Origin of the sequence: Paraclostridium bifermentans (genome assembly GCF_964259345.1) — a bacterium.
GTDB lineage: Bacteria > Bacillota > Clostridia > Peptostreptococcales > Peptostreptococcaceae > Paraclostridium > Paraclostridium bifermentans_B.
Window position 1 is genome coordinate 403,700 of record NZ_CAXVJR010000003.1, and the last position, 50,682, is coordinate 454,381.

General features: G+C 27.6%; 53 protein-coding genes (1 of these 53 running past the window's edge). 44 read left to right on the top strand and 9 right to left on the bottom strand.

Going from position 1 to position 50,682, the window contains the following annotated elements:
- Positions 1-601, bottom strand: the 5' portion of a protein-coding gene (locus ACEXNK_RS08250; protein ID WP_373598123.1) for a hypothetical protein. It extends 14 nt beyond the left edge of the window; 601 of the gene's 615 nt are visible here — the first part of the coding sequence; the start codon lies at positions 599-601; its stop codon lies beyond the left edge, outside the window.
- Positions 602-760: 159 nt separating this feature from the next.
- Here ACEXNK_RS08250 and ACEXNK_RS08255 point away from each other — a divergent pair, with 159 nt between their 5' ends.
- Together ACEXNK_RS08255 and ACEXNK_RS08260 are read left to right on the top strand one after the other, a co-directional pair.
- Positions 761-1,915 carry an amidase domain-containing protein gene (locus tag ACEXNK_RS08255; RefSeq protein WP_373598122.1) on the top strand — a complete coding sequence of 385 codons (1,155 nt, stop codon included), beginning with the start codon at positions 761-763 and terminating at the stop codon, positions 1,913-1,915.
- A gap of 181 nt (positions 1,916-2,096) precedes the next feature.
- Entirely contained in the window at positions 2,097-2,501 is a 405-nt protein-coding gene (locus ACEXNK_RS08260; RefSeq protein ID WP_373598121.1) for a CBS domain-containing protein, read from the top strand.
- A gap of 31 nt (positions 2,502-2,532) precedes the next feature.
- Here ACEXNK_RS08260 and ACEXNK_RS08265 read toward each other — a convergent pair whose 3' ends face one another.
- Complete coding sequence (locus ACEXNK_RS08265; protein WP_373598120.1) at positions 2,533-3,288, bottom strand: peptidylprolyl isomerase; 756 nt, start codon at positions 3,286-3,288, stop codon at positions 2,533-2,535.
- Positions 3,289-4,004: 716 nt separating this feature from the next.
- Between ACEXNK_RS08265 and ACEXNK_RS08270 the strand changes: the two genes are divergently transcribed.
- A complete protein-coding gene (locus tag ACEXNK_RS08270; protein WP_373598119.1) occupies positions 4,005-4,262 on the top strand; it encodes a TIGR03905 family TSCPD domain-containing protein in 258 nt (85 codons plus the stop codon).
- A 44-nt stretch (positions 4,263-4,306) separates the two neighbouring features.
- Here the strand turns inward: ACEXNK_RS08270 and ACEXNK_RS08275 are convergent, their stop codons facing one another.
- Positions 4,307-4,759: a hypothetical protein gene (locus ACEXNK_RS08275; protein WP_373598118.1), complete on the bottom strand. Its 453-nt coding sequence runs from the start codon at positions 4,757-4,759 to the stop codon at positions 4,307-4,309.
- Positions 4,760-5,102: 343 nt separating this feature from the next.
- Between ACEXNK_RS08275 and ACEXNK_RS08280 the strand changes: the two genes are divergently transcribed.
- The 5 genes from ACEXNK_RS08280 (at position 5,103) to ACEXNK_RS08300 (ending at position 9,831) form a co-directional block, all read left to right on the top strand.
- Positions 5,103-5,291 carry a DUF1858 domain-containing protein gene (locus tag ACEXNK_RS08280; protein ID WP_373598117.1) on the top strand — a complete coding sequence of 63 codons (189 nt, stop codon included), beginning with the start codon at positions 5,103-5,105 and terminating at the stop codon, positions 5,289-5,291.
- A gap of 140 nt (positions 5,292-5,431) precedes the next feature.
- The gene (locus ACEXNK_RS08285) at positions 5,432-6,706 is read left to right on the top strand and encodes a SulP family inorganic anion transporter (RefSeq protein WP_373601576.1); all 1,275 of its coding nucleotides are present in this window, start codon (positions 5,432-5,434) and stop codon (positions 6,704-6,706) included.
- 202 nt (positions 6,707-6,908) lie between these two features.
- Positions 6,909-7,370 (top strand): hypothetical protein, encoded by a 462-nt coding sequence (locus ACEXNK_RS08290; protein WP_373598115.1) that lies wholly within the window; start codon positions 6,909-6,911, stop codon positions 7,368-7,370.
- A gap of 103 nt (positions 7,371-7,473) precedes the next feature.
- On the top strand, positions 7,474-9,009 hold the full coding sequence (gene glpK / locus ACEXNK_RS08295; protein WP_373598114.1) for a glycerol kinase GlpK: 1,536 nt from the start codon (positions 7,474-7,476) through the stop codon (positions 9,007-9,009).
- A gap of 123 nt (positions 9,010-9,132) precedes the next feature.
- Complete coding sequence (locus tag ACEXNK_RS08300; protein WP_373598113.1) at positions 9,133-9,831, top strand: hypothetical protein; 699 nt, start codon at positions 9,133-9,135, stop codon at positions 9,829-9,831.
- 41 nt (positions 9,832-9,872) lie between these two features.
- Here ACEXNK_RS08300 and ACEXNK_RS08305 read toward each other — a convergent pair whose 3' ends face one another.
- Positions 9,873-10,631, bottom strand: coding sequence for a hypothetical protein (locus ACEXNK_RS08305; RefSeq protein ID WP_373598112.1), 759 nt, complete (start codon positions 10,629-10,631; stop codon positions 9,873-9,875).
- A gap of 195 nt (positions 10,632-10,826) precedes the next feature.
- Between ACEXNK_RS08305 and ACEXNK_RS08310 the strand changes: the two genes are divergently transcribed.
- Positions 10,827-11,150 carry a hypothetical protein gene (locus ACEXNK_RS08310; RefSeq protein WP_373598111.1) on the top strand — a complete coding sequence of 108 codons (324 nt, stop codon included), beginning with the start codon at positions 10,827-10,829 and terminating at the stop codon, positions 11,148-11,150.
- 95 nt (positions 11,151-11,245) lie between these two features.
- Here ACEXNK_RS08310 and yaaA read toward each other — a convergent pair whose 3' ends face one another.
- A complete protein-coding gene (yaaA, locus tag ACEXNK_RS08315) occupies positions 11,246-12,019 on the bottom strand; it encodes a peroxide stress protein YaaA (protein ID WP_373598110.1) in 774 nt (257 codons plus the stop codon).
- Positions 12,020-12,180: 161 nt separating this feature from the next.
- On the opposite strand from yaaA, the gene ACEXNK_RS08320 reads away from it, so the two are divergent.
- Entirely contained in the window at positions 12,181-12,873 is a 693-nt protein-coding gene (locus ACEXNK_RS08320) for a DUF975 family protein (RefSeq protein ID WP_373601577.1), read from the top strand.
- A gap of 40 nt (positions 12,874-12,913) precedes the next feature.
- Here ACEXNK_RS08320 and ACEXNK_RS08325 read toward each other — a convergent pair whose 3' ends face one another.
- Together ACEXNK_RS08325 and ACEXNK_RS08330 are read right to left on the bottom strand one after the other, a co-directional pair.
- The gene (locus ACEXNK_RS08325; protein WP_373598109.1) at positions 12,914-14,542 is read right to left on the bottom strand and encodes a carbon starvation CstA family protein; all 1,629 of its coding nucleotides are present in this window, start codon (positions 14,540-14,542) and stop codon (positions 12,914-12,916) included.
- Entirely contained in the window at positions 14,539-15,003 is a 465-nt protein-coding gene (locus ACEXNK_RS08330) for a hypothetical protein (protein ID WP_373598108.1), read from the bottom strand. The genes ACEXNK_RS08325 and ACEXNK_RS08330 overlap by 4 nt, the downstream gene beginning before the upstream one ends.
- A gap of 212 nt (positions 15,004-15,215) precedes the next feature.
- Here ACEXNK_RS08330 and ACEXNK_RS08335 point away from each other — a divergent pair, with 212 nt between their 5' ends.
- Genes ACEXNK_RS08335 through ACEXNK_RS08350 form a run of 4 tightly spaced genes read left to right on the top strand, consistent with a single transcriptional unit; the run spans position 15,216 to position 18,365 of the window.
- Positions 15,216-15,572 (top strand): GntR family transcriptional regulator, encoded by a 357-nt coding sequence (locus tag ACEXNK_RS08335; protein ID WP_373598107.1) that lies wholly within the window; start codon positions 15,216-15,218, stop codon positions 15,570-15,572.
- An 11-nt stretch (positions 15,573-15,583) separates the two neighbouring features.
- Positions 15,584-16,276: an ABC transporter ATP-binding protein gene (locus ACEXNK_RS08340; protein ID WP_373598106.1), complete on the top strand. Its 693-nt coding sequence runs from the start codon at positions 15,584-15,586 to the stop codon at positions 16,274-16,276.
- On the top strand, positions 16,269-17,093 hold the full coding sequence (locus tag ACEXNK_RS08345; protein ID WP_373598105.1) for a hypothetical protein: 825 nt from the start codon (positions 16,269-16,271) through the stop codon (positions 17,091-17,093). Before ACEXNK_RS08340 ends, ACEXNK_RS08345 begins: the two co-directional genes overlap by 8 nt.
- A 15-nt stretch (positions 17,094-17,108) precedes the next feature.
- Positions 17,109-18,365, top strand: coding sequence for a hypothetical protein (locus ACEXNK_RS08350; RefSeq protein ID WP_373598104.1), 1,257 nt, complete (start codon positions 17,109-17,111; stop codon positions 18,363-18,365).
- A gap of 35 nt (positions 18,366-18,400) precedes the next feature.
- Here ACEXNK_RS08350 and ACEXNK_RS08355 read toward each other — a convergent pair whose 3' ends face one another.
- Both ACEXNK_RS08355 and ACEXNK_RS08360 read right to left on the bottom strand, forming a co-directional pair.
- Positions 18,401-19,201 (bottom strand): M55 family metallopeptidase, encoded by an 801-nt coding sequence (locus ACEXNK_RS08355; protein WP_373598103.1) that lies wholly within the window; start codon positions 19,199-19,201, stop codon positions 18,401-18,403.
- A 246-nt stretch (positions 19,202-19,447) separates the two neighbouring features.
- On the bottom strand, positions 19,448-19,792 hold the full coding sequence (locus ACEXNK_RS08360) for a RidA family protein (protein ID WP_373598102.1): 345 nt from the start codon (positions 19,790-19,792) through the stop codon (positions 19,448-19,450).
- A gap of 230 nt (positions 19,793-20,022) precedes the next feature.
- On the opposite strand from ACEXNK_RS08360, the gene ACEXNK_RS08365 reads away from it, so the two are divergent.
- The 30 genes from ACEXNK_RS08365 to ACEXNK_RS08510 all read left to right on the top strand — a co-directional run bounded on the left by ACEXNK_RS08365 (position 20,023) and on the right by ACEXNK_RS08510 (position 50,593).
- Complete coding sequence (locus tag ACEXNK_RS08365; RefSeq protein ID WP_373598101.1) at positions 20,023-21,315, top strand: NCS2 family permease; 1,293 nt, start codon at positions 20,023-20,025, stop codon at positions 21,313-21,315.
- Between the two features lie 79 nt (positions 21,316-21,394).
- Positions 21,395-21,556 (top strand): hypothetical protein, encoded by a 162-nt coding sequence (locus ACEXNK_RS08370; RefSeq protein ID WP_373598100.1) that lies wholly within the window; start codon positions 21,395-21,397, stop codon positions 21,554-21,556.
- A gap of 212 nt (positions 21,557-21,768) precedes the next feature.
- Positions 21,769-22,740 carry a sulfurtransferase gene (locus ACEXNK_RS08375; protein ID WP_373598099.1) on the top strand — a complete coding sequence of 324 codons (972 nt, stop codon included), beginning with the start codon at positions 21,769-21,771 and terminating at the stop codon, positions 22,738-22,740.
- Positions 22,741-22,751: 11 nt separating this feature from the next.
- Positions 22,752-23,438, top strand: a complete 687-nt coding sequence (locus ACEXNK_RS08380) for a TVP38/TMEM64 family protein (protein WP_373598098.1) — start codon at positions 22,752-22,754, stop codon at positions 23,436-23,438.
- A gap of 77 nt (positions 23,439-23,515) precedes the next feature.
- Positions 23,516-24,625: a (Fe-S)-binding protein gene (locus ACEXNK_RS08385; protein WP_373598097.1), complete on the top strand. Its 1,110-nt coding sequence runs from the start codon at positions 23,516-23,518 to the stop codon at positions 24,623-24,625.
- Positions 24,626-24,641: 16 nt separating this feature from the next.
- Positions 24,642-25,298, top strand: a complete 657-nt coding sequence (locus ACEXNK_RS08390; protein WP_373598096.1) for a TVP38/TMEM64 family protein — start codon at positions 24,642-24,644, stop codon at positions 25,296-25,298.
- Positions 25,299-25,306: 8 nt separating this feature from the next.
- Positions 25,307-25,888, top strand: coding sequence for a CDP-alcohol phosphatidyltransferase family protein (locus ACEXNK_RS08395; protein ID WP_373598095.1), 582 nt, complete (start codon positions 25,307-25,309; stop codon positions 25,886-25,888).
- Positions 25,889-25,946: 58 nt separating this feature from the next.
- Positions 25,947-26,819 (top strand): DMT family transporter, encoded by an 873-nt coding sequence (locus tag ACEXNK_RS08400; RefSeq protein WP_373598094.1) that lies wholly within the window; start codon positions 25,947-25,949, stop codon positions 26,817-26,819.
- Between the two features lie 469 nt (positions 26,820-27,288).
- Complete coding sequence (locus tag ACEXNK_RS08405; RefSeq protein WP_373598093.1) at positions 27,289-27,447, top strand: hypothetical protein; 159 nt, start codon at positions 27,289-27,291, stop codon at positions 27,445-27,447.
- Between the two features lie 29 nt (positions 27,448-27,476).
- Complete coding sequence (locus tag ACEXNK_RS08410) at positions 27,477-28,112, top strand: endonuclease/exonuclease/phosphatase family protein (protein WP_373598092.1); 636 nt, start codon at positions 27,477-27,479, stop codon at positions 28,110-28,112.
- A 109-nt stretch (positions 28,113-28,221) separates the two neighbouring features.
- Entirely contained in the window at positions 28,222-29,505 is a 1,284-nt protein-coding gene (locus ACEXNK_RS08415) for a VanW family protein (protein ID WP_373598091.1), read from the top strand.
- A 333-nt stretch (positions 29,506-29,838) separates the two neighbouring features.
- A complete protein-coding gene (locus ACEXNK_RS08420; RefSeq protein WP_373598090.1) occupies positions 29,839-30,825 on the top strand; it encodes a serine/threonine-protein kinase in 987 nt (328 codons plus the stop codon).
- A gap of 121 nt (positions 30,826-30,946) precedes the next feature.
- On the top strand, positions 30,947-31,906 hold the full coding sequence (locus ACEXNK_RS08425) for a potassium channel family protein (protein WP_373598089.1): 960 nt from the start codon (positions 30,947-30,949) through the stop codon (positions 31,904-31,906).
- Between the two features lie 78 nt (positions 31,907-31,984).
- Complete coding sequence (locus ACEXNK_RS08430) at positions 31,985-33,166, top strand: D-alanyl-D-alanine carboxypeptidase family protein (protein WP_373598088.1); 1,182 nt, start codon at positions 31,985-31,987, stop codon at positions 33,164-33,166.
- A gap of 291 nt (positions 33,167-33,457) precedes the next feature.
- Positions 33,458-34,180, top strand: a complete 723-nt coding sequence (gene rpsB, locus ACEXNK_RS08435; RefSeq protein WP_373598087.1) for a 30S ribosomal protein S2 — start codon at positions 33,458-33,460, stop codon at positions 34,178-34,180.
- Between the two features lie 62 nt (positions 34,181-34,242).
- A complete protein-coding gene (tsf, locus tag ACEXNK_RS08440) occupies positions 34,243-35,148 on the top strand; it encodes a translation elongation factor Ts (protein WP_373598086.1) in 906 nt (301 codons plus the stop codon).
- Positions 35,149-35,210: 62 nt separating this feature from the next.
- Entirely contained in the window at positions 35,211-35,915 is a 705-nt protein-coding gene (gene pyrH / locus ACEXNK_RS08445; protein WP_373598085.1) for a UMP kinase, read from the top strand.
- A 25-nt stretch (positions 35,916-35,940) separates the two neighbouring features.
- Positions 35,941-36,498, top strand: coding sequence for a ribosome recycling factor (gene frr, locus ACEXNK_RS08450; protein WP_373598084.1), 558 nt, complete (start codon positions 35,941-35,943; stop codon positions 36,496-36,498).
- A 2-nt stretch (positions 36,499-36,500) separates the two neighbouring features.
- Entirely contained in the window at positions 36,501-36,704 is a 204-nt protein-coding gene (locus tag ACEXNK_RS08455; protein ID WP_373598083.1) for a hypothetical protein, read from the top strand.
- A 30-nt stretch (positions 36,705-36,734) separates the two neighbouring features.
- Positions 36,735-37,469 carry an isoprenyl transferase gene (locus ACEXNK_RS08460; protein ID WP_373598082.1) on the top strand — a complete coding sequence of 245 codons (735 nt, stop codon included), beginning with the start codon at positions 36,735-36,737 and terminating at the stop codon, positions 37,467-37,469.
- Between the two features lie 12 nt (positions 37,470-37,481).
- Positions 37,482-38,258, top strand: coding sequence for a phosphatidate cytidylyltransferase (locus tag ACEXNK_RS08465; protein WP_373598081.1), 777 nt, complete (start codon positions 37,482-37,484; stop codon positions 38,256-38,258).
- A gap of 64 nt (positions 38,259-38,322) precedes the next feature.
- Positions 38,323-39,474, top strand: a complete 1,152-nt coding sequence (locus tag ACEXNK_RS08470) for a 1-deoxy-D-xylulose-5-phosphate reductoisomerase (RefSeq protein ID WP_373598080.1) — start codon at positions 38,323-38,325, stop codon at positions 39,472-39,474.
- Positions 39,475-39,486: 12 nt separating this feature from the next.
- The gene (gene rseP / locus ACEXNK_RS08475) at positions 39,487-40,506 is read left to right on the top strand and encodes an RIP metalloprotease RseP (protein WP_373598079.1); all 1,020 of its coding nucleotides are present in this window, start codon (positions 39,487-39,489) and stop codon (positions 40,504-40,506) included.
- 32 nt (positions 40,507-40,538) lie between these two features.
- On the top strand, positions 40,539-41,600 hold the full coding sequence (gene ispG / locus ACEXNK_RS08480; protein ID WP_373598078.1) for a flavodoxin-dependent (E)-4-hydroxy-3-methylbut-2-enyl-diphosphate synthase: 1,062 nt from the start codon (positions 40,539-40,541) through the stop codon (positions 41,598-41,600).
- A 160-nt stretch (positions 41,601-41,760) separates the two neighbouring features.
- Complete coding sequence (locus ACEXNK_RS08485; protein ID WP_373598077.1) at positions 41,761-43,695, top strand: [FeFe] hydrogenase, group A; 1,935 nt, start codon at positions 41,761-41,763, stop codon at positions 43,693-43,695.
- A gap of 73 nt (positions 43,696-43,768) precedes the next feature.
- Positions 43,769-44,350, top strand: coding sequence for a hypothetical protein (locus ACEXNK_RS08490; protein ID WP_373598076.1), 582 nt, complete (start codon positions 43,769-43,771; stop codon positions 44,348-44,350).
- Positions 44,351-44,373: 23 nt separating this feature from the next.
- Entirely contained in the window at positions 44,374-44,991 is a 618-nt protein-coding gene (locus ACEXNK_RS08495; protein ID WP_373598075.1) for a hypothetical protein, read from the top strand.
- Positions 44,992-45,446: 455 nt separating this feature from the next.
- Complete coding sequence (locus ACEXNK_RS08500) at positions 45,447-47,189, top strand: HAMP domain-containing methyl-accepting chemotaxis protein (protein WP_373598074.1); 1,743 nt, start codon at positions 45,447-45,449, stop codon at positions 47,187-47,189.
- An 88-nt stretch (positions 47,190-47,277) separates the two neighbouring features.
- On the top strand, positions 47,278-49,452 hold the full coding sequence (locus ACEXNK_RS08505; RefSeq protein ID WP_373598073.1) for a chemotaxis protein CheW: 2,175 nt from the start codon (positions 47,278-47,280) through the stop codon (positions 49,450-49,452).
- 61 nt (positions 49,453-49,513) lie between these two features.
- Positions 49,514-50,593 carry a protein-glutamate methylesterase/protein-glutamine glutaminase gene (locus ACEXNK_RS08510; RefSeq protein WP_373598072.1) on the top strand — a complete coding sequence of 360 codons (1,080 nt, stop codon included), beginning with the start codon at positions 49,514-49,516 and terminating at the stop codon, positions 50,591-50,593.
- The last annotated feature ends 89 nt before the right edge of the window (positions 50,594-50,682 follow it).

Genomic DNA, 50,682 nt, shown 5'->3' on the forward strand with positions numbered 1-50,682 from the left:
TTATGATATTTTGATTAATTTCATTTTCATTAACTTCACAAGGAAATAAATCCTTTAAAAATATATTCCTTAAAATTCCAAATTCATTTTCGCGCTGAGTTTTAAATTCAAAGCCTCTGCTAATTATATTATTTAAGCTGTGAATATTATCAACTGCAGCAACTGTTACTACATATTTTTTATGTTGGGACTTAGCTATATCTATCCTTAAATCAAGTAACTTAATCTGCAAAGAATTTCCTCTATACATAGGATGAACCATAACAAATCCAGATATATATGTGTTTTTAAAATCTTCCATAGAAATACCTAAAGAAGCTAAAAGCTCCAAATCGTTTGTGCTAGGGACGTCACAAAGAGCACAAGCAATAAGTTCTAAACCTACATAACAACCTACTATAAATCCACCATTATCTATTGTCTTTTTTAAAGAATCGTAATTTCTACTTTTTAACCAATTTTTATTATCCATAGAATTACTAACATCTTCATAGAGTTTTATAACATCTCCAAAATTTTCCTCACTTAAAATACAAATATCTGCATATATATTATTAGTAAGAACATTATTTACTTTAGATAGTTTTATTTTCTTTAACAACTAAGCACCTCTTTCCTAAAATTTAATGATTAGACAATTATACCATAAATTTAATTATATTTGGCTAAAAAAATGTAAAAACTATATTAAATATTATATTAGCTTTAAAATGCTCCATATTGTTAAGTTTAAGTCTAGTATTTGATAGGAGGCATGGATTTGGACATAAGAAAAATAGACAAGAAAAAAATAAAAAAAATATTAATACTTACCGGGATATGTATAGTTACAACATTAGCTTTATGTATAGGTGGAGAAAAAAAAATAAGTGCATTTATAATGAAAGGTACGTCTAATACTAAAACAGAACAAGAAACGGAGATTTCAAAGTTTCAGCTGTTATTAGAAAATTTATTTGACCACAGAAATAAGGCTATACTGACCCAAAACGATGAAGTTTTAAAAAAGTTATATGATATAGATCATAAATTTGGGCTTTGGGCATATGAACAAGAAGTTACTAAAATGAAATACTTACAAAATTGGTCATATAAGCAAGGTGTTAAATTTAATGATATAAAAACTAGAGTAAAGGTAAGGAAAGTTAAGGAAAAAGAGGAAAATTTATATGGTATAATATGCGCAGTATCAACTGAATATAATTATTCTTATGAAAATCAGCCTGAAGTTAAAAATATGTTCAGAATAGGAACATACCATTATCTTAATATGAGAATAATAGATAATGAGTATATAATAACTAAAGAATGGTACACTGACCCATTTGCAGACTCTCTACACTTAGACAATATAAAATCTGATGATATAAGAAATTACATTATGTCAAAAGATAAAATTGAAATCAGTTTAACTAATGAACAAATAAAAGGTGTAGAATATGCACATAAATATTGTGGAGCAGCAGCAGATGAAGAACATGGAATGAAATTTAATCCAGAATACAAAGATTTTAATCCTGATGGAGGAGACTGTGCTAACTTTGCTTCACAAATAATGTATGAAAGTGGAAGATTTAAGAAAAATGGGACATGGAATTATTATAACAATTCAGGAACTAAAGCGTGGGTTAATGCTCAAGGATTTAAAAACTATCTATTAAATAGTGGACGAGGATCGTTAATTTGTAAGGGATCTTTTGAAGATGTGTACAAGCTTGCATATAGCATGACTCCTGGAGATATAGTAGCTTATGAAAAAGGTGGAAGAATAACTCATGTATCCACTGTAACAGGAGCAGACTCAAAAGGGTATCCGCTTGTTACTTGTCATAATACTGATAGAATGTTAGTGCCTTGGGACTTAGGATGGAGTGATAAAGCTATTAGGTTTCATTTAATAAAAGTACATTATTAATAATTTATGCTATCTCGAATTTGAGATAGCTATTTTTTTGAAATTGTATATTTTCATATATACCACAAAATGTTAAAAAAATATCTAAATAAAATCTAATTTATTTTAAAATTATTTAATATATGTTAAAATGATATTAGATTTATTTTTAATTTATACTACTTATTAGGAGGTGTAGTATTTGAATATACTATTTTTTATAACACCCAAAAGTGAAGTAGCATATATATATGATGACTATACGATGAGACAGGCATTAGAGAAGATGGAGTATCATAGATATTCTGCTATACCTATTATAAATAAAGATGGGGAGTATGTGGGGACTATTACTGAAGGGGATTTATTATGGACTTTAAAAAATGATTTTAATCTGAATTTACAGTTAACAGAAGATATATGTATAAGTGATATTAAAAGGAGAATGGATAATAAGCCTGTGTCTATAAATGCTAATATAGAAGACCTAATATCAAAATCAATGAATCAAAATTTCGTACCTGTTATAGATGATCAAAATATTTTTATAGGGATAATAAAAAGAAGAGATATAATTGAATATTGTTATAAAAAAATAAAGGGATAAATTAATAATTAATTTATCCCTTTTAATAATATTAGTCGTTTATTTTAACTATATTTTCGTATTTAGATTTTAAATCATTTACTTTTGAAGAATAAACTTCATTTTGTTTTTGATACATTAAGCTCTTAGCTATATCATTTTTAACTTCTTCAAGTTCAGATTGTCCACCTTCATTTTTATCTTCAAGTTTTATTAAGTGATATCCAAATTGAGTTTGAACTGGTCCTCTAACTTCACCTTTGTCCATACTAAATACAGCTTCTTCAAACTCAGGAACCATTTGTCCTCTAGGGAAAGTACCTAAATCACCATCAGCATCTTTAGATGGGCAAGAAGAGTGCTCTCTAGCAGCTTCTTCAAATGAAACTTCATTATTGTTTATTTTATTTAATAACTCATTAGCTTTTTCTTCTGTATCAACTAATATGTGTTTAGCAGAAGCAGATTCAGGCTTAACGAATCTTTCTTTGTTAGCTTCATAGAAGTTAGCTATTTCTTCGTCAGTTAATTTAACTGAAGCTAAAACTTTGTTTATAGCAAATTGCTTTAACATGTTTTCTTCTATTCTTCTCATTTCGTTTTTGAAGTTTTCATCATTATGTAATTCTTCTTCTTTAGCTGCAAGATAGAATAACTCTTGATTAACTAAATCTTCTAATAATCTTTTTTTACCTTCTTCTGTATTAAATTGCATAGCTTGATATGGATCTAAGCTTTTTAAAGCATTTTCAATGTCTAAGTTTGTTATTTCTTTTTCACCTATAGTGGCTAAAACTGTTCTCTCCATGGTATTAACTCCTTTATAATTTGTTTATTTATAGTATTAACTATCAAGATAAATAATATCAAAAAATACTATATATGTCTAATATTTCAAGTATTAATATCGAAGGATCATAAATAGCATTAGTGATGCGTTCATTATACCTACAACACCTTCCTCTAATTTATACTTAGATACTTTGACTATAGATATATACATATAAACACATACTAAAGTTAATTTAAATAGAAACCAAAATATGCTAATTGGCACTATATAGTAACTATAAGAAGAAACTACAAATGTAATTATTGTAAATATCTTATAATAAATTTCTATTTTAGACTCATAAATTTTATTACATTTAATGTTAATTAAATAAATTAAGAGATATGTTGTACAAAGTATTATATAGGACCAGCAAATAGAAGTCGCTAGATTATCAAATTTATTATCAGTTAGAATAACTCCTATAAACCAAAAAATAGTCCAATACATAATAAATAAAATTCTAAACATGTAGTCATATAATTTAACTGAATTATATTTATCAGTTGTATTCAAAATTATCACTTCCTAATATTTAATATATAAAATTATATACATAAATAGTTTTATATATTCAAGTATATATACTTACAATTATAATATAAATTAAAAAAAATTACTAAATATTTACATAATCTAAATTTTTTATAAATAGATATAATAGTAAAATATAAATAATAGGGTGATAGTATATGTATAGATATTACACAACAGGGGTTTGTTCTAAATCAATATTACTAGATTTAGAGGGTGATAAGTTAGTAGATGTTGTTTTTGAAGGTGGGTGTGCAGGGAATCTAATTGGTATTAAAAATTTAATTGAAGGCAAAAGTATAGATGATATTATTGAAATATTTGAAAAGATACCGTGTAAAAATAGAGAAACATCATGCCCAGATCAATTAGCTAATGCATTAAAAATTTATAAAAAGTATGTATTAAATGAATAAAAAAAGCTTCTACAATTTTGTAGAAGCTTTTCCTTCGCATTTAATTATCTAGTTACAACTATAGCTATTTGAGCATCTTTGTTATAACTTACTTGAACTAATTGGTTTTTCTTAACTTTTTCTAAGTCTTCGCCACCATATTTTATTTGTAATTTATCGACTCTCTTACCTTGTTTTATGATAGCTACATATTCTTTTTTACCTTTTTTCTCAAGGCTTATAAGGTTTCCAACAAAAGGTTTAAAGTTTTGGTACTTATCACCTTGTTTTTTAATATAGAAGTAAGTTCCTATAGCAAGTGCTAACACAACTCCAAATAAAACCCATCCATTAACATTTAAAGATAAACCACCAATCCATACAACTAACATTATAATCATAGGAATAATACTTTTCTTTAGTAATAATTTTCCCATTATTTCATTAGCCTTTTTTTCTGGGCCAGTCATTGTTTTTGATCTAGCATATGATTCTGCAAATTTGTCTTTTAAGCTCATATTAATCCTCCTAGATTATCTCAAATTTAAATTATGATAACAAGTCATGCTTGAAATTTAAAATATATTTATATTATGTACAAGTTTCATATTTAAATTTATATTCAAGCAAGTATAAATATATAACATATTTTATCATAAAAGTGTTAAAAAGAAAATAAATGCTACTGTAAAATTTTAACGGAAAATAAAATTTTATAACATAAAATTTACTAATTTATATACTTTGATATAATATTTGTAAGAAATGTAACTTATGTTACAGAAAAAAATTTATAAAGGGTATAATATTAACATATAGTTAAAAACTAAATGCGAACTTTATTGAAAAGGAGAATTTAAAATGAAAATAGATAAAAATACATTAATAGGTGATTTAATAAGTAAAAAACCAGAGGCTGTAAATGTGCTTATGCAATATGAAATGGGATGTTTAGGGTGTCCTTCAGCTCAAATGGAAACTTTAGAGCAAGCTGCATATATACATGGAATAGATTTAGATGAATTACTACAAAAGCTGAATGAAATATAAAAAACATCAAAGATACTTCGGACGTGGAGTATCTTTTTTATTATTTTTAAAAATTATTTTCTTTTATGGGTGGACTTTATTCAAAAATAGGATTAATATATTAAATGTTGCAATAATTAGTTTTGGAGGGAAGTGTTTAAGTGTTACCAAAGTTTTTTACAATGATTAAAAATAATGAATTAACAAAAGAGCAAATAGGTAAAGACGTAGTATCTGGTATTATAGTTGCTATAATAGCTCTTCCTTTATCTATAGCTCTAGCGATTTCGTCGGGAGTGTCTCCGGAAAAAGGACTTATAACTGCTATATTTGCAGGATTTGTAGTATCTTTTTTAGGTGGTAGTAAGGTTCAAATAGGAGGCCCTACAGGAGCATTTGTTGTAATAGTTTATGGAGTAGTTAAAACATATGGAGTAACTGGACTTATAACTGCTACTATGATGGCAGGAATTATATTAGTTATTATGGGATTGCTAAGATTAGGATCTTTAATAAAGTATGTACCACAAACTATAACAGTTGGATTTACAAGTGGTATAGCTGTAACTTTACTTACAACTCAGCTAAAGGACTTCTTTGGTCTTCAAATACAAGATGTTCCAGCTGAATTTATAGAAAAAATAAAAAGCTATATAGAACATATATCTACGTTTGATATAGCATCTTTTATAGTCGGAATAGCGTGTATCTTAATATTAGTTTATTGGCCTAAAATAAACAAAAAGATACCAGCTTCAATAATAGCATTAGTATTATCTACAATAGTTGTTAACTTATTTAACCTACCAGTTGATACTATCGGTTCTAGATTTACAGATATATCATCATCTGTACCTAAGCCACAAATACCAAACATGGATTTAGAAACAATAACAACTTTAATAAAACCAGCATTAACGATAGCTCTATTAGGTGCAATAGAGTCATTATTGTCATGCGTAGTTTCAGATAATATGATAGATGATAAACATGATTCTAATATGGAACTTGTAGCACAGGGACTTGGAAATATAGCATCTTCATTATTTGGAGGAATTCCAGCTACAGGAGCTATAGCGAGAACTGCAGCCAATGTAAAAAGTGGAGGAAGAAGTCCAATAGCAGGTATGGTACATGCTATAACATTATTACTTATAATGGTTATACTTATGCCTATGGCTAAACTTATACCTATGACAACACTTGCGGCTATACTTATAATTGTTTCTTATAATATGGGAGAATGGTCTCATTTTAAAGAATTACTAGGATCAAGTAAGTCAGATGTTATTGTGTTAGTTGTAACATTTACATTTACAGTAGTATTTGATTTAGTTTTCGCAATAGGTGTAGGAATGGTTCTACATTATGTATTAAAATTTGTAAATGATAGAAATGAAAAATCTGATTCAGATGATGAATTAGAAGTAGCATAATAAATTAAAAGGAATTGTCTTAAAGTATAGATTAATTATTTAATCCATATTTTTAGGTAGTTCCTTTTTTGTGCAATGAATTAATTTGTTAAAAGAAGTAATTTGAATATGTAAAGGTTTAATAAAAGTTAATTTGGTAATGAATTTAAAAAGTTATAAAAGGTAATAATAGTGAGTAATATCGATTTTCATGGAGGTTTATATGAAAGATTTATTATCTTTATTATTGTTAGTTTTTATAATAGGAATATTTTTAGTTGGATGTTCAAAAGAAGTAGTAGAAAATAAAAGAGAAGTAGAAAAAATTGTACCAACAGGACTTACAAATGAGATAGGAGAAGGAAATATAATAGTTACGACTCCAATAAGTACTTCTGAAAATGAAACTACACCTACTGTATATGTAGATGAATATAAAGGATTAGCTCAACTTGGATTTCAATCAAAAGGATTTGATGATTCAAGGCTTAGTTATATATATATAGATGGCAAACTTAATACCATAGAAGAATTAGGTGATGTTAATTCTATAACACTAACTATTTGTGAAGATGATTTAAAAGAAGGAATTCATAAAATTGAAGTTATCCAATTTGATAATGATAAAACTGATGGAACACCAGTAACTTATAAAGCTTGTAACTATAAAATAGATAAAAGGTAATTCGTTTAAAAAATAACTTATATTAAAAGCATTGTAGTAGATTTATTTTATTGTTAATATTTACTTGGAGTATAGTTTGAAAAGAAGCTTTAAGGAGATTGATATGGAGAAAAAATACATAATAGCGTTAGACCAAGGAACTACTAGTTCTAGAGCGATTTTATTTGATAAATATGGTAATGTAGTTTCATCGGCACAAAAAGAATTTACACAAATTTATCCAAAGGCTTCTTGGGTAGAACATAACCCTATGGAGATTTGGGGAAGTCAAAGTGGTGTCTTAAGAGAGGTTTTAGAAACTTCATTTGTAAGACCAGATGAAATTGCAGCAATTGGTATAACAAATCAAAGAGAAACTACTATAGTATGGGATAAAAATACAGGAAAACCTGTATATAATGCTATAGTATGGCAGTGTAGAAGAACGGCGGATATTTGTGATAGATTAAAGGAAAAAGGATTAGAACCTATAATAAAAGAAAAAACGGGATTGATACTAGATGCTTATTTTTCAGCCACAAAGATAAATTGGATATTAGAGAATGTAGAAGGTGCAAGAGAAAAAGCAGAAAAAGGTGAATTATTATTTGGAACAGTCGATACATGGTTAATATGGAATTTAACTAGAGGAAAGGTTCATGTTACAGATTACTCAAATGCATCTAGAACTATGTTATATAATATAAAAGATCTAAAATGGGATGAAGATATATTAAAAGAATTAAATATACCTAAAAGTATGTTACCAGAAGTTAGACCGTCTAGTGAGGTTTATGGATATACTGATGAAGAAATGCTAGCAGGTGCAAAGATACCTATAGCAGGATGTGCAGGAGATCAACAAGCTGCTTTATTTGGTCAAACTTGCTTTGAAAAGGGAAGTGTGAAAAACACTTATGGAACAGGTTGCTTTTTACTTATGAATACGGGAGATAAAGTTGTTGAATCTAAAAATGGATTATTAACTACAATAGCTTGGGGTGTAAATGGAAAAGTTAACTATGCATTAGAAGGTAGTATATTTGTAGGTGGAGCTTCTATACAGTGGTTAAGAGATGAAATAAGACTTATATATGATTCAGGGCAATCAGAATATTACGCTAGCCAAGTTGAAGATACTAATGGTGTATATGTGGTTCCAGCATTTACAGGTCTTGGAGCACCTTATTGGGATATGTATGCACGAGGAGCTATATTTGGATTAACTAGAGGAGCAAAAAGAGGTCATATAGTTAGAGCGACACTAGAATCTATAGCTTATCAAACTAAAGATGTACTAAATGCTATGCAAGAAGATTCATCAATAGATTTAAAATGCCTTAGAGTAGATGGTGGAGCAAGTGCTAATAACTTTTTAATGAAATTTCAGTCGGATATATTAAACATTAATATAGATAGACCAAAGGTTATAGAAACAACTGCTTTAGGGGCAGCATATCTTGCAGGGCTTGCAGTAGGATTTTATAAAAGTATAGATGAAATAAAAGAAAAGTGGGAAATTGAGAAAGAATTTGAACCAAGTATGGACGAAAGAAAAAGGGCTATTTTGTACAAAGGGTGGAAAAGAGCTGTTGAAAGAAGTCTTTTATGGGCTAAAGAAGATGAAGAACTAAAAGAAGAATTAAATAGAATTAATTAATAAAAAAAGAGCTTTTGCTCTTTTTTTGTATATATTTTATGAATATGAACAATATTTCCATATATAGGAGCATATAATTTTATGGATACATATTATATAGTAAAAATGTATGGAGGTGTACATATGCAAAAACTAAAATCCATTTTCATGATTTTAATTATTAATACATTAATGATGGTAGGTTGTACTAACGATGAAGATTTAGAAAAAAATGATATGAATTCAGGGAACAATACTAATACAGAAGTTGTAAATAAATTAGATGAATTAGATGAAAAAGAGGAAGATGATATAAAGGAAACAGACCAAATAGAAAATCAAAATAGTACGAAAGATGAAGAGGAAGATATAGAGACTGAAAAAGATGAAAAAGATGAAATTAATAAAGAAGATGATGATATAAATGAAACAAAACAAGTTGATATTCAACTTGTAACTATGGATGTGCATACTAGTGAGTCTATACCATTAGGGAATGTAAGTATAGATAAAAATAATGACATTGAAGAAAATTTAGAAATAGTTATAGATAAAATATCAGAATTGAAATTTGATGATGCGCCAATAGAACTTTTAAAGATAGAAAATAATATAGCATATATAGATATAAGAGAAAGTGATGATAAAAATTACTGGAGTTCTAATTATTTCCAAGGAAGTACAGGAGCTAGCATAACTAGTTTTACATTAGTTGAAAATATACTTCAAAGAAATTATCAAGGCGAATGGATTGATGGTATATATTTTAGTTATGAAGGAAAAACAGACATAGAATTTGATCATTTAGATATGGACTTTTTTGGTAATGTAATAAGTAGATAATATTAAAAGGGGCTAGATTTAAATATAGCCCCCTAAATTACTTATTTAATTAAACTTTTATTAATTAATTTAAAACCTTGATTGTTTATTAATTCATCAATTAATTCGTCTGAATTATATTTACAGTAATTCATTATACAATTTTTAGTATCATCTTCTAACTTATCAAATTCGTTATACACATCAAATGTAGCAGATATTTTAGTCATATCATCTCTTAGCTTATCAAGATCAACTAACATATGAGCATAATCAAAACTAAGCTCTTTGTTTACTATCATGTCGGCTATTACCTCTAATAATTCTTCTTTATTTTCAAAATTTATAACTACCGATTCATTTTTATATTTATTATTTAGATTATATAGCTCATCTGAAAATATATCTAATTTATTATTTACAAAATCTATAAAACCTTCTTGGCTAAATAGTTTTTGAATATCATCTATTAATGCTGTATTCATATGATCTTCCCAAAGAAGAAGTGAGAATTTATTATAGTTAGAATCTACTATAGGTTCGCCTTTATAATTTTCAAAACGTGGATGAACTCTATTATGGTACTTAGCTATAGAAACCCTAAATAAATTACCTTCATGTCCTTTAGGAATGCAGTTTACTATAAACTCGTCCATATCACTTCCTAGATACACCTTTTCTTTTAAAAGTAACTCTTTAGATTTTTTAAAGTTATCTTTAGAAAAGTTTATATTTTCATTATTTCTAGCTATTTGTAATATCATTTCTTTATATATATTATCTATTATATTATTTAACTCTTTAGTGTAATCATATTTCATAGTCTGAAACCTCCAAATTTTAAGTCTTTTAGTATATACCCTAAAAATTTATATATAATCTTTAAAAAATAAAATTCAAATACTATATAACTTAAATTATAAAACAAATTATAAATAAAATATATATTAGAATAATAATGTGTAAAAAAGCAAAAATTAACTATATAAAAATATATATTAAATAAAGGTGATAAATTGGACAAAAGAATAAGAGGTGTATTTCTTGTATTAACTTTATGTGTAATCTTACTATCAAAAATAGATAATATAAGCTTACATAAAAGTCAAAAGTTTAATGTTAATAGTAATATAAGAACTTCTTTAGTTAGAGAAATTCAAAAAGATACAAGGTATAGATGGAGCAGGTATGATAGCAGTAAATGGGTAGATAGTTATAAAATTTTAAATATAAAAAAGTTAGATTATAAAACTTATGATATCAGTGTAGAGTTTTTGCTAAATGACACAATAGGGAAAAAATATAAAATAAATGACACTTTTATTGTAAACATAAAATAAAAACATGCCTTAAAAGTTATAGTGAATTTAAGGCATGTTTAAAGTTGTTATATAAAAATAGCTTTAATGACATATTACTAAGATAAAGATAACTTTTACCTAGTAAATATAAAGTTATTGTTATCAGAAAGATCTGTATTAAACTTATAGCCATCATATGTAAAGTCTTTCAATACATCAACATTATCGATTTTATTTTTTATTATATATCTAGTTAAATATCCTCTAGCTTTTTTTGAGTAAAGTCCTATAACTTTATAAGAATTAGTATTTTCTCTAAAATCTTTAAATTCAACATTAACAATATTAAAATTTTTGTATAGATATTTAATATCTATAGCTTTGATATATTCATTAGAAGCTAAATTAACTAAAGTTTTATCATTACAGTTATTAAGCTCATTGAATAAATAAGCAGTTATTTTTTCTTTCCAAAATTTATATAAATCATTTCCACATTCGCTTTTTAACTTAGCTTTCATCTCGAGTCTATATGCTTGTATTAAATCTAATGGTTTTAATACTCCATATAGACCTGATAAAATTCTTAAATGATTATTTGCAAATTCAAAATCACTATTATCAAAATCATCTACATTTATACAATCAAAAACTTGTCCGTCGAAAGCTAAAATAGCTTGTAAGTAATCACTTTTATAAGTTTTTAATAATTTATATCTATCAAAATTCAAATTTGTTAACTCTTCGCTTAAATTCATAAGAGAACTTATTTCATTTTTATTTAAAGATTTTAATATATCTATAAGTATATCAGTTTCTTTAGCAAAGTAAGGATTTGATGATTTTAAGCTTATATTTATATTTTTATCAAAATTCATAGTTGTTGCTGGAGAAATTATTGTTATCATTACATCACCTCGATATTAGTTTATATAGAGTATATACCAACTATACATGATATTTAATTACAAAAATATAACATTTTATATTATTTATGTAATTTTATAATAAAGAAACATACAATGTATATAAAGGGGAAAGGGAGGAGATTAAAATTAATAGAAAAGAAATTAAGGAATTATCTAAAAGTCAGTTAAAAGGTCATTGGAAAATACCTGTATTATTAACTTTAGCATATTCGATATTAGTTTATATTACAGGAATGTTTCAAAATGAATCATCATCGTTAACTACAATAATAGTAAGTTTTATATTGACTATGGCTGTATCTATATGGGCTACTGTAGGTTTACCTAGATTTTATCTAGAGTTTATAGATACTGATGGCAATGCAAACTTTAGAGATGTATTAGTTACAAAAAAAGCATTATTAAAATCATTAATATACAATATAATTATTATGCTTATTTCTTTTATACTAATATTTGTAAGCATGTTTGCATTTGCAGGTATAGGAGCAACACTGATTTTTACAGAAGGAAGTATGTCTTTATATACTGTACTTATTATAGCTATAGTTAGCTTGATTGTATTAGTTTTTATAATATTTGCATTAGCTGTAGCACAAGTTCCATATTTAATAATAGAACATGAAGAATTAGGAACATTAGAAGCTATGAGTTTAAGCATGAAAATGATGAAAGGATATAAAACTAAATTATTTATATTGCAATTGAGCTTTATAGGATGGGCTATTCTTTGTTTATTTACATTAGGTATAGGATTTTTCTGGTTAGAACCATATATATTTGTAGCACAAACTAATTTTTATAGAATGTTAAGTATAGATAATATAAAATAAATAAAAAAGGATGTATCTAATTAGATACATCCTTTTTTATTTATTTATTGGGAGCTTTATTATCTTTACTATTTTTAATAAAATTAAGAGCTTCTTTAATAAGTATAAGAGCTAACACTAATAGTAAAACTGCGATTATTACTAATGCATAGTTAACTCCTATATTTGCCTTTATATTAAAGCAAAGAGATACTATAGTAACTATAAACATAAACACTATAGGTATAATAAACTCTTTAAATCCTCTATTAGAATTATAAAGCCATATAGCTATTGCCATTAAAGCGATTGCAGCCAACAATTGGTTTGCAGAACCAAATATCGGCCATATTTTTTCATAGCCCATAACAGCTAATAATCCAGAACAAACAACTGTAATTGATGTAGATACATACATATTAGTAAGTGGATTTTTCTTAGCTGATTCTTTAGGGTTAAGATCGTTAGTGTCAAAGAATTCTTGGAATATAAATCGACCAAGTCTTGTAGCTGTATCTAAAGATGTAAGGGCAAATGCAGATATTGCAAGAGATGTAAAAGTTTTTCCTGCCTCAAATGGTATACCAAAAGATACCATAAAGTTTGCAATACCTTCAGAGAATACATTTACAGGTCCACCATTTCCTAATAAGTTTCCAAACTGTTTATTAGATATATAAGCAACAGTTATAAGTGCAACTATGGCAAGTAAACCTTCTACAAGCATAGCACCATAACCTATTTTTTTAGCATCAGATTCTTTGTATAATTGCTTTGAAGAAGTACCAGAACCGACAAGAGAGTGGAATCCTGATATTGCACCACAAGCTACAGTTACGAATAAAACAGGGAATAAATATTGACCATTTACATTGAATCCAACAAAACCATCCATTTGAATTTCAGGTCTTAATATAACTATACCTAAAAGAGCTCCAATTATCATTGCGTATAATAAATATGAATTTAAATAATCTCTAGGTTGAAGTAATATCCAAACTGGAGTAACAGAAGCTATAAAAATGTATATCATAAGTAATACTATCCAAGTTTGTTTACTTAAAGCTATAGGGAATAAAAATCCTAAATAAATACAACCAAATAGTAGTATTACTCCTATAATAGTTGCTGGAAATAAAGGCATTTTAAATCTATAAACAGCAATACCGAATATTATTGCAAGTATCATAAAAAATATAGAAGCACTAGCAGCTTGAGGAGTAGAAACAAAGTTATCAGCAACTATATTTGCAAAAGCTGCAACGACTAAAACTAATGTTAACCAAGCGAATAATGCAAATAGTTTTTTACCTCTTTTACCCATATTAAATTCTATTATTTCACCTATAGACTTTCCTTCGTGTCTAATAGATGCAAATAAAGAACCAAAATCCTGAACTCCACCGAAGAATATACTACCGATTAAAACCCAAAGAGCAACAGGTATCCAACCAAATATAGCAGCTTGTATAGGACCTACTATAGGTCCAGCACCTGCGATAGATGCAAAATGATGACCAAGTAAAACTGGAGACTTAGCAGGGACATAATCTATACCATCATATTTTGTATGAGCTGGAGTTTTTCGACTATCATCAATTCCCCATTTCTTTGCTAAATACCCACCATAACATACATAACCTATAAATAAAACAACAGCACTAACCAAAAGTAAGGTCAATGAATTCATAATAAAACCTCCTTATAAAAATGGATAATATCTTTTGAATCAGAATTATAAATAAACTCATTTGTTAGTTGATCAAATAATATTAATCTTAAAGAAGAGTAGCCTTTAAGACCAAACATATAGCTTTTTCTTTTTTTGATTTTAGGAATTTGTTTTTTTAGATTAATGTCTATGTTATTTGAAGATAGGAATAATGTTATTGTTGTAGACATGTGATTTTCATCTGTTTGTACAATATTTTTCATCGCATAATCGGAAAATGGAAGTAAGTTTTTTTCAAGATAATCTTTTGATATGTAATCTAATTCTTTTGCGAATACATACTCTCTATTGTCATAAGAAAAAATAACCTTTTTCTTACTTAGAAAGTATTTAGAGTTAGTTAGTATATATTCTCCCATGAAATCAAACTTATAATCACTTATTTTATAGTTATCATATATATTAAATTGATTTTTCATGGAGTTTTTAAGTTTATCTAAAATAATAGCACCTCCTTACATTGTTTACATAAATATTAGTACTTTAATATTAAAAATTCAATCTTTAAATATATTTATATATAAAAATAAAGTTTAGGTAAAAAGTTAAACTTGACTTAAAGGGTGTATTACATCTATAATACACTTAGAAGTGTACTACTGATATAGTACAGTAATACGGAGGTGATAATATGAATTTTATGCCAAACGATAAAGAACCAGTATATATTCAAATCATAAGATACATAAAACAACAAGTTGTAAGAGGTGATTTACAACCTGGAGATAGTATACCATCTAGAAGAGAGATGGCTGTAAATATAAAGGTGAATCCAAATACTGTTCAAAAAGCATATAAGGAGATGGAAGATATGGGGATAATTACAACACAAAGAAACTATCAAAGTAATATAACTACAGATGAAGACCTTATAAATAAAATAAAAGAAGATTTAATAAACGAATCTATGGATGCATTTATACAAAGCATGAAGGCGATAAATGTGAATAAGAAAGAAATTATAGAAATAATAAACGATAGATACTAGGAGGTGGGGTTGTGATAGAAGTTAAAAATGCTAAAAAGAGGTATAGAAAAGTAAAAGCATTAGACGATATATCATTTGAAATACATGAAGGAAAGATAACTTGTATATTAGGTATAAATGGAGTGGGAAAATCTACTATATTAAAAGCTATGTGTGGTCTTATAAAGCTAGATAGTGGCGAAATTTTAATAGATGGTGATAAGTTAAGTCATAAAACTTACGAAAAAGTAGCTTTTGTCCCAGATGTAGATAATTATTTTGCACAACTTACTATAAAAGAAAGTTTTCAGTTTATGAAAGAGTTTTATAAAAATTGGGATGATAAAAAGGCTTATGAGATGTTGGAGTTGTTTAATCTAACTGATAATAGAAAAATAGCAGATTTATCTAAAGGTAATGTAGCTAGAGTTAAAATTATATTAGGGTTTGCTCAAAATGCAAAATACACTATACTTGATGAGCCATTTTCTGGAATAGACATATTTAAAAGAGAAGATTTCTTAGGTGTTATGACAAAATATATAAGTGATGAACAAAGTATAATAATAACCACTCATGAGATAGCGGAGATAGAAATGATAGCAGATGATGTCATTTTAATAGATGAAGGGAAACTATCACTAGTATTCAATGCAGAAGAAACTCGTGAAGAAGAAGGGAAATCTATAATAGATAAAATGAGGGAGGTGTATAAGAGTGAATAAGATATTAAATTTATACAATATAGAATTTAAAAGAATATACAAATTATATTTTGCTCTTATAGGTATGGTTTTTATTGCAAATCTAGTAGGTGTTGCAATAAGTATAAAAAACTCAGTAGAAAGCATTAGTTTAGATAATAACCTTCCTATGAATATAAATTCATTAAAAACTAATATAGGTTATGACTTTATAAATACAATTACTGTAAATGATGTATACATATATGGAAGTGTAATACTTGGAGTGGCTGTATTAATGTGTTTGTTTTATGCACTTATAATATGGTATAGAGATTATTACTCAAGAAGTAAAACAATATATACATTATTATGTTTGCCACAACCAAGATTTAATATATATTTATCTAAATTAATAACTGTAGTAGTTATGATATATGGAATTATAGCATCACAATTACTGTTTTGGTATATAGACTTAAATATAGTTAAACATTTAGGAGTAATACAATCACCTGGGTTTGTAAATGTATTTAAAAATATGATGCATACATATGAAGGTGTTAACATAGTATCGCCAAATATTGTCGAATTTCTAATGGTAGATGTAATAGGGGTTATATTAGCTGTAGTAGTTATATTTACAGCTGTATTGATAGAACGAAGTATAAAAAAAGTAGGGATAATATTAGGAATTTCATATATAGCTTTATCTATAGTTGGATATTTTTACTTATTTGGAGTAAGTAATGAATTTTTACTTAATCTATTATATGTTCACATAGGGTATTATATATTCTTGTTTATTATATCTTTGGGACTATCATATTATATGATAAATAAGAAAATTTCAGTTTAAGGGAGGAATATTATTATGAGAAAAAGTTTATCATTATCTGTTTTAGGTATAACAGTAGCCTCTCTTATATTTATAGGAGCAGGTATAATTACAAATGAACCTAAGTATGGTTTTGAAGATATAAAAGGAAGTAAAGAAAATTTAGGAGATGTTGTATTTATTCAAGGAAATAATACAGATTTGTATAAAAATGTACAATCAACTGTTTCTAAAGATGGATTTGAAGTGAAAAAATATTCAAATAGTAAAGGTAGAGATGTTGGACATAGTGAATATGAAAAACTTATACATTCTAATAAAGATTTATTTAGAAATTCATATCCTTTAGGAAGTGGAGTATATAAGTCGGATGAAAATATAGGTTATGTAGAAGAGTATTCTCAAACTTATAATGAAGATGGAACATACTCACAACAATTTTTAATTCGCAATAAGGATTTAAAAACAAATGAAATAAATGAATGGTATGTTACTTTACCAGAAAATATAAAAGAAGATGAAAATGTAGCAAGTGGATTTGCTGTAAGTGTAAAAGGTAATAAATTATATATATTAAGAACTGTAACGCAAGGTATAACATATAATCGTAATGGAGAAGCTACTGAAATTGGTGATAGTTATTTAAATTTATATACTTTTAATTTAGAAAATCAAGAAATTAAATTGAAAGATAACTATAAACCTATTAAAAATGGTGAATATAAATACTTATTTGATACAAATGAAGTATTTCAAAAAGATAATAAAATGTACACACTTGTAGGTAGGGCAAATTTAAAAGATGAAAACAAATTGAATTACTATCTAGTATATTATGATATAAATAGCAATAAATTTGAAGCTATAAAAGAACCTGTTATAAAAGATAGTGCATCACCAACTTTAGGTGGGAATATAGTAATAAGTAATGATATAGAAGGAGATATATTATATATTTTACAGCACGATAAAAGCAAAGAAAAAAATGCTAATGTTGAATTGTCTAAAATTAATTTGAAAAATAATAAAGTAGAATATGTAGATAAACAGTATCATATAGGCAATACTAATGATGAATATGATGTTATTCCTTTTAGGGTTATAGATAATAAGATCTATATGGGAATAACAAACTATGAAGAAAAGAATCAAAAATATGGAAGTGATATGGAAGTTAAGCACCAGATTATAGTATTAGATGAAAATAATGGTCAAACTTTATATAAAGGTGAGTATATAAATGAAACAGATTTTTATCCAAATATTAGTATAATGAAAAATAATGAATTATAAAACATAAAAAATGGGCTATTTAATAGCCCATTTTATTATATAGAAAATAAAATCATTCTAAGAACTTCGAAGTAATCATTACTTTCAAATAATATAGTCTGAGTATCTTTTAAAGCTACACCAGGGTAGAATGAGGCTTTATAAGCATCTTTATGATTCTTATACCTTATTTCGAGTTTAAAACTTTCTGGTAGCTTAATTAAATACTTAGATAAATCTGTAGATAAAGCTTCTTTAACTTTTAACAATATCTCTTTAATTGCAACTTCTGGATGAATAGATATAGAAGCAGATCCTACACCCTCAGAAACCGAAACAGTGTAAATATTAGGATTTAAACTTTTAGCTTCTTCACAAAGTAATTTATCTCCACTCATAAAAACAACAGGTACATTATAGTAACTAGCAGTATAACTGTTTATAACAAACTCGCTAGCAAGTTCATCATTTATCTTTATATAATCATAAGCCCTTCCATTTTTAGTATGAGACAAAGGATTACCATCTTTAGTAGCTCCACTATGATAACCTATAAAAATGCAAGCATCAAAATTACTATTTAATCCGCTCATCATAGATAAAGGATCATTAGGCCAACCTCTCATTAAATGTGTATTTTCAGGAAGCATATCAGGAATTATATTTCGAGCACTAGCATGTGCATCCTTTATTAAAATATGATTGCATCCAGCAGCAGTAGCACCTTTACAAGCAGCGCTTACTTCTTTTGTCATTTGTATTCTATGATACATACAAAACTGTGAATTTATATTAGTTTCATCAACATCAACTATTCCACATGTACCTTCTATATCAGCACTTATAAATACTTTCATAAATATTATCCCCCCTAATAAATATGTATTTATTTATAATTATATATAACTTTCTTATTAATTGTATGAAAATTAAGAAAATAATTAAAAGAAAACTTATTGGATTTATATAGAGATTATAGGAAATATATATTATTAATAAAAAATAATATATTAATAAGTTTATACAATAAAATTTATCTATGTTTTTATTTATAATAAATAAAAATAGCTGCCTAAAAATAGACAGCTATTAGTTAGTTTAAATTATTTAACTGCAGCAACAACAGACATTTCAACTAATAAAGCTTCTCTAGCCATTCTAGCTTCAACACATGCTCTAGCAGGCTCATGTCCTTCTACTACCCAAGAATCCCAAACTGAGTTCATATCAGCGAAGTCTTTCATATCTCTTACGTATATAGTAACTGATAATATATGTTCTTTATCAGAACCATATTTGCTTAGTAAGTCTTCAACTTTTTGTAAAACCATTTTAGTTTGTTCTTTTATATCTCCCTCACCGTGAGTTTGTCCACATAAATATATAGTGTTGTTATGAACAACAGCTCTACTCATTCTTCCAGTTCCTTCGTATCTTTTGATTTCCATAATAAATTCCTCCCATTAAAATTAAAAATAAGCTCAGGGTTTAATTATAAAGTAATATAAAAACATTTTCAATTATTACAGTTATAAAATTTAAATATAAAACAAGTAAAAACACATACAAAAAAACGTGTGCATGTTAAAAATATTCGAAAAAGGGTGTACAAAATATTAAAATATGGTATTATAGAAGTCGGCAAAAATAAACAAAATACGACAGGAAGAGTGATTAAATGGAAAAGTATTTTAAACTTAAAGAAAATAATACTACAGTGAAAACTGAAGTTTTAGCGGGAATTACTACTTTTATGACAATGGCATATATACTAATAGTAAATCCTAGTATATTATCTGCAGCTGGAATGGATTATGGAGCAGTATTTACAGCAACTGCATTATCTGCAGTAATAGCAACATTAATGATGGGATTATATGCAAAATTACCTTTTGCTTTAGCTCCAGGTATGGGACTTAATGCATTCTTTGCATATACAGTAGTTGTAGGAATGGGATATTCTTATCAATTTGCTTTAACAGCAGTATTTTTAGAAGGAATTATATTTATATTATTAACAATATTTAACGTTCGTGAAGCAATTGTAGATTCTATACCAACTAACATAAAAAAGGCTATATCAGTAGGTATTGGACTTTTAATATCACTTATAGGACTTGAAGGTGCAGGAGTTATAATACATCCAGAAGGTGGAGGAACTATAGTTGCACTTGGAAATATAATATCAGGAACAGGATTACTTGCTATAATAGGTATATTAATAACTTCTATATTATTATGTAAAAATGTAAAAGGTGCATTATTTATAGGTATGATAGTAACAACTATAATAGGAATACCTATGGGAGTTATAGATTTACCAACTCAAATAGTTAGTATGCCTCCATCAATGTCATCTACTTTATTTAAATTTGAATGGCATAATATATTTAGTGTAGATATGGTTATAGTTTTATTTACATTGTTATTTATGGATATGTTTGACACAATAGGTACTTTAGTTGGAGTTGCAACAAAAGCTAAAATGTTAGATGAAAACGGAAAAGTTCCTAATGTTAAAAAAGCATTATTTGCAGATGCAATAGGAACTACAATAGGAGCTTGCTTAGGAACTAGTACAGTAAGTACTTTTGTTGAGAGTGCATCAGGAGTTGCTGAAGGTGGAAGAACTGGTCTTACGGCTGTATCTACTGCATGTATGTTCTTCTTAGCATTATTCTTTGCTCCATTATTCTCAGTTATAACACCAGCTGTTACAGCATCAGCGTTAGTTTTAGTTGGATTATTTATGATAGAGCCTATAAAAGAAATAGACTTAGTAGATTTTACAGAAGCTATACCGGCATTTTTAACTATAATAATGATGCCTTTATCTTATTCTATAGCTGATGGTATAGTATTTGGGGTAATATCTTTTATAGTGTTAAAATTATTCTCAGGAAGAGCTAAAGAAATAAGTTTAACTACAGTTATAATAGGACTAGTATTTTTACTTAAATTTTTAATATAAATTATATCTCTTTTAATATTAAGAATATAAATACAAATTGTGTATAAAATAATTTATAAATATTAAAAGAGGTGATATTATGGCTAAAAAAAATAGTATGTTTAAAGAATTTGGAAATAAGATGGAAGATTTAGGACATGATATTTCTAAAGGTATGAAATCTTTTACTAGCTCAGTGGAGCATACAAGTGAAAAGATGGCAAAAGATATAAAAAAAGCTGGAAAGAAAATGTTTAAATAAATATAAAAGACTAGAGTTAAATCTAGTCTTTTTATTTTTTTAATAAACATATAAAAAGCATAAATAAAGTTAACATGTATAGAAAAAAACTATATATTTATGATTTTATATAGTTTTTTTCTATAATGAATAACTGAAGTAATATGATATAATCCTAGGTGAATGCAAAATACGACAAATATTCTTAAAATTTACAAAATAGGGGGATTTACATGAGTTTAAAAAATAAGAAAATGCTTTTATTAGTTAGTTTATTAGTTATAACTAGCTCAGTAGCAATAGGATGTAGTAAGGATGATAAAAATCAAAATAATGTAAGTACATCTCAAGAACAAACTATAGAAACAACAAAAAATGATTATACATATGATAATAATGAATATTTTACAGATATAAATTGGTTAGAAAAAAACTTAGATAATAAAGATGTGATAATAATAGATGCAAGAAGTGCAAAAGATTATGACAAAGGACACATACCAGGAGCTATAAATGTAGCGTGGCAAAGTTTTTGTAATATGGAAGGAAAAGGTGGAGATGAAGGATGGGGAACTCTTTTAACAAAAGAGCAACTATCTAAAATTTACTCTGATCTTGGAATCGACAAAAATAAAAAAGTTGTAGTATATGCAAATAGATCTGGATGGGGAGAAGACGGAAGACTTGCATGGATGTTCAAAGAAACTGGTGTAGATGTAAGAATGTTAAATGGAGGAATGGATCTTTGGGAATCAGAAGGAAAAGAAATTTCTAAAGAAAAAGTAGATCCTAAAAAATCTGAGTTTGTAGTAGAAGAAGTTAAAAATGATATGAATATAGATACTAAAACTTTAAAAGATAATTTAGATAAAGTTAAAATAATAGATACTAGAGAAAAAGACGAATATGATGGAGCTACTAAATATGGTGAAGTCAGAGGTGGACATATACCTGGAGCTATAAATTTACCTTTCAATAATGTTTATAATGAGGATGGGACTATAAAAAATAAAGCAGAGTTAGAAAAAATGTTTAAAGATTTAGGATTAAATAAAGATGATGAAATAGTTACATATTGTACAGCTGGAATTCGTTCAGGACATATGGCTTTAATATTAAAGTCTTTAGGATATGATAATGTTAAAAACTATGATGCATCTTATCATGAATGGGCTGGAGATAAGTCTAATCCTATAGAAAAATAGGAGGAGTACTGATGAATAAAATAAATAAAAAATCCCTAATTTTAAAATTAGGGATTATAGCTTTAGTTATAGGGATCTATTTATATGTAGAGCCTGTAAATAGATTTATTAATCAAATGGTATTTTACTTAAGTATGCTAGATTTAGAAAGTTTAAAACAATATATACTATCATTTGGAATTTGGGCACCTATAATATCATTTATACTAATGATACTTCAATCTATAGCAGCTCCACTTCCTGCATTTTTAATTACATTTGCAAATGCGGCATTATTTGGATGGGTAAAAGGAGCTATACTTTCGTGGGCAAGTGCTATGGCTGGGGCAGCTATTTGCTTTTATATAGCTAGATTTCTAGGAAGAGATGCAGTAGAAAAACTTACGAGTAAATTTGCATTAGATAGTTTAGATGAATTTTTTGATAAGTACGGAAAACATACTATTTTAATAGCTAGATTACTTCCTTTTATGTCATTTGATTTAGTTAGCTATGCGGCAGGATTAACCTCTATGAGCTTTGTATCATTTTTTATTGCAACTGGAATAGGACAGCTTCCTGCAACTATAATATACTCATATGTTGGAGGCATGCTTACAGGCGGAGCTAAATTGATGATGATGGGTATACTTACATTAAGTGCTATAAGTGTTCTTATATATGTTTTAAAGAAAGTATACAAAGAAAAGAAGAGATAGAATTAACAAAGGAATATTTTAAAATACTATATTCGGTATTTTGGGATATTCTATTTTTTTAGGAAGAAGGCAGATATATGAAATTAAGTAAAAAAACTTTAGAAAAAATAAATGAAGATAAAAATAAATGTATAGATTGTAAATTGTGTTTTAATGATTGCCCTATGATGAGAGAGTTTGGTGAATCCCCAAAAGAATTGATGCAAAAAATATTAAATGAAGAAGTAGACTTAGGAGAAGTTTCATACTCTTGTATGTTGTGTGGTTTATGTTATAAAAAGTGTCCAAAGGATATAAATTTAGAGTCAACTTTTTATGAAATTAGGAAAAGTTTATTAGAAAAAGATAAAAAAGAGGTTAAAAATAAAGGCTATAATGTAGTTAGATTTCACCAGATAAATAGTTTTACTCCTATATTTTCTAAAACTATAAGAAAAAAAGAGTCAAAAGCTATATTTCTACCTGGGTGTAGTCTAAGCAGTTATAGTAAAGAATTGGTGATGAACACTTATGAGTACTTAAAAGGGATATATGAAGATATAGGTATTACATTTAAATGTTGTGGAAAACCAACTTTAGCTATGGGAGATATAGATAAATTTGATAAATATTACTCAGACTTGAAAAATCTTGTAGAAGTTAATAATATTGAAGAAATAATAGTAGCTTGTCCAAACTGTTACAAAACCATAGGTAAAACTAGTAAAAATGTGAAGGTAACATCCGTATATGAAATTATAAATGAATTTGGGGTACCTAATAATGTGAAAGATAATTATTCAGAAATTAAATTTGCAGTACATGATTCATGCTCAGTAAGAAATGAAAAAGGTATTCAAGATAGTGTTAGAAATGTTTTAAAAGACTTAGGGGTCGATATAGTTGAATTTAAAAATAATAGAGAAAATACAGTATGCTGTGGAGCTGGCGGTATGGTAGGTGTTACAAATACTAATTTAGCTTTGCGACAAATGATAAAAAGAGGGAATGAAACGAGCTGTGAAAATATAGTTTGTTATTGTGAATCTTGTTGTGAGTCATTAATAAATAGTGATAAAAATGTACTTCATTTATTAGATTTAGTATTTAATCAAGATGTAATAGATAAAAAACTATTTACTCAAGATAAAACAAATACTATAAATAAATGGAAAATGAGATATAAAACAGTTAAATCAGTAAAATAAATTAGAGGAGATTGATATGAGTGATAAAATGAATAAAATATTAAAAATTACATTAACTATGATGGTTTTTATAACAATATTATGGATAGTGTACAACATATTAAATATGGACATAGATGCTCATGATATTCAAAATTATGTCAGTTCATATGGTAAATTTGCACCTATTATATATATAATAATGTTTGCGTTAGTTCCTCTTACTTTATTTCCAGATTCAATACTAGCTATAGGCGGAGGGCTTATATTTGGATTAACAAAAGGATATATATATACGCTAATAGGAGCTTTACTAGGAGCAAGCTTATCTTTTTATATATCTAGAAAATTAGGTAGAAACTTTGTAAAAAAACTTACTAAGGAGAAGTTAGACACTATTGAAAAAATGATAAATGATAAAGGATTTTTTGTAGTTTTAATATTAAGATTAGTACCATTATTTCCTTTTGATATAATAAGTTATGGAGCAGGTCTTACATCTATAAAATTTAGAGACTTTATGTTTGCTACTCTGATAGGAACTATACCGGGGATATTAGTATTCACAAATATCGGGGCTCAATCAGTAAATATAGGTAGTAATAGTTTTTATATATCTATAATGGCACTTGTAGTGTTGGTTGTAGGATCTGTGTTTTTTAAAAATAAAATTATTAATTTACAGAAAAAATAGGAGGATGTATGTTAGATACACATGGCAGAAAATATGTAGACCCAATTATAAATAGTGGAGCTAATTTTTTATTGAAATTGAAATTAACAGCTAATAATGTAACTGTAATAGCACTTTTAGTAGGTATACTAACGAGTGTGTTTATATATTTAGATATGAATTTAATAGCAGTAGTTACTCTTTGGCTATCAGGATACTTAGATGCTGTAGATGGAGCTATAGCTCGAAAAACAAAAACAACATCATTATTTGGAACACTTATGGATATAACCTTTGATAGAGTAGTTGAAACTTTTATGATAATATCTCTTGCATTAAAATATGTGGATGCGAGAATGAATTTTATAGTTCTTTTAGTTTGTATAATAATATCTATGACTATATTCTTAACAGTAGGTGCATTAACTCAAAAAAAAGGGATGAAAAGTTTCTACTATCAAGCAGGAGTAGCAGAAAGAAGTGAAGGATTTATATTATTTACTTTAATGATATTACTTCCTAATTTTGTAGCATTATTTACTAATATATTTTCTATTATAATATTTATTACTATAATTCAAAGAATAATAGAAGCAAAAAAAATATTATAATAGAAAAATTTTAGGTATATGGTATACTGTATGTAAAATTAAATAGGAGGTAATGCTTTTGGAAAAACTAAACAATATAAGCGATAGAAATAAAGGAATTATGTTTATAATAATATCGGCGTTTGGATTTGCTATGATGTCTGCATTTGTAAAACTTGCAGGAGATTTACCTAGCTTTCAAAAAACATTTTTTAGAAATTTAGTATCTTGCATAATAGCATTTGTATTTATAGTTAAGTACAAAGAAAGTTTTTTTGGAGCTAGAGAAAATAGAAAAATTTTAGTTCTAAGGTCTATATTCGGGACATTAGGGATACTTTTGAATTATTACGCAATTGATAGATTAGTGCTTTCTGACGCAAATATGTTAAATAAATTAAGTCCTTTCTTTGTTATAATATTTTCAGCGATATTTTTAAAAGAAAAAATAAAGTCTAATCAAGCAATAGCAGTAGCGATTGCTTTTATTGGAGCACTATTTATAATAAAGCCGTCATTTGATTTTGAAATGATACCATCTATGGCAGGAATAATGGGAGCTATATTTGCAGCATCGGCATATACTTGTTTAAGGGTACTAGGTGGAAAAGAAAAGTTTTACACTGTAGTATTTTTCTTCTCTTTATTCTCTACGGTGTCTATATTACCAATTACTATATTAGTTTATAAGGATATGAGCTTGGTTCAATTCGGATACTTAATACTAGCGGGTATATTTGCCAGTATAGGTCAATTTGGAGTTACATTAGCATATAAATATGCTCCAGCTAAGGAAATATCAATATTTGACTATTCAAATATAATATTCTCAGCTATTATAAGTATAATAATATTTAACACTATGCCAGATGCATATAGTTTTATAGGGTATATCATAATATTCTCAGCATCATATTATATGTTTTTATATAATAAAAAAGCCAATAACTAAACAGTTATTGGTTTTTTACATTTAATAAAGTTGTGATTATAAAAAATACACATGATTTATTAAATATATATAAATAAAATTTAACATTATGGATAAATATAACAAAAGAAGTCATACTATATGAATAAAATATGATTTATTATATTGACAAATAGGCCTTAATAGTATATAGTATATTGTATACAATATGAAGAATAATCCTTGATATAGATAAAATAAATAAATGCGAATAATAAGAGTGCTTATATGGATTTAATCCTTATGGGTGCTCTTATTTTTTTCTATTGAAATATTGCAAATAAACGACAAAAAAATATAAAAAATAATATTTTTCTATTGAAATCGAACTAGTGTTTGATATATAATATCTCTTGTAGGGAACGAATGTTCGAAAAAAATATTAGTAATAAATTTAAAATTAATGAATAGAATAGTATAAATTATTAATTAATGAAGGAGAGATTAACCAATGATAATATCAAATAGAAGACTTAGAGAAATAACTATAAATAACCTAAGAAATGGAGAGGTTAGTATAAGTGAACTAGATGAAATATATAAAAAAATGGGATTCTTATTTGTTATAAATCAAGGTAGATGCACTAGAATAAAAAAAGAAAGAAGTTAAAGAAATACTTATGGTATGTAGGGGGATAAATGAAATTAATAACTTATAATATTCATAAGGGTATTGATGAAAATAACAATGAATCATTGAACGATACAATAGATTATTTAAAAAGGACTAATGCGGATATAATTTGTCTTCAAGAAGTTTTAAATAGCATACATATAAAACTATTAAATGAACTCGATATAAATGGATATTTTTTATCAAATGTAAAGCTTACTAATGATTTATATGGTATAAGTATTTATTTTAAAAATGATATGGTATCAGTAGATGGAGTTCATTTGGTTAGTGAAAAAGAAAGAAGAGGATTTATACATTTACAATTATATATAAATGATAAATTGGTAAATATAATAAATTTACATCTGGGATTGAGTATTTATGAGAGAGAGAAACAGTTAGAACAAGTATTAAATTATGTAGATACGCTAAGAGGCAAAAATATTATATGCGGAGATTTCAACCAAACAGACTTAAAAATTGATAAATTTTATGATTTAGCAAAAATATTTGATTTAGAAAATACAGAAACCTTTAGTAAAAGCAAATCTAGAATTGACTATATATTTATATCTCAAAATATTAATCCTACAAAATACATAGTTGACTTTATAACCACATCTGATCATTTTCCGGTAATTGGAGAATTTAATATATAAAATCTTTTCCCTTATAATTGTGACAATAAGGTTACATATGTTTGGTAGTTATTGTTTTATCAATTGCTTTTAAACTATAATAATCTTAGGCAAAGTAGGGGGGAAGATAATGCAACAAAACATACTTACAGAAGAAAATACAGAAAGTATTGAATCTAAAAAAAATAAAAAAACACGTATTAATATGATTATTTTAGCTATATTTATTATCACAATAGGTACAATAGCAATTCATTATTTTAATAAAAATTATATATATAATGATAAAATAGCAAAAAATGTATATGTGGGAGAAACAAATTTATCAAATTTATCTATGGATGAAGCTAAAAAAATATTAAAGTCTACATATAGTCCTCAAAATATGAAAATAGAATATGAGAATAATTCATTTGACTTAAGTCCTAAAGCTATAGACTTTAATTATGATATAGATAAAGTATTAGATGAAGCATATAATTTTAATAAAACAAAATCCTATATAGAAAACGTAAAAAGGGTAGTTTCGCTAGAAAGTGGAAATAAAAAAGTATTTGAAATAAAGTCCACATATAATGAATCTAAATTAGACAATTATCTAAAGAATATATCTAAAGAAATAAATACAGAAGTAAAAGATGCTGATATAAAGATATCATCGGCAGGTGGAATTAATATAACTCCAGCAGTAATAGGACAAGAAGTTAATATAAAATTGACGAAAGAAAATATAAATAAATCAATAAGAAATAATAGTTTTGAGAAAGTAGACTTAGTAGTTGAAAAAACTGAACCAAAAATAACTGCGGATATGTTGCAAAGTGTAGACTCTGTATTGGCTACTCATAGCACGACGTTTAACAATTCGTCGCCTAATAGAGCTCATAATATTATAAGATCTGCAAATAGCACAAGTGATATACTACTTATGCCAGGTGAAGAATTTTCATACAATAAATCAACGGGTCCAAGAAGTAAAGCGAATGGATATAAAGATGCACCTGTTATTGTAAATGGGAAAATACAAGATGGATCAGGTGGTGGCGTATGTCAAGTTTCAACGACTATATATAATTCAGCACTATACTCTGGGATGGATATAACTAAAGTTAGGAACCACTCTTTACCATCGTCATATGCACCTATGGGTAAAGATGCAACTGTAGCGTATGATTACTTAGATTTAAAGTTTAAAAACCCATATGATCATCCTGTATATATAAAAAATACAGCTTATAACGGAGTTGTAACTAGTAAAATATATGGAAGTTCTAAAGATAAGCAAAATATAAGTATACAAACAGAAAATGTTGGGAGTGGAAATACTGTTAAAACGTATAGAATATATAAAGATGCATCAGGAAAAGTAGTTAAAAATGAATATATAACAACAAGTACATATAAGAAAAAATAAAATTATTAAAATTTTACTAAATAATATAAATATACATCCGTATATAATTTCTATAAATATAGCTAATATGCTTAGAATATAGATTTTGTATACGGATATTTCTATTTATAATAAAAATTATAGAAAATATGTATACGTGCATTTAAAATAAGATTAAAAGATATAATAATTGGGTATGACCATATAAATATGAACTATAACACATGAAAACAACAAATATATCTAAATATGGTCATACAATACTTATTTGTTACATAAAAAACTAAACACTGATATAATAAAAGTATCAGTAAAAAGGATAAAATGTTACACGAGATATAAGGGGGAGTTTATTTGATATATATAGGCAATAGATACAAGATAATAGAAGAAATAGGGCGAGGTTGTAAATCATGCTTATATAAAGGAAAAGACTATTATGATGGACAAACGATAATTATAAATATAATAGATTCAGGAGTAGTTAAGAGTAAAAAATTCATTTCAAATTTAATCGATGAAGCCACTACTATAAATGAAATAGATTCTCCAAACATACTTAAAATTAAAGATGTAGGAATGTATGAGTTAGAAGATGGAAGTGAAGTTTATTATACTATAAATGATTATATAGAAGGAAGTACTTTAGAACAGTTGACAAAGTATCACAGATTAAATATAGAAGAAATTGTAATAATATTAAGGCAACTGTTAAATGCATTAGAAGTTGCACATAGTTACAATATATATCATGGGTGTTTACATCCAAGTAACATATTAGTAGATGAAGGGTATAATGTTAAATTAAGTAATATAGGTATTATAAAGGCTAATAATAAAATTTTTAATAATGGTATAAAACATTTTGCAAAAAATTTAAATTATATGTGTCCTCATCAAATATGCTTAGGATATACTGATAAAAGTAGTGATTTTTATGCACTTGGAATTATAATATTTGAATTGATATTTGATAAACATCCATTTGGGGAAATAGACGATGAGGAAGAAATTCTAAGAAGAATGGACAAGGGCATAAAATGGAAAGACTTTGATACTGAGTTTGTACCTGAAAAAATATTGAATATATTAGAAAAATTATTAAGTAGAACGAATAGATATGAAACTCCTAAAGAAGTAATTATCGATTTAAGCCATTACATGTATGAAGTAGAAAACTTGTTGGATGAAAGACAGAATATTGAAGTTGAAATTGAATGTATACAAGATGATACTACAAAAAAAGTAGACAAGTTAAAAAAAGGACATAAATTAAAAAAGGTTGCAGCTGTGGGATTAGCAACAATCGTATCATTTTTAGTATTAGGAATATACATATAAGTAAAAACTATCTTAAAGAAAATCTTTGAGGTAGTTTTTTGTATTTTATGAGTTTGATTGAATAAAAAAATATTTAAGTTAAAGAATAATTAATATAAATATTTTGGAGGAAAGATATTTTATGTATATTAGAAATACTCAAAAGGGTATGGATAGTGGAGTGAATATAAAATATAGTAATTTGGTAATAAATAAAACCATATTATTAGACAGCGATAATATTAGTGAATTTAACAAATATAAAAATATAAAGTTTTTAAATATAGTATTTAATAAAGATTTAGTGTTTGAAAATTGTAAATTTGAAAAAGAGTTAATATTTGAAAATATTAAGCTTAATGGAGATATATATTTTAAGAATTGTACTTTCAATGAAAATTGTATATTTAAAAATGTGGAATTTAACAAAAATAGTTCAAAAAAAAGGTTGTTTATTAAATCTAAAATAAAATGTCAAAAACTTAAATTTGAAAAAATAAAGTATATGCCGAGATTAGATGGAGTTCACTTTAGCCATTGTTGTAAAGTTGATTTGAAAAGTATTTTTTATGAAAAAGAAAATTATAAATATGCAAAGATAAATTATCGAATAGCTAAAAATCAATCAAATATAATTGGTGATTATGACAAAGTGAGTCACTACTATTATATGGAAAGATATTATGGAGGTAAATGCATAAAAAGAGACGAATTTGAGAGTTTAACTGAATATATAAACACTAAATTTATAGACTTAATAGCCAAATACACTATTGGTTATGGAGAAAAACCGTTAAATATATTTATTGTTTCGTTTTTTATAGTAAGTATATTTGCACTCCTATATATGATTACTGGAATAAAAGATATAAATGATAATGTAATTGGGTTAAATTACGATAATTCAAATAATATAAAAAGTATGTTAAAAGACTACTTGGATTTATGGTATTTTAGTATGGCTACCTTTAGCACTGTAGGTTATGGAGATATGGTGGTTAACAATATTTTGGGAAAGTTATTAGTAAGTCTGGAAGTTTTCTTTGGCGTAACCATGGCAGCTTCGTGGGCATCTGTTATTTTTAGAAAAATGTCAAGATAGTAAATAATTACTAGATATATATTTCGCTTAATAAGTTAAAAATTAATATATACTTACTTAACTTAAGAAGGTGAAGACATGATAAAAGGAGTAAAAAAGTTTATATCAATAGTTTTAATTTTAGCAGTTGTAACTCCGTATACTGCATTTGCAAGTGAAAAAGAAGTAGATAAATACTCTTTATCATCTATATTAATAGACCAAGATAGTAGTAGAGTATTGTATGCTAAGAATCCAGATGAAAAAAGACCCTTAGCAAGTTTAAGTAAAATGATGACTTTTTTAATAGCTATTGAAGCTATAGAAAAAAATCAAGTTAGCCCTAATGATAAAATTAAAATAACAAAAAAAATAGCATCAGTAAGAGGTTCAAGTTATCATCTTAAGGAAAATGAAGAAGTTGAGTTAATTGAACTTATGAAAGGTCTCATGATAGTATCTGGCAATGATGCTGCAGTTGCTATAGCTGGTCATATATCAAAAGATGTAGATAGCTTTGTTAAACTTATGAATAAAAAAGCTAAAGAGATAGGTATGAGTAATACTAATTTTGTAAATCCACATGGACTTCCTATTTATGATTTACAAAATCCAAAAGCTCAACCAAAACAAAATATATCTACAGCAAGAGATATAGCTACTCTTGGAAAGTATATGTTTGACAACTATGAAAAGCAAGTTACTCAAATAACGGATATGACTACCTATTCAAATCCATCTAGAGGATTTGAAAAAAATAATACTAATCCACTTCTTAGAATGATACCTGAGGTAGATGGAATAAAAACAGGATATACAGGAAATGCTGGGTATTGTTTATCATTTTCTATGAATGTAGAAAAAGAAAATGATGTTAAAAAATATAGGGTTATAGGAGTGACACTAGGTGCTAACCATAAAAATAAAAGGTTATCTGCATCGTTAGCAATGTTAAGATATGGTAAAGAAAATTATCATACAGAAAAAGTTATATCTAAAAATGAATTAATAGGTAAAAAATATATTAAAGGATTGGAAGAGTTAGAAGTAGAGCTTAGAACTAAAGATGAGTTGTATACTATTATAGGAAATGAAGAGAATATAAATACTCAAGTTACTTTAAAGGAACTTGAATATCCAGTCAAAAAAGGTGATGTGTTAGGAGTTATTAAATACTATACAGACAATGGAGAAATATTAGGAAGTATAGATATAATAAGTACAAAAGATGTTAAAAATACATCGCTAAAAACAAAAATAAAAATGATATTATCAGATTAATATAATATATAAGATAGAGCAAATGCTCTATCTTATATTAATTTACAATAATATGAATAAACCACTGTTTATTTGTAAATAATTATCTATGGAAAAGTAAATTAATAGTACATAATAAGATATATATAATAATGATATAAAATTTACAAAAAACATTGTATTTTATAATTCACTATGATATACTAACGAAGGTAAAAAAATAAAATAACGCACGACTTTGTGATCTCTAAAAGGTGCCTAAACGGTTTTTTAGGGAGTTGACCAAGTCGGAGGTAAAACCAGGAGGTAAAAATGTCAGTAATATCAATGAAACAATTATTAGAAGCTGGTGTTCATTTCGGACATCAAACAAGAAGATGGAACCCTAAGATGGCTCAATATATATTCACAGAGAGAAATGGAATATATATAATAGACTTACAAAAAACTGTTAAAAAAGTTGAAGAAGCTTACAGATTCACTAAAGAAGTAGCTGAGACTGGAAAGCCTATATTATTCGTAGGAACTAAGAAACAAGCTCAAGAAGCTATAAAAGAAGAAGCTGAAAGATGTGGAATGTTCTACGTTAATGAAAGATGGTTAGGTGGAATGTTAACAAACCACAAAACTATAAAGACTAGAATAGACAAATTAAGAAAATTAGAAAAAATGGAAGAAGAAGGAGTATTCAACGTTCTTCCTAAGAAAGAAGTTATAAAGTTAAGAGCTGAAAAAGAAAAATTAGAGAAATACTTAAACGGTATAAAAGATATGCCTGAATTACCAGCTGCTATATTCGTAGTAGATCCAAGAAAAGAAAACATAGCTATACAAGAAGCTCACAGATTAGGTATACCAGTAATAGGTATAGTTGATACAAACTGTGATCCAGAGCAATTAGACTTCGCTATACCAGGTAACGATGACGCTATAAGAGCTGTTAAGTTAATAACTGGTGCTATGGCAACTGCTATAATAGAAGGAAGACAAGCTATAGCTGATGATCAAGAAGAAGTAACTGAAGATCAAGAATAATAAAATAAGTTAATGGTAAGGGGGTATACCCTTACCATTAGTAATATATAGGAGGGATTACCATGGCTATAACTGCACAAATGGTTAAAGAGTTAAGAGAAACTACAGGTGCCGGAATGATGGACTGTAAAAAGGCTTTACAAGAAGCTGAAGGAAATATGGAAAGAGCAATAGATTTACTAAGAGAAAAAGGTTTATCTAAAGCTGCTAAGAAATCTGATAGAGTAGCTGCTGAAGGATTAGTTGCTATAGAAATAAATGCTGACAACACTGTTGGTGCTATAGTTGAAATAAACTCAGAAACAGACTTCGTTGCTAAGAATGAAGATTTCAAAACTTTCGTTAAGGATGTTGCTGAAATGGCTTTAGCTACAGAAAAAGAAGATGTAGCTGGATTATTAACTGAGTCTCATAAAGAAGGAGCTTTAGCTGATGTATTAAACAACAGAATAGCTACTATAGGAGAAAAGTTAGATATAAGAAGATTCGCTAAGATAGCTACTAATGGACAAGTTGCTGGATACATCCACGGTGGTGGAAAAATAGGTGTATTAGTTGAATTAGAAACAGAAGCTAGAGATGCTGATGTTTTAACTATGGGAAGAGATATAGCTATGCAAGTTGCTGCTATGAATCCTAAATACGTTTCTAAAGATGATGTAGATCCAGAGTACATAGCACATGAAACTGAAATATTAACACAACAAGCTTTAAATGAAGGAAAACCAGCTAATATAGTTGAAAAAATGATAAAGGGAAGATTAGAAAAACAATTAAAAGAAGTTTGTTTAGTTGAGCAAACTTTCGTTAAAAACCCAGATTTAACTATAAAGCAATTAGTTGCAGACGTTGCTAAAAAAGTAGGTTCTGAAATAAAGGTTGCTAGAGTCGTAAGATTCGAAGTTGGTGAAGGTATAGAAAAGAAAGAAGAAAACTTTGCTGAAGAGGTTGCTAAGCAACTTAAGTAATTGACCAAAAGAGAACACTTCGGTGTTCTCTTTTTTAAAAAGTTAACTAAGGAGGAGTTCAAATGACTAAGCCCATGTATAAAAGAGTATTATTAAAGTTAAGTGGAGAGGCATTAGCTGGAGAAAAAGGATTTGGAATAAATAATGAAGTTGTAAATGAAATAGCTCAGGCTATAAAACAAATACAAGCTGTAGGTGTAGAAGTAGCTGTAGTTGTTGGTGGAGGTAACTTCTGGAGAGGAAGAACTTCTGAGGGAATGGATAGAACTACTGCTGATTATATAGGTATGCTAGCTACAGTTATGAATGCTATGGCTCTACAAGATGCTCTTGAAAATATAGATGTTTTAACAAGAGTTCAAACTGCTATAGAAATGAGACAAATAGCAGAACCGTACATAAGAAGAAAAGCTGTTAGACACTTAGAAAAAGCTAGAGTTGTTATATTTGGAGCAGGTACAGGAAACCCTTACTTCTCAACAGATACAGCAGCTGCACTTCGTGCTGCAGAAATGGAATCAGAAGTTATATTACTTGCTAAAAATGTAGATGCAGTATATGACAAAGACCCTAAAGTACATGATGATGCTAAGAAGTTTACAGAACTTAGTTATATAGAAGTTTTACAAAAAGAACTTAAAGTTATGGATTCAACTGCAACATCTTTATGTATGGACAATAAGATACCTATAAAGGTATTTGAACTTTCTACAGAGAATATAATAAAAGCAGTTATGGGTGAAAACATAGGAACTACTGTAAAATAAATTAATTCTTAAGGAGGAATAAAAAATGAGTGCACAAGTTAAAAAGCAATTAGAAGAGAAAATGAGCAAAACAATAGAAGCATTAAAAAACGAATTTACAACTATAAGAGCAGGTAGAGCAAATGCTCAAATGCTAGATAGAGTAAGAGTTGATTATTACGGAACTCCAACTCCAGTAAACCAAGTAGGTGCTATATCTGTTCCAGAACCAAGAACATTAATGATAAACCCTTGGGATAAGACTGCTATGGCTGAAATAGAAAAAGCTATAAGAAATTCAGATTTAGGATTAAACCCAACTAATGATGGACAAGTTATAAGAATATCTGTTCCGGCATTAACAGAAGAAAGAAGAAAAGAATTAGCTAAAAAATCTAGTAAAGTTGCTGAAGAGTTTAAAGTTAGATTAAGAAATGAAAGAAGAGATGCTAATGATAAACTTAAAAAGATGGAAAAAGAAGGCGAAATAACAGAAGATGAGTTAAAGAAAGCTCAAGATGAAGTTCAAAAAACTACTGATAAGTTTATAAAAGAAGTAGATTCATTATTAAAAGCTAAAGAACAAGATATAATGGCGGTATAATTTTGGATAAGTACTATAGATTATTAGGACTTCAAACAAATGAGGTAATAAATTTTTTCGAAAAAGAAAATAAATGTTATACTATAACTACTATAAAGGGATATAAAGATGAAGATAAATTGATAATTCCTAGAGTTATTAAAATATCTGAGTCAGGTAGTAGTGTAGAGATAATACAAACATACTTTGCTGACTCCTTAAAATAGGAGTCAGAAAATTTTATTGGGAGGTAGTTTATGAATAAAAATACTATATACGACATAAACTTAAGTAATGTACCTACTCATATAGCAATAATAATGGACGGAAATGGTAGATGGGCTAAAGATAGACTACTTCCAAGAACAGTTGGACATAAAGCTGGGGTTGAAGCTATAAGAGCAGTTACAAAAGAGTGCTCAGCATTAGGGGTAAAACATTTAACTTTATATGCATTCTCAACAGAAAACTGGAAAAGACCAAAATTAGAAGTAGATGCTTTAATGAATTTATTATATACGTACTTAAATAAAGAATTAAAAGAATTACATAAAAATAATGTAAAGATAACAACTATAGGTGATATAGATGTACTTCCAAGTAAATCTGTAGAAGCTGTGAAAAACGCGATTGATATGACTAAAGATAATACTGGATTAAACTTAAATATAGCTTTAAACTATGGCAGTAGAAATGATATAAAAAATGCTGTTATAGATATAGTAAAAAATTGTAAAAGTGGTAAAATAGATATAGAAGATATAAATGAAGACACTATAACAAAATATTTAAGCACAAAGTCTATCCCAGATCCAGACTTAATAATAAGAACTAGTGGTGAGCAAAGAATAAGCAACTTCTTGTTATGGGAAATGGCGTATTCTGAATTTTATTTTACAGATGTATATTGGCCTGACTTTGATGGAAATGAAGTTAGAAAAGCTATATATGTTTACCAAAGTAGGGATAGAAGGTTTGGTGGACTTAAGTAAGGAGATTATTTTATGGTTGTAAGAATCATTGCGGCATTAGCATTAATTCCATTATTATTATTTATAATATATGGAGGATTACCATTATACATAGCAGAAGCTATTATAGGAATAATTGCACTAGATGAGTTTTATAAAGCATTTAAAAGTAAAAATATACAACCTATAAGCATTTTAGGATATTTATTTGCTATATACTTATCTATAAAAAATATTTTTAATTTACAAATTGAATATACATATATATTCGTATTTATATTATTCTTAGCAGGGATAATTTATATTTTATCAAATAAGAAAAATATTATAGGCTTTTCTATAACATTTATAGGTATGTTTTATATACCGATATTTTTAGATTATATAGTTTTAACAATAAATGATTTTAAACTAGGTGGGATTTATGTTTGGCTTATATTTATAATATCGTTTATGACAGATACGTTTGCGTATTTTAGTGGATATTTATTTGGAAAACATAAACTTATACCGAGTATAAGCCCGAAGAAAACGATAGAAGGTAGTATTGGTGGAATATTAGGATCTACAATGTGTTGTATGATATTTGGATATATTTTCAAACTAAGCATAATCCACATGATTTTAGTAGGAAGTATAGGAAGTATAGTTGCACAATTTGGAGATTTATTTGCATCAGCTATAAAAAGATACGTTGGAATAAAAGATTATGGAAAATTAATACCAGGACATGGTGGTATATTAGATAGATTTGATAGTGTTATACTAGTAGCACCATTTGTTTATTATGCAATATATATATTTATTTAGCTTCAGGGTTATCTGAAGCTTTAATTGTATAGCATATAAATTATCAGAAAGGAATATAAATAGTATGAAAAAAATATCAATATTGGGGTCAACAGGATCTATAGGAACACAAACATTAGATGTAGTTAGAAAAAATAGAGATAAATTTGAAGTTGTAGCTATATCTGCAAATAGTAGTATAAACTTACTTTTAGAACAAATAAAAGAGTTTAAGCCTAAATATGTGGCTGTGTATAATGAAGAAAGTGCTAAAGCTTTAAAATCTATGATACCAAATGATATAAAGATAGAAGTATTATCTGGAATGGATGGATTAGTAGCTATTTCATCATTAGATGAAATCGATGTACTTTTAACTGCTATAGTTGGAATGATAGGACTAGTTCCGACTCTTGAAGCTATAAAAAATGGAAAAACTATAGCTCTAGCAAATAAAGAAACTTTAGTTACAGCAGGACAATTAGTTATGGATGAAGCTAAAAAAAGAAATGTATCAATACTTCCTGTTGATAGTGAACATAGTGCTATATTCCAGTGCTTAAACGGAGAAAATAATAAAGAAATAGATAGCATAATACTAACGGCATCAGGAGGTCCTTTTAGAGGGAAATCAAAGGAAGAATTAGTAAATGTAACTAAAAATGAAGCTTTAAAGCATCCGAATTGGAGTATGGGGAGAAAAATAAGTATAGATTCTTCTACACTTATGAATAAAGGTTTAGAAGTTATAGAAGCTAAATGGTTATTTGATGTAGAAGCTGATAAAATAGATGTAGTTGTACATCCTCAAAGTATAATACATTCTATGGTTCAATTTGTTGATAGTTCTATAATTGCTCAAATGGGATGCCCAGATATGAAGTTACCGATACAATATGCATTAACTTATCCAGAGAGATTACTTAACGACTTTGAAAGATTAGACTTCTCAAAGTTGAGCAGTTTAACATTTGAAAAGCCAGATTTAGAAACATTCCCATGTCTAAAGTTAGCATATGATTCTTTAAAAATGGGAGGCACATATTCAGCTGTATTAAATGCAGCTAATGAAGTGTTAGTAAATGAATTTTTAGAAGATAAGATAAAGTTTTATGATATACCGTATTATATAGAAAAAACTTTAGATGCACATGAATGTATAAAAAAACCTACATTAGAAGAAATATTACATATAGATAACTGGAGTAGAGAATTTGTTAAAAAGTGTATAAAATAGGGTGGTGAAAGAATGAATATAATTACTATATTAGTGGCTATTTTAGCTTTTGGAGTGATAGTATTTATTCATGAATTAGGACATTTCTTGTTTGCAAAGAAGGCAGGTGTTAGAATTCATGAATTTGCTATAGGTATGGGACCTAAGATATATAGCTTTAAAAAAGGGGAAACTATGTATAGCATAAGATTATTACCTCTTGGGGGATATGTTGCTATGGAGGGGGAAGATAGCGACTCAAAAGATCCAAGAGCATTTGGAAATAAAAGTATATTACAAAGAGCAAGTATACTATTTGCAGGACCATTTTTTAATATAATACTAACGGTTATAATTTTAATTCCTGTATTCATGTACATTGGAACTCCGAGTACTACACTAAGAGATGTAATAGATAACAGTGTAGCTCAAAAGGCTGGAATACAGGCGGGAGATACTGTGACTGAAATAAACGGACATGAGGTAAATTCATGGAAAGAGCTAAGTGAGGGGATTCAAGACTCTGAAGGAAAAGAACTTAATTTAACTATAGACAGAGACGGTAAAGAGAAAGATGTAAAAGTTACACCTGAATTTAAAGATGGCAACTATTTAATTGGAATATATCCTAAAAATGAAAGAGATATATTAGGATCATTTGGAAATGCAATAAAAGCAACAATAAGTATGATAGCTGGAATGATAACATTTATAGGCCAATTAATAACAGGGAATCTTCCTGGAGGAATAGGTGAGTCAGTAGCAGGACCAGTGGGCGTTATAAGCATTGTTGCAGATGCTACAAAGGCAGGAATAGTAAATGTGTTATACTTAGCTGCAGTAATAAGTTTAAATTTAGGAGTATTAAATTTATTACCTATACCAGCACTTGACGGTGGAAGATTATTTTTCTTATTTATAGAATTTTTAAGAGGTGGTAAGAAAATTGATCCTGAAAAAGAAGGTATGGTAAATCTTATTGGATTTGCAGCGTTAATGTTATTTATGCTATTTGTAACATATAAAGACATAGCTAGATTAGTAGGTATGTAGCGTAAGTTGGACTAGAAAGTGAAGGTGAGATAATGAGTTACGAAAGAAGATTAAGTAAAGAGGTTAGTGTAGGAAGTCTTAAAATAGGAGGCAATAACCCTATATCTATACAATCTATGACTAATACAGACACAAGAGATGCAAAGGCAACTATAGCACAAATAAAAAAACTTGAAGAAGTAGGTTGTGATGTAGTTAGAGTTGCAGTACCTGATATGGAAGCTGCTAAAAACATAGGTGAAATAAAAAGTAATGTAAATATACCTGTAATAGCTGATATACATTTTGATTATAGATTAGCATTAGAAGCAATAGACCAAGGCGTAGATGGAGTAAGAATAAATCCAGGTAACATTGGTAATATAGATAGAGTAAAAATGGTAGTAAATAAGTGTAAAGAAAATAATCTGAAAATAAGAATAGGTGTAAATGGTGGATCTTTAGAAAAAGATTTATTAGAAAAATATGGATCTGCAACAGCAGAAGCTTTAGTCGAAAGTGCACTTAGACATGTTAAAATACTTGAGGATTTAGAATTTTACAATATAGTTATATCTCTTAAATCTTCAGATATCTATAAAACTATAGATGCATATGAACTTATATCTAAAAAAGTAGATTATCCTTTACATATAGGAATAACAGAATCAGGTAGTGTAAAAAAAGGAACTATAAAGTCATCTATAGGAGTAGGGGCTTTATTACTTAAAGGGATAGGTGATACAATAAGAATATCTCTTACAGGAGACCCAACTGAAGAAGTTATAGTTGGTAAAGAAATATTAAGAAGCCTAGATTTACTAAATGATAAGATAAAGGTAGTATCTTGTCCTACATGTGGAAGATGTAATATAGATCTTATAAGTGTGGTAAATGAGGTTGAAGATAAAATAAGCAAAATTGACAAAGACATAACTGTGGCTATAATGGGATGTGCAGTTAATGGACCAGGAGAGGCAAAAGAAGCTGATATTGGTATAGCTGGAGGTAAAGGTGAAGGCTTATTATTCAAAAAAGGCGAAATAGTAAGAAAGATAAAAGGTGATAATTTAGTAGAAGAGTTATTATCTGAAATCGATAAATATAGCAACTAAAATAAAACTGTTGAGTTAAGATTCTGAATCTTAACTTAGCAGTTTTATTTTTTTTTCAATGGGTATGAGTTTTATAGAGACTAATTAAGAATAGTATTTTAATTAATGGAAAAATTAATTAGTAGTTTATATGACAATTTATAATGAGGGGTGTAAATTCATGTGTAATAAAAAGCCAACTATAATACAAAGTTCATTAGGATCGGTATTTTCAGTTTTTAGTGAAGAAGAGTTAGAAAAAATAACTGATAGTAGTAAAAGGATTATTGCTATTTCTGGTAAAGTTAATAATCCTGGAATAATAGAGATTCCTGAAAAAGCTACACTTAGAGATATTATACAACTTTCTGGAGGAATTATAAAAAACAGCGGTTTTAAAGCTGCTCAACTAGGGATTCCATTTGGTGGTTTTTTAACAGAAGATAGTTTAGATAAGGAATTAGATTTTGATTTATTCGGAGAAGATTATAGTAGAACTATAATAATACTTTCTCAAGAAGATTGTATTGTTCAATATGCTAAATTCTACATAGATTTCTTATTAGGTAAGATAAAAGAAGAAAAATATAAACCGTATAGTAAAGTAAAAGATGAAATACTTCAGATGTGGAAAATTCTAGATAGAATAAGTAAAGGTAGATCTAATATGAGAGATGTATTCATATTAAGAGAACTTGCTAGGACGGTAAAAACTACTTTAAATCAAAAGCATAATATTATGCAAGAAATAATAGATACATTCTATGGAGAAATAGAAGAACATATTGAAGATGAAAAATGTTATACAGCTCAGTGTAATAACCTTGTAAAGTTAACTATAACAACAAAGTGTATAGGATGTGGAGCATGTAAAAGAGTTTGTCCTGTTGATTGTATTTCAGGAGAAAGAAAAGAACAACATTATATAGATTACAATAGATGTACACATTGTGGTCAGTGTATAGCTAGTTGTCCTGTTGATGCTATAACTGCAGGAGATAATACACTTAAATTTTTAAGAGATTTAGGAACTCCTAATAAAGTAGTTATAACACAAATGGCACCTGCAATAAGAGTAGCTATAGGTGAAGCTTTTGGATTCGAGCCAGGAGTTAATGTAGAGAAAAAAATAGCATCAGCTCTTAGGAAGTTAGGTGTTGACTATGTATTTGACACTACTTGGGCAGCGGATTTAACTATAATGGAAGAAGCTGCAGAATTACAAGAAAGATTAGAAAAACACTTAGCTGGAGATGAAGATGTTAAATTACCAATACTTACATCTTGCTGTCCTGCATGGGTTAAGTTTATAGAACAAAATTATGGCGATATGCTAGATGTTCCATCAAGTGCAAAATCTCCTATGCAGATGTTTGCAACTGTGGCAAAAGATTTATGGGCAAGAGAAAAAGGTCTTACAAGAGATCAAATAACCTCTGTAGCTATAATGCCATGTATAGCTAAAAAATATGAAGCCTCAAGACATGAATTTTCAAGAGGGCTAAATTATGATGTAGATTACGTTGTAACAACTAGGGAACTTATAAAAATATTTGAAGACTCAGGAATAAACTTAAATGAGATAGAAGATAGCGAAATAGATCAAGTTTTAGGTGAGTATACAGGAGCTGGTATAATATTTGGAAGAACTGGTGGGGTTATAGAGGCTGCAACTAGAACTGCAATAGAAAATATGACTGGTCAAAAAATAAAAAATGTAGAATTTGAAGCTTTAAGAGGATGGGATTCGTTTAGATCTTGTGATTTAGAAGTAGAAGGATTAAAGCTTAGAATAGGTGTTGCATATGGATTAAAAGAAGCAGGTAAAATGCTTGATAAAATAAGATCAGGAGAAGAATTCTATCATGCTATAGAAATTATGGCGTGTACAGGTGGATGCGTAGGCGGAGGTGGACAACCTAAAGCTAGAAAAAGAGTGGAGACTATAGAAAAAAGAGCAGAAGGTCTAAATAATATAGACAGATCTTTAGAACTTAGAAAGTCTAATGAAAACCCAGCTGTTCAAGCTATATATGATAAATACTTAGGTCATCCTTTAAGTCATAAAGCTCATGAACTTTTACACACTAAGTATTTTGTAAAAGTCAAAAAATAAAAATATTATTTCATAAATAAAAAGTCTTTTTATAGACATAATAAGTGTGTAGGCTGTTGGAAGGAGTAAATATATGAATAGTATTAAAATATTATCAATTATTTTACTTATTGGCATTGGTAATATTTTATTTACAGGATGTAATATTTACAACAGAAATGAAAAAGATTTTAATGATGTAGGTACAAAGCAAGAGATACTAAATATATACGAATATAATGACAAATTTACTAATTCATATAAAAAATATATTGATCCAATATATAAAGAACAATATGATAGTATAGGTGTATTTTTATTAAATCAAGGGGACAAGACTAATTATGATTATGCAACAGAATATAAAGATTTGTTAGAAATAATAAAAAGAAATTTAATTAAGTTTAAAGATAATATGAATAATTTGGTAACTGAAGATATAAAACTAACTAAGTTAAATAATGAATTAGTTGAAAAAAATATAAACTTAATTAAAGGAATACAACTAGAGATTGATAATATTGTTAATATACCTGTAGATAAATACTCAATACCAAAAGCTAAGTTTATAGAGTTCTTAGAATCTAGTATAAGTGTTTCAAAGGAAGTTGAAAATGAATTTAAAACTTCTATAAAAGATATAAGAACCTATTTAGACATAGAGTTAAATAAATAATTAAGTTAATTTGGAGGTATTATATGAAAGGATCGAAGTTATTATTATTAGCATTAATAGGTGTACTTACATTAGGTGTAATAGGATGTGATAAAATTATGCCAGAAAAAACTGATGAAAATAAAACTACAGAATCTACACCTGAAACAAAGGATAATAGATATGGAAACATGACTATGGATAATTATAGAGATGAATTTGGTAAGATATATCAAAGCAATATAGCTAGATTAGAAAATTATAATGGTTATGGTAAAATATTAGTAGATGAGCCTACTAAAGATTATCCAGGTAATGAAAAGTATTTAGAAGGTTTAAAGAAAGCATATAAAGATAGTGAAGTAAAATTACAAGAGTTTGTTGATTCATTAAAAAATTTCAGTACAGATGATCAAAAGTTAAAAGAAATGAATGATAAATTAATAGCTCAAAGTGAAAAAGTTATAGCTGAATTAAAAGATAGAAGTAAAAAATTAGAAAATGTTCCTCAAGATTTAATGCAAAAATCAGAGGTTGAATTTAGAAAAGGATTAAATGATTTATTAAAAATAGATGAAGGAACAAAATCTGATTTTGATAAATTGATACAAGATGCAAAAGACTTTTTAGGAATCGATAATAATAAAACTGAAAATAAATAAATAAAAGAGTATACACAAATATTTGTGTATACTCTTTTATTTATTTATAATAACTTGCAATATCAAGAAAGAGGTAAAGTATGGAATTAATAAAATAAAAAATAAAAAATAAAATAAAATATAAAGTATATAAATATTTATCCGTATAAAAAATGAAGTAAACCACTTGTATCATTAAAATAATTGAATGTTCAATTATTTATATTACATCAACAATATAAAAAAATAAAAATGATAAATATTAATGTTTTTTTAGAGAATATGGTAGATTGCAATGATAGTTAGTATAGAAGTAAAATATACAAAGTTTAAGTATATAAAAACGGGAGAGTTGTAAAATTATAAATCTAATTAATTATGTAACGGGAGAAATTTAGATTTATTATTTTATATATAAAAATCTTATTGTATGATGTAGAAAATTATAACAAGCAAAATTATATGGAGGAACGTGTATGAAAAATTTAAAAATAGGTAGAAAGCTAAGTATTTCTTTTGTTGTATTATTATTAATTACAACATGTGCAAACTTCTATGCTATATCTAAGCTAAAACAATCAGAAAATTTAAGTAATGAGCTATTTAATAGACCATATCAACAAACTACTAAAACGATGGAGATACGTAGAGATTTAGTTTCTGTTGGAAGAAATATGGGAAATATGATATTTAGAGAAGATCACCAAAAATATAAAAGTGTAGTCGATGAAGAATTTAATCATATATATAAACTTATTGATGAAATTAATAGTAACTTTGGTGGAGACAAAGCATTTATAGAAAATCTTAAATCAGATATACAAAATTTACAGAATGAATGTAATAATGTATATAATGTTTTAGGAACTGAAGGCGGAGCTGCAAAAGCAGCAGAGATAACAAGAGAAAACACACCTTACTACAATGCGTATAATGAGTGTGTTGATGCATCAGTAGAGCTTAATAAAGTAGCGGATGATAGAGGAAATGATTTCCATAATCAAATACAAAAAACTTCTTCAGGTGCTATAGTTGCTTCAGTTACATTAAGTTTAGTAGCGATAGCAGCTGGGATAGCAATATGCATATACATAACAAAGAGCTTGAAAAAACCTGTTGAAGAAATAGAAGAAGCTGCAAATAAAATGGCTGTTGGAGATTTTGATATAGAAATTGAATATGAATCAAAAGATGAATTAGGGTCTTTATCAGAAAGTATGCGTAAAATGAGTAACAATACTAAAGAAATAATAGATGATACAGTTAGAGTATTAGAAGGAGTTGCAAGTGGCGATTTTGATGTGGATACTCAAGTTGAATACATAGGAGTATTTAGAAACATTGAAGAATCAGTAAAGAAAATAACTAATGATTTAAGTGAAACTATGTCACAAATTAATGTGGCTTCAGAAGAAGTTGGAGCAGCATCTGAGCAAGTATCAAGTGGTTCACAAATGTTAGCACAAGGTGCAACTGAGCAAGCTAGTGCAATACAAGAATTATCTGCAACTATAATGGAAATATCAGATAAAATTAAGGATACTGCAGAGAACTCTAAAAAAGCAAATGCTTTAACATTAAATTCAGCTCGTCAAGTTAAAGAAGGTAATGACCAGATGAAACAAATGGTAAAAGCTATGGAAGAGATTTCATTCACATCTAATGAAATAGGAAGAATAATAAAAACAATAGATGATATAGCTTTCCAAACAAATATATTAGCATTAAATGCGGCAGTAGAAGCTGCTAGAGCAGGAGAAGCTGGTAAAGGATTTGCAGTAGTAGCAGATGAAGTAAGAAACTTAGCAGCTAAATCAGCAGAAGCTGCAAAAAATACAGCTACATTAATTGAAAACTCAATAGAAGCAGTTAACAAGGGAACTGAGATTGTAGATAATACAGCTGAGTCGCTTCAAAAAATAATAAATACAACTAATAGAACTACTGCATTAGTTGATGCAATAGCTAAAGCATCTGAAGAAGAAGCAAGTGCAATAACTCAAGTTACACTAGGAGTAGAACAAATTTCAGATGTAGTACAAACAAACTCAGCAACATCAGAAGAAAGTGCTGCAGCAAGTGAAGAGCTAAGCGGACAAGCACAAATGTTAAAATCACTTATAGAGAACTTCAAATTAAAAGACATAAATACTTCTCGTAAACATATAAACTTCAATGAAGATGGAGCAAATTATTTCGGAATGAATGAATTTGAATAATAAATATAATATGTTATGATTTCAAAAATGGAAGCTTTTATGGCTTCCATTTTTAAATATATATTTAGATTATAAAAGGAGGAAAAATATGAGCGGAATGGATTCTTTAAATGAATTTTATGTACAAGAAAATATGCAATTATTAGAACAATTAGAAGAAATTCTACTAGGGGGTCAGTCAGAAAGTGGAAAATTAGGACAATCAGAAATTGAAGAAATTTTCCGTGCAATGCATACTATCAAGGGATCTTCAGCTATGATGGGATATGATAGTTTGACAAAGCTTACACATAGTATAGAAGATGTTTTTGATGAAATAAGAAATGGTAGAGAATTATCTGTTGATAAATGGGAAGAACTAGTGGATGTTGTGTTAGCTAGTATTGATTTTCTTAAGGAAGAAATATTAAAAGTTCAAGATGGATTATTACCTGATGCTAGTATAGATGAATTACATGACAGAGTTTCTAGCTTACTTAGTGAAAATGAAGAAAAAGAAGAGAATGAGATATTAAGCATAGAATTGCCTGAAGATACTAGTGAAATCAATGTAAAAGCAGATGGAGAAAATTGCTTTTGTGTAAAAGTATTCTTTGAAGATGGATGTGGTATGGAAGGTATAAGAGCATTTGGAGTTGTGGCTATGGTAGAAGGAATATGCTCTTTTAAGAAAACTATACCTGAAGATCTAGATGGAGATTGTGATGAATTAATAAGCAAAGAAGGCTTTACTTTATATATAAAAACAAAAGAAGATATAGATGCTGTAAAACAATGTGTATGTGAAACAATGTTTTTAAAAGATTTTGAAGTAAATGAAGTAACAGACAAAGGTGAATTAGAACAATTTTTTGGAATTATAAGCTCAAATGAAGAAAGTAAAAAAATAGAGTCAAATGAAGAAAGTATAGATGATAGTAAAAACGTTATAGAAAATGAAGAAGTAGCTATAACAAATGAAGAAAATAAAACTGTAGAAACTAAGATTGAAGAAAAAGTAGAAAATGATACTACAGCTAAAAACAGTCAATCTAAAAATAATAATAAAGTTCAAACAAATACTTCAAAAGAAGAAAATAATCAATCTCATAATCATAATAAAAATAGTTATTTAACTGTAAATATAAGCAAAATAGATACATTAATGAATTTAGTTGGAGAAATTGTAACTACTGAATCTATGGTAGAAAAACAGTCTCAATTAGAAAATTTTGATGCGGATAACTTTGAAAAACAAGCAAGAAGATTACATCAATTAACTAATGAATTACAAGATGTAGTAATGTCTATTCGTATGGTACCTATTTCATCAACTTTTACAAAGATGCAAAGAGTTGTAAGAGATATGAGTAGAAAAACTGGTAAATCAGTAGACTTAAAATTAATAGGTGAGCAAACTGAAGTAGACAAAAACATTTTAGAAAATATTTCAGATCCACTTATGCATATGATAAGAAATAGTATGGACCATGGAATAGAAACTCCAGAGGAACGTAAACAAACTACAAAACCAGAAAAAGCAACAGTTACATTAGAAGCAAAGAATACTGGTGGAGATGTAGTAATAGTAATAAAAGACGATGGTAGAGGATTAAATAAAGAAGCTATCGTGAAAAAGGCAATAGAAAAAGGAATAACTAATAAAAGTATAGATGAAATAAGTGATAAAGAAGCATACAACTTTATACTAGCTCCAGGGTTCTCAACTAAAGAGGCGGTAAGTGAATACTCTGGAAGAGGAGTTGGTATGGATGTTGTTTATACAAATATACGAAAATTAAGAGGATCTATAACTATAGATAGTGAGCTAGGAAAAGGAACAATGTTTATACTTAGAATACCACTAACATTAGCTATAGTAGATGGAATGAAAGTTAAAATTGGAAATGAAATATATATAATACCTTCGTTAAATATAAAAGAAGTATTTAGACAAGGGTCTTATGAAATAGTTAAAAATCCAAATGGAGAAGAACACAGTATAATAAGAGGAAATTGCTACAAAATTTGTAGGTTATCTAATGTTTTAGGATTAGATAGTAAACAATCAGATGAAGGCGTTATGATTTTAGTTGAATCTGAAATGGGTAATGTATGTATTATTGTAGATAGCATTATAGGACAACAACAGGCAGTAATTAAACCTGTACCTCCATTATTAACACAATTTGAAAAAGTTCATTCTTACATATCAGGGTGTTCAATTTTAGAAGATGGAACTATTAGTTTAATATTTGATGTGAATGCCATAATAAGCAGATAAACTTAAAAAATAAATTAGAAAAATTAAAAGAAACATATATATCCAAGAGGAGAGATAGTCTATGGACAATAAAAAAATAAAAGTGCTAGTTGTAGATGATTCAGCATTATTTAGAAGAATTATAACTAAGTATCTTCAAGAAGATGCAGAGTTAGAAGTTGTTGCAACAGCTAAAGATCCATATGATGCTAGAGATAAAATAATACAATTTAGACCAGATGTAATGACACTAGATGTAGAAATGCCGGGAATGAATGGTATTGAATTTTTAAAGATAGTAATGGCACAGTGTCCAATTCCAACTATAGTTATTAGTGGTGCAGATGATAGATGTTTTGAAGCTATAAATGCAGGAGCTGTAGGGTTTGTTGAAAAACCAGATTCAAGAACAATGAATGAGTTTGCCATTGATTTAGCTTGTAAAATTAAAGAGGCATCTGTGGCTAAGTTAGATAAGAAAAAATACTCTAAGAACACAACAACTTCACAAAGTGAAACTATAGTCAATAAAAGACAAGTATTTGAAAATACAAAAATAATTAGAAATGATAAAGACTTAATTGCTATTGGGGCATCTATGGGTGGTGTTGAAGCTGTAGCAAAAGTATTAAAACAGTTGCCACTAGGACTACCTGGAATTGTGGTAACTCAACATATGCCACCTGTATTTACACAAAGATATGCAGAACGTTTGAATAGAGAGTGTACAATTACAGTAAAAGAAGGTAAAGACGGGGATGAAATCTTAAGTGGACATGCATATATAGCTCCAGGTGGGTTACAAATGGGAGTTGTAAAGAAAAAAAATAAATATGTATTAGAAATTAAAGAGGGCAAAAAAGTTAGTGGACATTGTCCATCAGTAGATTATTTATTTGAGTCTGTTGCAAATGTAGTTAAGGAAAATGCAATAGGAGTAATACTAACAGGAATGGGATCTGATGGAGCTAGAGGTTTACTAAATATAAAAGAATCAGGTGGATTTACTATTGGACAAAACAAGCAATCTTGTGTTGTTTATGGAATGCCAATGGCAGCTAAAAATATAGGAGCCGTTTTAAAAGAAAGTTCTTTAGAAATGATTCCAAATGTAGTATTAAATCAATTAAAGATAAGACAATCAACAGTGAAATCTAAATAATAGATAGAAAGCAGGTACATATGAAATTTGAATGTGATAAATTAAATGTATTTAGAGAAATTAGCAATATAGGATCAGGAAATGCATCA

Coding starts and splice junctions, on each gene's coding strand:
- glpK (WP_373598114.1), top strand. CDS start 7,474: ATGGAGAAAAAATACATAATAGCGTTAGACCAAGGAACTACTAGTTCT.
- tsf (WP_373598086.1), top strand. CDS start 34,243: ATGGCTATAACTGCACAAATGGTTAAAGAGTTAAGAGAAACTACAGGT.
- frr (WP_373598084.1), top strand. CDS start 35,941: ATGAGTGCACAAGTTAAAAAGCAATTAGAAGAGAAAATGAGCAAAACA.
- ACEXNK_RS08405 (WP_373598093.1), top strand. CDS start 27,289: ATGATAATATCAAATAGAAGACTTAGAGAAATAACTATAAATAACCTA.
- rseP (WP_373598079.1), top strand. CDS start 39,487: ATGAATATAATTACTATATTAGTGGCTATTTTAGCTTTTGGAGTGATA.
- ACEXNK_RS08365 (WP_373598101.1), top strand. CDS start 20,023: ATGGAAAAGTATTTTAAACTTAAAGAAAATAATACTACAGTGAAAACT.
- ACEXNK_RS08465 (WP_373598081.1), top strand. CDS start 37,482: ATGGTTGTAAGAATCATTGCGGCATTAGCATTAATTCCATTATTATTA.
- ACEXNK_RS08505 (WP_373598073.1), top strand. CDS start 47,278: ATGAGCGGAATGGATTCTTTAAATGAATTTTATGTACAAGAAAATATG.
- ACEXNK_RS08380 (WP_373598098.1), top strand. CDS start 22,752: ATGAATAAAATAAATAAAAAATCCCTAATTTTAAAATTAGGGATTATA.
- ACEXNK_RS08300 (WP_373598113.1), top strand. CDS start 9,133: ATGCAAAAACTAAAATCCATTTTCATGATTTTAATTATTAATACATTA.
- ACEXNK_RS08500 (WP_373598074.1), top strand. CDS start 45,447: ATGAAAAATTTAAAAATAGGTAGAAAGCTAAGTATTTCTTTTGTTGTA.
- ACEXNK_RS08510 (WP_373598072.1), top strand. CDS start 49,514: ATGGACAATAAAAAAATAAAAGTGCTAGTTGTAGATGATTCAGCATTA.
- ACEXNK_RS08460 (WP_373598082.1), top strand. CDS start 36,735: ATGAATAAAAATACTATATACGACATAAACTTAAGTAATGTACCTACT.
- ACEXNK_RS08415 (WP_373598091.1), top strand. CDS start 28,222: ATGCAACAAAACATACTTACAGAAGAAAATACAGAAAGTATTGAATCT.
- ACEXNK_RS08325 (WP_373598109.1), bottom strand. CDS start 14,542: ATGAATTCATTGACCTTACTTTTGGTTAGTGCTGTTGTTTTATTTATA.
- yaaA (WP_373598110.1), bottom strand. CDS start 12,019: ATGATAACAATAATTTCTCCAGCAACAACTATGAATTTTGATAAAAAT.
- ACEXNK_RS08375 (WP_373598099.1), top strand. CDS start 21,769: ATGAGTTTAAAAAATAAGAAAATGCTTTTATTAGTTAGTTTATTAGTT.
- ACEXNK_RS08270 (WP_373598119.1), top strand. CDS start 4,005: ATGTATAGATATTACACAACAGGGGTTTGTTCTAAATCAATATTACTA.
- ACEXNK_RS08485 (WP_373598077.1), top strand. CDS start 41,761: ATGTGTAATAAAAAGCCAACTATAATACAAAGTTCATTAGGATCGGTA.
- rpsB (WP_373598087.1), top strand. CDS start 33,458: ATGTCAGTAATATCAATGAAACAATTATTAGAAGCTGGTGTTCATTTC.
- ACEXNK_RS08430 (WP_373598088.1), top strand. CDS start 31,985: ATGATAAAAGGAGTAAAAAAGTTTATATCAATAGTTTTAATTTTAGCA.
- ACEXNK_RS08305 (WP_373598112.1), bottom strand. CDS start 10,631: ATGAAATATGATTACACTAAAGAGTTAAATAATATAATAGATAATATA.
- ACEXNK_RS08495 (WP_373598075.1), top strand. CDS start 44,374: ATGAAAGGATCGAAGTTATTATTATTAGCATTAATAGGTGTACTTACA.
- ACEXNK_RS08490 (WP_373598076.1), top strand. CDS start 43,769: ATGAATAGTATTAAAATATTATCAATTATTTTACTTATTGGCATTGGT.
- ACEXNK_RS08265 (WP_373598120.1), bottom strand. CDS start 3,288: ATGGAGAGAACAGTTTTAGCCACTATAGGTGAAAAAGAAATAACAAAC.
- ACEXNK_RS08370 (WP_373598100.1), top strand. CDS start 21,395: ATGGCTAAAAAAAATAGTATGTTTAAAGAATTTGGAAATAAGATGGAA.
- ACEXNK_RS08390 (WP_373598096.1), top strand. CDS start 24,642: ATGAGTGATAAAATGAATAAAATATTAAAAATTACATTAACTATGATG.
- ACEXNK_RS08350 (WP_373598104.1), top strand. CDS start 17,109: ATGAGAAAAAGTTTATCATTATCTGTTTTAGGTATAACAGTAGCCTCT.
- ACEXNK_RS08470 (WP_373598080.1), top strand. CDS start 38,323: ATGAAAAAAATATCAATATTGGGGTCAACAGGATCTATAGGAACACAA.
- ACEXNK_RS08395 (WP_373598095.1), top strand. CDS start 25,307: ATGTTAGATACACATGGCAGAAAATATGTAGACCCAATTATAAATAGT.
- pyrH (WP_373598085.1), top strand. CDS start 35,211: ATGACTAAGCCCATGTATAAAAGAGTATTATTAAAGTTAAGTGGAGAG.
- ispG (WP_373598078.1), top strand. CDS start 40,539: ATGAGTTACGAAAGAAGATTAAGTAAAGAGGTTAGTGTAGGAAGTCTT.
- ACEXNK_RS08355 (WP_373598103.1), bottom strand. CDS start 19,201: ATGAAAGTATTTATAAGTGCTGATATAGAAGGTACATGTGGAATAGTT.
- ACEXNK_RS08335 (WP_373598107.1), top strand. CDS start 15,216: ATGAATTTTATGCCAAACGATAAAGAACCAGTATATATTCAAATCATA.
- ACEXNK_RS08385 (WP_373598097.1), top strand. CDS start 23,516: ATGAAATTAAGTAAAAAAACTTTAGAAAAAATAAATGAAGATAAAAAT.
- ACEXNK_RS08360 (WP_373598102.1), bottom strand. CDS start 19,792: ATGGAAATCAAAAGATACGAAGGAACTGGAAGAATGAGTAGAGCTGTT.
- ACEXNK_RS08330 (WP_373598108.1), bottom strand. CDS start 15,003: ATGAAAAATCAATTTAATATATATGATAACTATAAAATAAGTGATTAT.
- ACEXNK_RS08410 (WP_373598092.1), top strand. CDS start 27,477: ATGAAATTAATAACTTATAATATTCATAAGGGTATTGATGAAAATAAC.
- ACEXNK_RS08280 (WP_373598117.1), top strand. CDS start 5,103: ATGAAAATAGATAAAAATACATTAATAGGTGATTTAATAAGTAAAAAA.
- ACEXNK_RS08275 (WP_373598118.1), bottom strand. CDS start 4,759: ATGAGCTTAAAAGACAAATTTGCAGAATCATATGCTAGATCAAAAACA.
- ACEXNK_RS08290 (WP_373598115.1), top strand. CDS start 6,909: ATGAAAGATTTATTATCTTTATTATTGTTAGTTTTTATAATAGGAATA.
- ACEXNK_RS08425 (WP_373598089.1), top strand. CDS start 30,947: ATGTATATTAGAAATACTCAAAAGGGTATGGATAGTGGAGTGAATATA.